Source organism: Haloglomus irregulare, from assembly GCF_007421925.1.
Classification (GTDB): domain Archaea; phylum Halobacteriota; class Halobacteria; order Halobacteriales; family Haloarculaceae; genus Haloglomus; species Haloglomus irregulare.
The window spans coordinates 1-46,426 of the sequence record NZ_QMDX01000016.1 but is presented as its reverse complement, the minus strand read 5'-3'; the positions used below and the strand labels follow the sequence as shown (position 1 = coordinate 46,426).

Annotated in this window: 22 protein-coding genes and 2 pseudogenes; 7 read left to right on the top strand and 17 right to left on the bottom strand. The window is 67.6% G+C overall.

The window, feature by feature from the left end:
- Positions 1 to 2,119: transcription initiation factor IIB (locus DP107_RS16915; protein WP_238330920.1), on the top strand; the 2,119-nt coding region annotated here is incomplete at its 5' end.
- Positions 2,120 to 2,432: 313 nt separating this feature from the next.
- On the top strand, positions 2,433 to 6,635 hold the full coding sequence (locus DP107_RS16910; RefSeq protein WP_144263302.1) for a PKD domain-containing protein: 4,203 nt from the start codon (positions 2,433 to 2,435) through the stop codon (positions 6,633 to 6,635).
- A 9-nt stretch (positions 6,636 to 6,644) separates the two neighbouring features.
- Here the strand turns inward: DP107_RS16910 and DP107_RS16905 are convergent, their stop codons facing one another.
- From DP107_RS16905 to DP107_RS16885, 5 genes are read right to left on the bottom strand one after another with little or no spacing between them, the layout of a single operon-like run.
- Complete coding sequence (locus DP107_RS16905; protein ID WP_144263301.1) at positions 6,645 to 8,936, bottom strand: lamin tail domain-containing protein; 2,292 nt, start codon at positions 8,934 to 8,936, stop codon at positions 6,645 to 6,647.
- Positions 8,933 to 19,069 (bottom strand): hypothetical protein, encoded by a 10,137-nt coding sequence (locus DP107_RS16900; protein WP_144263300.1) that lies wholly within the window; start codon positions 19,067 to 19,069, stop codon positions 8,933 to 8,935. Before DP107_RS16900 ends, DP107_RS16905 begins: the two co-directional genes overlap by 4 nt.
- On the bottom strand, positions 19,066 to 23,460 hold the full coding sequence (locus tag DP107_RS16895; RefSeq protein ID WP_144263299.1) for a hypothetical protein: 4,395 nt from the start codon (positions 23,458 to 23,460) through the stop codon (positions 19,066 to 19,068). The genes DP107_RS16900 and DP107_RS16895 overlap by 4 nt, the downstream gene beginning before the upstream one ends.
- Before the next feature lie 5 nt (positions 23,461 to 23,465).
- Complete coding sequence (locus DP107_RS16890) at positions 23,466 to 27,167, bottom strand: DUF6603 domain-containing protein (RefSeq protein ID WP_144263298.1); 3,702 nt, start codon at positions 27,165 to 27,167, stop codon at positions 23,466 to 23,468.
- A gap of 15 nt (positions 27,168 to 27,182) precedes the next feature.
- A complete protein-coding gene (locus DP107_RS16885; RefSeq protein WP_144263297.1) occupies positions 27,183 to 28,016 on the bottom strand; it encodes a hypothetical protein in 834 nt (277 codons plus the stop codon).
- A gap of 101 nt (positions 28,017 to 28,117) precedes the next feature.
- On the opposite strand from DP107_RS16885, the gene DP107_RS16880 reads away from it, so the two are divergent.
- A complete protein-coding gene (locus tag DP107_RS16880; RefSeq protein ID WP_144263296.1) occupies positions 28,118 to 28,699 on the top strand; it encodes an FxsA family protein in 582 nt (193 codons plus the stop codon).
- Between the two features lie 43 nt (positions 28,700 to 28,742).
- Here the strand turns inward: DP107_RS16880 and DP107_RS16875 are convergent, their stop codons facing one another.
- Positions 28,743 to 29,366 carry a hypothetical protein gene (locus tag DP107_RS16875; RefSeq protein ID WP_185977367.1) on the bottom strand — a complete coding sequence of 208 codons (624 nt, stop codon included), beginning with the start codon at positions 29,364 to 29,366 and terminating at the stop codon, positions 28,743 to 28,745.
- Between the two features lie 263 nt (positions 29,367 to 29,629).
- Entirely contained in the window at positions 29,630 to 31,669 is a 2,040-nt protein-coding gene (locus DP107_RS16870) for a bacterio-opsin activator domain-containing protein (protein WP_144263294.1), read from the bottom strand.
- A 122-nt stretch (positions 31,670 to 31,791) separates the two neighbouring features.
- Between DP107_RS16870 and DP107_RS16865 the strand changes: the two genes are divergently transcribed.
- Positions 31,792 to 32,718 carry an IS1595 family transposase gene (locus tag DP107_RS16865; protein WP_144263293.1) on the top strand — a complete coding sequence of 309 codons (927 nt, stop codon included), beginning with the start codon at positions 31,792 to 31,794 and terminating at the stop codon, positions 32,716 to 32,718.
- Between the two features lie 929 nt (positions 32,719 to 33,647).
- On the opposite strand, the gene DP107_RS16860 is transcribed toward DP107_RS16865, so the two are convergent.
- Positions 33,648 to 34,181, bottom strand: a complete 534-nt coding sequence (locus DP107_RS16860; RefSeq protein ID WP_144263292.1) for a hypothetical protein — start codon at positions 34,179 to 34,181, stop codon at positions 33,648 to 33,650.
- 328 nt (positions 34,182 to 34,509) lie between these two features.
- Here DP107_RS16860 and DP107_RS16855 point away from each other — a divergent pair, with 328 nt between their 5' ends.
- Complete coding sequence (locus DP107_RS16855) at positions 34,510 to 34,833, top strand: hypothetical protein (protein ID WP_144263291.1); 324 nt, start codon at positions 34,510 to 34,512, stop codon at positions 34,831 to 34,833.
- A 361-nt stretch (positions 34,834 to 35,194) separates the two neighbouring features.
- Here the strand turns inward: DP107_RS16855 and DP107_RS16850 are convergent, their stop codons facing one another.
- Positions 35,195 to 35,746, bottom strand: coding sequence for a DUF192 domain-containing protein (locus tag DP107_RS16850; protein WP_185977366.1), 552 nt, complete (start codon positions 35,744 to 35,746; stop codon positions 35,195 to 35,197).
- 547 nt (positions 35,747 to 36,293) lie between these two features.
- Here DP107_RS16850 and DP107_RS21515 point away from each other — a divergent pair.
- Both DP107_RS21515 and DP107_RS16840 read left to right on the top strand, forming a co-directional pair.
- Positions 36,294 to 36,524: pseudogene (locus tag DP107_RS21515) on the top strand (RNA-guided endonuclease TnpB family protein); the annotation flags it as partial.
- 677 nt (positions 36,525 to 37,201) lie between these two features.
- Positions 37,202 to 38,653, top strand: a complete 1,452-nt coding sequence (locus DP107_RS16840) for a Cdc6/Cdc18 family protein (protein WP_238330919.1) — start codon at positions 37,202 to 37,204, stop codon at positions 38,651 to 38,653.
- 48 nt (positions 38,654 to 38,701) lie between these two features.
- Here the strand turns inward: DP107_RS16840 and DP107_RS20895 are convergent, their stop codons facing one another.
- The 8 genes and pseudogenes from DP107_RS20895 to DP107_RS16800 form a co-directional block, all read right to left on the bottom strand.
- Entirely contained in the window at positions 38,702 to 38,938 is a 237-nt protein-coding gene (locus tag DP107_RS20895) for a hypothetical protein (RefSeq protein ID WP_238330918.1), read from the bottom strand.
- Between the two features lie 80 nt (positions 38,939 to 39,018).
- Positions 39,019 to 40,314: an RNA-guided endonuclease InsQ/TnpB family protein gene (locus DP107_RS16830; RefSeq protein ID WP_272949857.1), complete on the bottom strand. Its 1,296-nt coding sequence runs from the start codon at positions 40,312 to 40,314 to the stop codon at positions 39,019 to 39,021.
- A 308-nt stretch (positions 40,315 to 40,622) separates the two neighbouring features.
- On the bottom strand, positions 40,623 to 41,000 hold the full coding sequence (locus tag DP107_RS16825; RefSeq protein ID WP_144263287.1) for a hypothetical protein: 378 nt from the start codon (positions 40,998 to 41,000) through the stop codon (positions 40,623 to 40,625).
- 146 nt (positions 41,001 to 41,146) lie between these two features.
- Positions 41,147 to 42,169 (bottom strand): hypothetical protein, encoded by a 1,023-nt coding sequence (locus DP107_RS16820; RefSeq protein WP_144263286.1) that lies wholly within the window; start codon positions 42,167 to 42,169, stop codon positions 41,147 to 41,149.
- Between the two features lie 119 nt (positions 42,170 to 42,288).
- Positions 42,289 to 44,847 carry a vWA domain-containing protein gene (locus DP107_RS16815; RefSeq protein ID WP_185977365.1) on the bottom strand — a complete coding sequence of 853 codons (2,559 nt, stop codon included), beginning with the start codon at positions 44,845 to 44,847 and terminating at the stop codon, positions 42,289 to 42,291.
- A 356-nt stretch (positions 44,848 to 45,203) separates the two neighbouring features.
- Complete coding sequence (locus DP107_RS16810; protein ID WP_144263284.1) at positions 45,204 to 45,560, bottom strand: DUF5615 family PIN-like protein; 357 nt, start codon at positions 45,558 to 45,560, stop codon at positions 45,204 to 45,206.
- 3 nt (positions 45,561 to 45,563) lie between these two features.
- Complete coding sequence (locus DP107_RS16805; protein WP_144263283.1) at positions 45,564 to 45,869, bottom strand: DUF433 domain-containing protein; 306 nt, start codon at positions 45,867 to 45,869, stop codon at positions 45,564 to 45,566.
- 84 nt (positions 45,870 to 45,953) lie between these two features.
- Positions 45,954 to 46,426 (bottom strand): annotated as a pseudogene (locus tag DP107_RS16800) (AAA family ATPase); the annotation flags it as partial.

Sequence of the window (46,426 nt, the reverse complement as noted above, 5' to 3'; positions counted from 1 at the left end):
CCAGCGGGCTTCGGCTTGTGGGAAGCCCCGTCGTTTACCACGGGGAGGAGGTCACGCCGCGGTCGTCAACGGTATCGAGCCCGGATTCGGCGTCTATGCGAATCTCGATCAGGACTGCTACACCGTGAACGGCCTGCTCAAGGCGGAACAACTACCCGATGACGCCGCCGAGACCGACTTCAGCGAGGGCGACCGACTGACAGTCTACCTTCGCGATCGGTCGAATACCGACGCCACCGACGCTCGTGACGTTGACCTGGAGTTCGTGCTAGCCCCCCGGACCGTGGCCGAGCGATACTCACCGGCGGCCGCCGAGCCGTATGCTGCATCCCACCGGGAGATCCTCCCGGGAGAGGATGCCGACGAGACGACCCCAGCGGTGACGCCAGACCCCGAGGAGGAGCTCGACGCCGACCCGGACGCGATGCTCCTGGACCCGCCAGAGGAAGTCCGGGCATCGGTCACGCCCACCAGTCACGCACGGGACCGGTACGCCTCCCGAGTCCGGTGTCCCGAGAGTGACCGCCCCTCGCTCGAAGCGGCCTGGCGCTCCGCCGTGCCTGTCGACCCCAAGCCGTTCGCTGAGGCGGACGGCGATGGCGGGGCTCCCGATGCCGTCAGATACGCCCCCGAATTGAACGTAGCCTTCATTCGCCGCGGCGAACGGGTGCGGACGGTCCTCCACGGGTTCGGGTTCAGTTATGACATGGTTGCCACAGTCAAGACCTTGGGACACGACCCGAAGCCCGGCGAGGATAGCGTTCGGGTGCCCACGAGCGAGCAGTCGGTTCGTCCGGCCGTTCGCCCGGTTCTAGATGCTGAACGGCAGACCGATACGGCCTCGGTGACGGACTCGCGGGCTCGTAACCCGCCAGGGTTCATCGACGAGTGGCCGGCGCCGGACCCGCGGCCGCCTGTTGACGCCGTCGGGACGACGGCCGTGGTCCGTCGCGTGCCTCGGGCTGTGCCGGAGAAGACGGCGCCCGCCATCGAGCGGCTACCGCCGGAGCCCCGAACGCCACCAGGAGCCGTCGAGACAGAGGCTGCAGTCAAGTCGTACACAACCCCGACAGCTACCAAGGGCTCACCAGAGACAGAGGCCTTGAGCAAGAGTGGGAATCTCCGCTCGTTCGACAGAGTTCGCGAGGAGTTGGACCGACTGGAAGCCGCCGGACACGACGTGACCGGCCTGCGTATCGAGGACGTCGAGGCGGTGTGTGCGGACTGTGGGCTTGTCGTGTCGATCGATGCCCTGGAGCGGAAACCGGGGCTGAAGGCGCACGCCCCCGAGGGCAGTGAGCGCGACGGTGAATGGGCGGTCGAGCCGACGAAGGAGCTGCAGGTCGACAAGGGGCTGCATACAACGTTCTTTCTCTCGACGGACGGGAAGGGGAATACGCTCTCCCCGGAGCGGAAGGACAAGATGGAGCGGCTTCGGCGGCGGCACAAGCGCTTCACGATGCACGACAAGCGGGACAAGCGTCTGAACGAGGGGTTCCGCGATATCGGGATGCTCGGGGCGAATCTTGAGTTGCCCGAACACGTGACGACGGATGCGTCGCGGTACCTGGAGGCCGCGAAGGAGGCGCGGCTGCCGGGCGGCCGGATGGCCTGGGAGTCGCTGGCGGCCGGGGCGGTGCTACTGGCTGGCCGGAAGGCCGGTGTGGAGCGCACGCCGGCACAGATCGCCGAGCACGCGAAGACGAGTCGTGAACGGGTGTGTGCAGCCGTCCGGAAGATTCGGGTGCAGACCGACGTGGACGTGCCCCCGGTGCGAGACAGGGCGGTTGGTCGGGTAGTCGCCGCGCTGGACGATGAACTGGACGTGGCGACCGGCATCGACCTGGTCCGGGTCGCGGAGCGGCTGATGGATGTGACCGACAGGGAGGCAATCGCACCGGGCACGGCGCGGATGACCGTGGCTGGGGCGGCGGTGTATGCGGCAGACCGGCTGACCGATGGGAAGGCCGTGACCCAGGCCGACGTGGTCAGGGCAGTCGAGGCAACCGTGCCGACCTCCAGATGGAAGATTTCGAACTACTCGCGGGAGCTGCACGACGCGAGTGAGCGGCGCCACCAGCCGACGGCGGCAGTAGCTGGGCTGGTCGCGGACGACTGAGGAGGTGCAACCCCTTCGTTTCGACTCCACGGCCCCGCGTCCCCTCCGCCCCACCCTCCGCTCCGTGCTCGCTCGCTTCGCTCGCTGCGCGCGCAGCCACGACCTATTCGGTCGCAATCAACAGCGCAGTCGTGGCTGGAAGCCTTCGCCGTCTACCACAATTCGAGACACAGTTAACGCGACCCCACGCCTAGGGTGGAATCGGTGCGTGACCGGTCCTCGATGGGTGACTAACCAGTTAGCGTCCATCGTTATGCCGTCGCATCCAATCGGTCAGGAACGAGCGACGGTCCGCCCGGCGCTCGGAGAAGCCGTGCCCAGCAGAGGACGCCCGACGACCGGCCGCACCAGGTCCGCCGAGCGCCGCGGCTCGGCGCTCCTCGCGGCAGCGGTCGTCGTCACGCTGATCGTCGGCGCGGGACTCGTCCTGCCGGCGGCGGCCAGCGTGCCGGGTGGTGACGACGGTGGCGGTGACGCCTTCGCCGTCCGCGACCCGGCGGTAGTCGGGGCCACCATTCAGGCCTCGCAGGGCATCATCCCCCGGGCGACGTACCTCCACGCGCGGGAGGAGAACGACCTCGCCGCGACCCCGTTCCTGCTCTCCGACCTCGGCGTGCAGCCGGGTGAGACGGTCCGCATCGAGCGGCTGGGCGACTACGACAACGGCGGGGAGCAGGTGTTCGGGATGACGGCGGTGTTCAGCGTCAACGACACGCTGCTCGCGGCGTCCGAGCGCGACCGGCTCCCGGGTGCCGTCGACGCCGGGAGCGACTTCGTCACCAGCCCGACGTTCAACGGCGAGGAGGAGACGGACATCCCGGAGGACTTTCAGGTCGCGACGCAGGACGCCTCCTCGAACAGCACCACCGTCACCGTCCCCACCGACGCCCGGTACCTGTTCGTCTCGCCACAGGACAACCTCTTCGGCGACAACGACGACTTCGACGAGGATTACGGCTTCCGCACCACCGTCGTCAACGAGAAGCCGACGGCCGACTTCACCTTCTCGCCGTCGGACCCGAACGCGGGCGAGCAGGTCACCTTCGACGCTTCGGGGTCGTCGGACCCGGACGGGAGCCTCGTCGAGTACCGCTGGGACTTCGACGGCGACGACATCGCCGAGAAGACCACCAGCGACCCGACCGCGACCTGGACCTACGACTCGCAGCGCGGCTACACCATCGTGCTGACCGTCGAGGACGACGACGGCGCGACCGACCGCGCGTTCGGCGACATCGCCGTCGGGCCGCCCGGCCCGACCGCCCGCTGTACGGCGACGCCCGAGACGGTCGCGGTCGGGGAGGAGGTGACCATCGACGCCGCCGAGTCGAGCAACAGCGACAGCTACGAGTACGACTTCGACGGCGACGGCCAGCCCGACACCGACCGGCTCACCGTCGAGCAGGTGACGACCCGCTACGCCGAGCCTGGCCAGTACACGCCCGCCGTGACCGCGTACAACGGTTCGAGCGGCGAGAGCGACACCGCCGACTGCAACACGGTCACCGTCGAGCCGGAGAACCAGCGCCCGACCGCGGAGTTCAGCTACGACCCGCAACCGGCCGTTGCCACCGAGTCGACGACCTTCGACGCCTCGGCCTCGTCGGACCCCGACGGGAGCCTCGTCGAGCACCGCTGGGACTTCGACGGCGACGGGACTACCGACAACGCCACCACTGACCCCGTCACCGAACACCGGTTCCCGTCGTCTGCCGCCGGGAGCTTCCAGAACGTCGTCCTGACCATCGAGGACGACGACGGAGCCACGGACACGACCACCCGGGACGTCGAGGTGGTCGCGCCGATCCCGGAGCCGCGGGCGCGCTGTACGGCCCGGGCCACGACGGCGGGGACCGGCGAGCCCGTCACGCTGGACGCCGCCGAGTCCGCGAACTCCGACACCTACCGCTGGGACCTCGACGGCGACGGCACCCTCGATACGGACACCTTCGCGGCGCCGACCTACGACGCCGTCTACGAGGAGCCGGGCAGCTACCAGCCGTCCGTGCAGGTCCGGAACACCTCGACCGGCGAGACGGACACCGCCCCCTGTGGCGAGGTGACCATCGGCGCGAACGAGCCCCCGGTCGCCCGATTCACGCCCTCGACGACGCGGGCGCAGGTCGGCGTCCCGGTCACGTTCGACGGGCGCAATTCCACCGACCCCGACGGACAGATCGTCCGCTACAGCTGGGACTTCGACGGCGACGGGACGTTCGAGCGCAACACGACCCGCCCCGAGACGGACTTCCCCTACGGCTCGACGGGTCTGTACAACGCCGTCCTGCTGGTGACCGACGACGACGGCGCGACCGACCGGACGACCCGTGACCTCGTCGTCGAGCAGGTCCCGGCCACCGAGTGTACCGTCGAGCCACGGACGGTCGAGCCGGGCGAGCAGGTGGTCGTCGACGCCTCAGCGTCCGAGCGTGTCGTGTTCGTCGAGTTCGACACGGACGGCGACGGCGAGTACGAGCAGACCGACGAGACGGATTTCCGCGAGCCCGCCACCTACGACGAGCCGGGAACGTACCCGGTCCGGGTCCGGGTCCACGGCGAGGGGGTCGAGCCGACGGTCGTGGACTGCGGGACGGTCACCGTCGAGGGCGGGAACCTGCCGCCGCGCGCCGACATCGACCACGACCCGCTGTCGGCAGTCCCGGGGACCGTCATCACGTTTGACGCCGCGAACTCGCGAGACGCCGACGGGACCATCGTCGAGTACCGCTGGGACTTCGGCGCCGACGGAACCATCGACACGACGACGACCGGGCCGACGGTGACGAAGCGCTACCTCCAGCCGGGCGATTACACCGCCCGCGTGATCGTCGTCGACGACGACGGCGCGACCGACGAGGACGAGGACCAGGTCCCCATCGCGGTCGGCTTCGGGTTCGCCATCCCCGACCTCCCGGGCCTCGCCTGGGTCGTCCCGGCGCTCCTCGGCGGCGCGGGCGCGGGCTACGCCGCCTGCCGCGGGCGGGGTCGAGGAGGAGGCTGGCGCCCGCCGGACATCTTCCCACAGGGGTTCGGCGGCGGCAGTTCCGGCGGCGTCACCGCCTACGCCACAGGGACGTTCGAGACGCCGACCGCCTCCGAGACGGTGAGCCTCTCCGGGCTCGGCTTCGAGCCCGACCTGCTCCTGTTCACCGCCACCAACAACGTCGCGACGCCCCGCGAGGGCCCGCCGGACCACACGGACGGCTGGACCTACGGCTGCGCCCGGCGTGACGGGGGCGGGAGCGAGACCTTCACCCAGCGGTCGGTCAGCGTCGCCGACGACGTGAGCAAGACTGACGCCGCGGTCGGTGCCACCCACAGCGGCCAGGCACTCGACCTGCTCGTCTACGACGACGAGGCCGCCAACGGGCTCGCCGGCCGGGTCACCGCGACCGAAGGCGACGGCTTCAAGATGGCCTTCGACGCCGCCGCCTTCCCGGAGGGACAGGTCGACGACAGCTACGCCGTCATGTTCCAGGCGTTCGAGCTGTCGAGCGCGGACGACGTCGAGGTCGGGCACTTCCTCACCCCCACGACGCCTGGGAGCCAGGTCGTCGACCTCGGGGTCGAGGCCGACTACGTCATGCTCACCGCCACCAACGTCGTCGGTGAGGTCGACACCGCGACCGTGACCGACGGGCTGGTCGGCATCTCTCGGGGGGCCATCGCCGCCCACGGCACGCTCGACCAGCAGGTCGTCAACAGCACCGTCGACCCGTCGGGCGCAAACCACAACAGCTACGCCGCGTTCGACGACCGCGCGCTCCACCTCCTACACGGCCACGGCGACGTGACCGGCCACACGACCGCGCGGGCGACGCTACTGAGCGATCAACTCGAACTCACCTACCACGACCTGCCGGGCGGCCCGGGGGAGGAGCCCGAGCCGACCGTCGTCACGTACGTCGCCATCGACGCCGGCGGGGACCCGCCCGCCATCGGCCACGTCGAGGCCCCCGCGCCGGGGGCGTCCCGGTCGGTCGAACTCGGGGTCTCCCCGCAGCTGCTGGACTGCATCGCCTGCGGCGCCGACCGTGTCGGCGAGGAGCGGACGGTCGCCGAGAGCCCGCTCGCCTTCGGCTGGTCGCACGGCACCGCGATGCCCGACGGCCAGGGCGGCGTCATCCAGCACCTCATCCAGGGGACGCTCGACGCGACCACCGTCGCCGGCCACCTCCAGCCCGGGGCCGCGACTCCCCACGAGCCCGGCGACGACGCGAGCGGCCCGGCGGGCGGCACCGCCGTCGACGGCGGCACGCCCGAGGACGCTGGTGGCGCCGGCGCGGGCGACGGGACCGCGACGGTCATCGACCAGTCTGTCCCGCCGGGCGCCATCGCGCGGCTGCTCGCGATGGACGACAGCGGCCGCATCACCGGCGGCGAGGAGGTCCGCGCGACGGCGTTCCGGCCGGCCGGCTTCGACCTGGCGACGACCGGCGTCGGCTCCGACCGGTACGACGACGAGGGCGAGCAACGCCCCATCCTGTTCTACCACGCCTGGCCGCCGAACGAGTGAGGCGGGTGTCTAGAGGCCGCCACCCTCTCGCGACCCGTCGGCGTCGCCCACATCCGGCTCCTGCAGCACGTCGAATCGCAGACCGCTGGAGCCCTCGCCCCGCCCGATTCCCGCGCGACGCCCGGACCAGAGGTGCGTGCTGCCGCCGATCCAGCGGGCGAGCTGGTAGCTCCGCGTGACCGCGAGCCCCGCCCGGGTCAGCTCCTCGTCGTACAGCTTCAGGCCGGGCTCCAGCACCTCACCCGCCGGCTCGGGGATGCCGGGGTCGGCATCGAGGAGCCGCGATAGCTCGAACCGGAGGTCGCCGATCTCCCACGCCGCGTCGCCGTCGGCGGCGGCGCCCGCGGCCCGCATCCGGAGCGGGAACCAATGGTCCCGGACGTCCGTGACGAGCCGGTAGTCCGGGAGGCCCGGGTCCACGTCGCCCGGCGTCCCGATGAACTCGTTGGCCACCACGTCGCCGGTCGCGTCGCGGATGGTCACCTCGTCGGCACCCGCCCAGACCGGCCCGTCCCTGTCGGTCCGGCCCCAGTAGTACTCGTCGCCGACGGCGGTCCCGGTACCCGTGGTGAGCGTGAGCGTCTCGTCGGCATCGAGCCGGAGCGGGTCGCCGGAGCCGTCGCCGAAGATGTAGCTGTCGCCGTCGTCGGTCCCGACGCTCCAGCCGGCCACATCGAGGCTCGCCTCGCCCGTGTTGACGAGCCGGACCCACTCGTCGTCGGGGTCGGACGCGGGCGAGACGGCGTCGACGGCCAGTTCCGGGCGGCTGTACTCGCGCCAGCGCAATGGGTCGCCGACGGCGTCCTCGGTGACGAGTTCGATGCCGAACGCCATGTTCGCCAGTTCGTCGCGCGCGAGCAGGACGCGCTCGATGGGGTCGGACTCGTGGTGCTCGGCCAGCACGGGTGGCACCAGCAGCCCCGGGCGGTCGTGGCTCGGCAGGCCGGTGTGCATGAACGCGTTCCAGCCGTCGCTCCCCACGAGCGCGCCGCCGAGCGACCCCTCCGTGGCCTCCGTGCCGACCTCGTGGTCGGTACCGTCGTCCGTCGCGGTCGTGTGTTCGGTCGCCGGCGGCACCGACTCCACCACACCGAACGTATCGGTGACGCGACACTCCGTGATGCGCGTCAGCGACCCGATCGGCACGTCCAGCGGGACGGAGAACCAGTCGTTGCCGTACAGCGTGGCGAACTCCGTCACCAGGAGCTTGCCCAGCTCGCCCGGCCCGACGGTCATGTTCGCGAGGTTGACCCCGCCGTCCTCGAACTCCCACCACCGCGGCGAGGACATCCCGGGGAACGTCACCCGGGTCGGAAGCATCGAGAGGTCCGGCGGTGGCCCCTCGCCCGGCGGCGTCGACGGGTCCGGCGTCCCACCGTCGTCGGCCGCCATCCCGTCCAGGTCCGGCAGGTCGCTCCCGTCGGCACCGTCGCCGGCGAGGGAGGCCGCCGGGTCAGTCTCGACGGTGAAGTCGTCGCGGTCCAGCCGGCCGCCGGCGTACTCGTCGGCCCTGAAGACGGTCTCTGCGTCCCCGGCGCCGGTCGAGGCCCGGAACTGGTACTCCATCCGGTCGGCGGACCAGGCCCGGTCGCTCGTCGAGGCGGGTTCGTCGTAGAGGTCGGCGTACCAGTCGACGAACGCCTTCGCCGCGCGCTTGTAGGCGTCCGGTGCCGTCCCCGAGCCCGGATAGGGCAGGTCGACGGCGCCCCAGCTCACGCCAGTCCAGTCCTCGGCCGCGGCGATGTCGCCGTCGGCGGTGAGTCGCTCGTAGAGGCGGTAGCCGTCGAGCGCCCGGCCCCGCATCACCGAGAGGTACCGCTCGCCGGCGGTGTCGGTATCGTCGTCGGGCGGGTCGAGCAGGAGCGACCCCTCGAACGTGTTCGGGGCCGGGGCGCCGCCGGACAGCTCCGCGTCGAGCCTGGCGAGGAAGTAGCGGCCGGCCTCGGCCGCCACCTCGCGCCCGGGCTGGTCGTCACCGGCGGGCGTGGTGACCGTCTCGCGCTCCACCATCGCCTCCAGCGGTCCGTCCTCGTGGGGGTCGTAGTCGCGCGGGCTCGTCCCGTCACGGTCGGGGGCGAGTTCGACGCGTCCCATCGGGTCGTGGTCGCACCACAGCTCCAGCGTCACCGGCGAGCCGGCGTCCTCGCCGGCGAACTCCCCGACCTGCCACTGGCGACCCAGCAGCCAGAGCGGGTCGTGCAGCTCCGCGCGGAGCCCGCGCGTCATCGTGTCGTCGCGCGTCGTCGGCGAGAGCCGGTGCCACATCGTCACCGACCGCACGTCCTCGCCGTAGCGGGTCACGAACCATCACCTCCGAGGTCCAGCCCGCCGGTGCGGACGGTGCTGCTCCAGGCCCCGAGGTCGTCGTACCGTCCGAACAGCTCCATCCCCTGTATCTGTCGCAGGTAGCTCCGGTACTGTGCCCGGATCTCACGGGCGATGGACTGGTACTCGCCGATGCGGTCCACGTCGATGGACGGCGCGTCCGGGAGGCTGTCCTCCATCGGCTCGTTCCGCGGGAACGACAGCATCGGGAGCAGCGGCCCGAAGTCGTCGAGATCCTCCAGGTCGACCATCCGAAGCTTGAACAGCTCCATCGTGTCGGCCATGACCGTCCGAAGGGCGTCCTCGCTCCACTCGCCGTCCTCGGGCGGCATCGCGAGCAGGAGCGACTGGGGCGCGGCGGCCGCCGGGTCGTCGTAGTTCAGCGCGACGCCCGTCTCCTGGGTCGCCGTCGGGACGTGCTCGACGAGTTCGTCGACGAACAGCCCGGTCAGCTGGCCGGTCGAGAACTCGCCGTCGAACGCGGTCGCGTACTGCGCGACCAGCGACAGCCGCCCGGGGTCGGGCTGCTCGTCGTCGAGCCCGGCCCACAGGTCGTCGGCGCGGTGGGGCACCTGCCCCACCTCGAGGTCGCGGTAGCGCTGGCCGGAGACGGCCTCCGCGTAGCTCAGCGCCCGGCGGAACGTCGCCGGCTTCTCGCGCAGCCGGGCGACCCGCTGGAGCCACGTCTCCGCGGCCAGCGGGTCGCCACCCTGGAGCGCCGTGCTCCGGGCGAACGTCGCGTCGAGTTCGTTCCCGTTGGTCGGCGTGAACGGCGGCAGCACGCGGAACTCCTCGCCGAAGACGGCCTCCAGCCGCTCGCGCTGCCCCTCGACCGTCGGCTCCGGGCCGGGTCCTCCGGGCGGCGTGGGGGCGAGTGCGGCGGCTGCGTCGTGTCGCTCCGCGACCCGCTCGAGGACGGCCTCGGCCTGCGGGACCAGCGCCGCGAGGTCGTCGGGGCTGCCGCCGGCCGGCGACCCCGGCGTGCTCCCGTGGATGCCGAAGTACGAGGCCCGGAGCATCCCGCGGCGGAGCGTCTCGAGCAGCCCACGGCGGAACGCGAGGGCGAAGGCGCCGGCCTCGCGCCCGGCCCGCAGGTGGCCGAGCTGGGTCGCCGTCATCGTCGCGAGCGTGTCCAGTCGCCCGTCCATCTCGGTGCTGAACGCGCCCCAGCGCCAGGACCCGCCCCCGCCGGGCGTCGGACCCGCATCCCCGGCGTCGAGCGGCGACTCCGGCGAGAGGTCGGCCGCCGGCCCGACGGCGAACAGGTACTCGTCCAGCCCGTTCCGGTGGAACGCTGCCAGCAGCACACGGAGGTCGGTGACGGGGTCGCCGGCCGGCGAGTCGCCGGGGGCGAACGCGTTCGAGAGGTCGAACGTGTCGGGTCCGTCGTCCCCGAGTCGACCCAGGTCTCGGTACTCGATGTCGGTCTTGATGCGCTCCATCCAGAGCGCGTCGTCGTCTGTCTCGTCGCTGGGCGTCACATCGGTGGACGCCTCGCCGTCGGACGTCTCCTCCTCCCGCCCCCGGTCGAGGAGCTGGTAGTCCAAGTTGTGGTACGGGGGCTCGACACCGGCGTCGTCGGCCACGTCGTCGATGGCGGCCAGCCGGTCGAGCAGGGGTCGCCGGACGAGCCGTCGGAGGTCCGCCGCGAACGCCCCCTGCTCGTCCTCGGGGAACGCCTCGGGCTGGCACAGGAGCAGCCGGAGGTTCCGCGCGAACCCGGCGGGGTCTTGGAGTCGCCCGGCGAAGTCGGGATCCGCGAGCACCGACGGCAGGTAATCGAGGAGGGCCGACAGGTACCGGACCAGCCGCTCTGCGTCGGCGTCGCCGTCCGGGAGGACCCCGTCGGCCTCGTCGCGGAGGAACGACTCGAACGCCGGGGACAGGGTCGCGTCGAAGCTGTCCTCGAAGGCGTATTCGGGGCGGGCGGCGATGCTGGCGAACTGACCGACCACGGCCGGGTCGGTGCCGGCCGCCCGGTCGTGCCAGAGCCGGAGCGGTGCGCTCCGGTCCGGCCGCCCGGTCACGTCGAACAGGTCGTCGACCCGGAGCCGTTTCACCGGCGTCAGCGCGCGCTGGATGGCCGCGTCGACGGCCGTGAGGTCGAGCGACTCCAGCGCCGCGTCGTTCCCGTCCGCGAGCAGCGCCGCGACGGTGTCGATGTCGGCCTGGGTGGGCCGGTCGTCGCTGGAATCGCCGTGGACCTCCTGGAACAGCCCGCGCTCGTCGTCGACGGCCGGCCAGTCGACCCCGTTCGTGACGCGCCCGTGGAGCCGTCCCGCCGGCGCGTCCGGCCGGTACGGGTCGAACGAGCCGGCGTGCTCGGCCAGCCAGAGCAGTCGCGGGAGGACGGCACCCGACTCGACGGCCGCCGCGGGGTCCGGCTCGACGTAGGCCGTCGTCTCGGCGACCGTATCGCCGCTCCGCGTCGCCGTCAGCTCGACAACCGACCACGGGCCCAGGCCCGAGAGGTCGACGGTGACGTCGAACGCGCCCAGTCGGTCGGTCGTCACGCCCGCCGACGGGCGGAGGGTGGTGCCGTCGGCCGTCTCGACGGATACCTCAACGTCGGCCTCCGGCGGGCCCGTGCCCGCGATGGACTGGCCGCTCGCAGCCGTGACTGCCACCGCATCGGCGGGGAAGGCGACCCGGCCGGTCGCGACCGACCGGAGCTGTCCGTCGTCCGTCGTCGTCACCGTCACCGTGAAGCCGGTGCCGGGGCGGACGTCACCGAAGTCCAGGTCGACCCGGAACCGCCCGTCTCCGTCGGTCTCGTCGGTCTCGGCCCGCTCGAACCACGTCCCGGCGGACCGGCTCCAGGCCCGGACCTCCACGGCCGCGTTCGCGACGCCCGCCTCGCCCGCGATGGCCTGGCCCGGAGCGGGCGTGGCCACGAGGTCGGCCTCGACGTTCGCCGCACGGTGCGGGCCGGCGGGGAGAGTGGCGTCCAGCGCCCGCAGTTCGCTCGCGAGCGCGTCGTCGTCGGCCTGCATCGCGTCGTTCGCGCGGCTCGCCGCGGGGCCGACGCCGTCGACGGGGGCCGCGTCGAGGAACCCGTGGAGGTCGTCGTGGAGTGCGGCCACGTCCTCGTGGAGCGGTGTCTCGCCCTCCGGCGCCGTCAGTCGCGCCACGCGGTTGTCGACGAGTGCGCCGGTCGCGGCCAGCGCCGACTGCGCCGTGTCCGCGCGCGAGGCGAGTTCGGTCGCGCTCCGGTCCGTGTGGCCCGAGTCGGTCTCGCTGCCCGGATGCGCCAGATCTCCCGCGTCCAGCGCGCGCCCGTCCTGTACGACCTCGCGGACGGCCCTCGTCACCTCCAGGAACTCCGCCACCGTCAGCGGGTCCGGGCCGGATGCCGACGGCGACAGCTCCTGGAACTGCAGCCGGACGGTCGCCTCGTCGGGCACCGGGAGCGCCCCCGGCGCCCGGTCGGGCCGGTGCCGGAACAGGTGGTACTGCGTGTGCTGTTCCAGCTGTGACGCCCCGGACTGCTCGTTCTGCTGGGTGAGGTAGAGCGCGTCCAGCGGCGACAGTTCGAGGTCGTCCAGCGTCAGGTCCGCGTCGACCACGTGGCGGACCGCCTCGGGCTCGGCCGGCCACACCCGGTACAGGAGTGGCTGGTCGCCGTCGGCGACCGCCGAGAACGTGAGCGTGAACCCGTCGTCGGAGACGTTCGAGACCCGGACCTCGTCCCGGCCGGTGACGGCGCCGTCCCCGCCGAGCGCGGCCAGCGAGACGGCCTCGCCGCGTTCGTGGCCGCCTGCGGACGCGTCGGCGCCCGGGCGCGTCACGTGGCTCACCGCCCCCTGGTCGGCGACGCCCGTGGCGACGCCGTGGGACCAGCCGCCGGTCGCGGCGCCGCTCGCGCTCCCGGTCGCGTCGACCGACGGGAGCGCGACGACCTCGACGAGGCCGGGGCGGAAGCCGGTCGATACCGTCTCCGTCCCGCCTTCCGAGCGCTGCCCGGAATCGACGACCCCGACGGCGGGCGTGGGGACCGTCTCGGCCGTCTCGATGGCCACGTACGTCACGGGGCGCCTGGCGTCCGCCGCGTCGCCGGCGTGGACCGAGTGGTATCGGAGGTCCAGGCTCCCGTCCAGCCCCGTGACCTCGGCGCTGGTCGACCCCGCGACCGAGGACCCGGAACCGTACAGCAGGTGCAGTGCCCGGTCGTCACGGACGCCGGCGACGTGGGCGCCCGACGCCGGGTCGACGCTGCTGGCGGCCGCGTGCTGGGAGAGCCCCGAGTCGGCGCTGGCCGCCCCCTGCGAGAGCCCTGCCGCACCGGTCGTGGTCCGGGCCGCATCGGTGGCCGTCGGGACCGTCCCGCCGGCGAGGAACACGTGGTCGGCGTCGTCGAGGTGATCGAACGCCACCGACTGCGTGCCCGTCGCCGACGGCGTCGTGAACGTCCCGACCTCGACGGTCGCCGCGTCGCCGAGCGCGTACGCCCGGTAGGAGACGACCAGGCCCTCCGGTGCGCCGTCGGGGGACGTCACCGTCGGGAACGAGACGTCGAACCCGGCCGCCGTCGGCGTGAGATGCCCGCGAACGTCGCCTGCCGTCCCGCCGGCCTTGTGGAGATGTGCGGCGAACGCTGCGTCGTCGCGGACGCGGCCGCCCGCCTCGCTCCCCTCGAGGTCGGCGCCGACGCTCACCGACCGCTCCACGACCGTCCCGCCGGGCTCGCTGTACGCGACGCCGTGGGTCCAACCGGGACCCGCCGCCGCGACGCCGGACTCGCCGACCGGGTGCGCGGCACTCAGCACCACGAAATCCGGCTCGAAGTCGAGCGACACCGACACCGTTCCGGGCTCGGTCGGCGTGGTGAACGTCCCCGTCTCGACGGTCCGGTCGACCTCCCACTCGAACGCCGCCGCACAGGAGACCCGGTCGGGGGCCGGCAGCAGGTCGCCGACCCAGGCGTTCAGCGTCGCCTCGCCCGCCGGCCGCATCTGGACGTCGGGGTCGGCGTCGCCGTCCGCCGCCGCGCGCAGGCCGGTCGTCGTCCCCGAGAGGGTCGGGAGCGTCGTCGGCTGGACCGCGGCGGTGTCGTACTGCCACTCGGTCGGGGCCGCCTCGTCGCCGAACAGCACGACCTGTCGGTGCTGGACACCCGTCGCGTCGCGGGGCGTCTCGGTCACCTGCGGGTCCGGGACCGCCTCGCCCTTGACGAGGTCGTCAATGCCGGCGCCCGCCCGCTGGAAGTTCCCCTGCCCGATCTGGTGGACGTTCTCGGCCAGCAGCAGGTCCGTCACCGCGTCGACGATGGCGTCGAGTTCGTCCAGCAGATTCACCAGTTGCTCGCGCTCGGCGGTCGAGACGGCGTCGGCGAGCGTCGTGTCGCCGGCGTCGATGGTCCGGAAGAACCGCGCCTCGTTGCCCTCGTCCCGGGCGTCCTGCCACGCGGTCAGGAGCTGATAGCCGTCGACCACGTCGCTCTGGGCGCTGGGGTCGTCCGTCCCACTCCCACCGTGGTCGAGTTGCCCGGCGACCGCCGGGTACGCCGTCCGGAAGGCGAACTTGTACTGCACGAGGTTGATGCTCCCGCTCCGGTGCTGGCGGTACCACCGGGTCCGCTCGAGGAGCCGCCGCTCGAAGCGGTAGCCCAGCAGGTCGCCGAGCAGCCGCCCCTGCCGGATGCCGTCCAGCACCTCCTTCGCGGCCCGCACTCGTCCGGGCGAGAGGTCGATGTCGAGCAGGTCGGCGAGCCCGCCCTCGCCGTCGTCGTGGTGCTTCCGGGCGCTGCGGAGGATGGACGCCGTCGTTGCCTGCTGGGGCGACGGCGTGTGGATGTACTCGGCCTCCTCGCCACCCGCCGAGGAGGGCACGCCCGGCACGTCCGCCTGGGCTGCAAGTTCGTCCGAGACGAGGTTCTCGACGAAGCCGTACCCGCCGACGTAGGTGACCGGCTCGTCGGTGGTGACGGCACCCTCGCCGCCGCTCGATCCGCTCCAGACCGCTTGCGAACTCGAGAGGCTGCCGTACTCCTCGGCGACGGCGGCCTCGTCGAACAGGTCCGTGTCCACCGCGAGGGACTGGTTCCCCGCGACAAGGCCGCCGTCGCCGCCGCTCCCGGACGCCCAGTTCGCCGGGCGGTCCTCGGTCCCCTCGCCGCGCCGGAACTGGTCGCCGACGAAGGCGTACTCGGCGCCGTCGTAGAGGTCGACCTCCTGGCGCTCGCGGTGCTCGAACAGCCGCCGGGTCGCCAGCGAGGTCCACCAGGCGTCGAGCCGGTGGCTCGCCAGGTCCAGCGTCTCGACCAGCAGCCGTTCGAGACCGCTCGCGTCCGTCTCGAACCGTCGCTCGAGGTACTGCAGGCTCTCGAAGAACTCCCGCAGCCGCGGGTCGGCCGCCGGCTCGTCGTCAAGCGCCCCGCAGCCACCGGCGTACGTGGTCGAGGGGTCCTCGGCGGGCGAGCAGGTACAGGAGAGGATATCGAGGTACGTCTCTCCCGCCCAGGGCTCGCCGACGTGGTCCGGGACCTCGTCGTGGAGGGCGTCCCAGACGGTGCGCCGGTCCTCGTCCTCGCCCTTCCGGACGTGGACCGAGGGGTCCGGCACTGGGCGCTGCCGATGCGGGTCCGTGTCGTCGAGGTCGGCCGAGAGCAGCCGGTCGACGCCGTCGCTGGCCAGCGGCTCGTCCCACTTCAGCCCGAGCCGGATGCGGCCGCCGACGTGGGCCTGGACCGTCGCGAAGCGGGTGAGCTGGCGGAACAGCGAGTGTTGCAGGGCCAGCCCGTCCGTCCCGCCGAGAGCGATGGCCTTCATCAGCTCGCCCGCACTGGCGTCGTCCGGCAGGGAGATGGGGAAGTCCGCCGGGTCCCCGTACGACCCCTCCATCACGGCATCGCGCATCAGCTGGTCGAGCTTGCCGTGTTCGGGCCCCCGCTCGATGACGTCGTACGCCAGCTGCCGCTCGGTCAGCGCCTCGACGGGGATGTCGAGGTCCAGGACCTCCGCCACGCGCTGCTTGTCGACCGAGAACCGACCCAGGTCGAGGTCGGTCTCCAGCCCTTCGAGGAGCTGCCAGTCGGTCTCGTACAGCATCCGGAGGTACTCGCTCGGGTGGTCGCCCACCAGCAGCGGCTGCAGCAGGTCCGGCTCGTTCGGCCCGGGGCCGAAGTCCCACGGAGGTATCATCCACCCGAGCCGCGGGTCCAGCTCGGTCATGTCGTTCTGCTGGAGCATCGCCCGCACGTCCCGGTTCCGGGCGTTCGTGAACCGGTCCAGCACTCCCTGATTCACCTGGACGTTCGCGCGGAAGGCGTCGTACCCGGTGAACACCTCGCGAACGAACGCGTCACCGATCGCTCCACGCCGGAGGATGTCCTCGGCAGGCGACCCGTCCGCGTCCCCGTCGGAGCCGCCGAGCCGGTCGACGTCGTCCCAGGAGGCGCGCCACGCGCCACCGAACTTGCGGACCCAGTCGCCGACCCGCTCGGCGACCTGGTCGTCGACCCGGAACGAGCGCTGACGGGTCCGTACGCTCGCGCCGCCATCCGGCGAGAACGAGTCCTCGCCCGCCTTCGGGGTCCGGACGTTCGTCGTCTGCGGCACGACCGGGTCGTACGCGGAGCCGTACACGTCGGAATCGACCTGCGTCGCCGGCTCGTCGACCGCGGCCGAGTAGCCGCTGGCGCTGATGCCCTCGGCGAGGCCGCCGCTGGTCGCCGCGTCCTCGCCGGTGCCGCCCGCCGCGCCGCCGCCCGTGAGGTCGACGCCCTCGACGAGTGCCCCGAAATCCCGCGGCTGTCGCTCCGAGAGGTCCACCGACGCCCCACGGCCGTGCCCCGTCTCGAGCTGGTCGGCGGGGATGCGGTCGTACAGCGACCCACTCTCGTCGGCCGCCGGGAGCGACGCGACCGGGAGGACGCCGTACGGCTGCCGGCCAACCCGGAGCGGCGGGAACGGCCCGCCCGAGCGGACGTACTTGACGAAGTGACGCCGGTAGCCGTCGAGCCACTTCATCGACTCGCCGAGCGCCCGGAGCGGGGCATCCGGGAACGATTCCGGCTGAACCTGCTCGCCCCACGACTCCTGTCCCGCCCAGATGCTCGGGAGCCCGGTCAACCGGTTCGGCGTCAGCAGGTTCTGCAGGTAGTAGCCGATGGTCGCCGGCCAGAGGACGGAGTTCAGCTGTCGGGCCGTGGCCCCGGTCCGCGCGCCGGCGCCCTCGACGTGGGCGAAGACGTGGTCGTCACCGGGCGAGGCGATGCCGAGCGCCCGCGAGAGGATGTCGCCGTCGGTGAAGTCCCCGAACGAGGCGAGCGGCGGGCCACAGGCCACGTCGAGGCTCTTCGCCGCGTCGGCGGCGGGGCTGTAGCCCGCGTCCCGGTCGCTGTTGTTCGTCGGCGTCCCGCGCTCGAGGAACGTCAGGCCGTCGGTGTACCGGTGGCTCTCGAGCAGGTCCGCGATGGCGTCGGTGCTCTCGGCTCCTGTCATCGACCCGCGCACGCCCACGACGACGAGTTCCTCGAACACCACGTCGGCGGGATCGGTCCCGCCGAGGTCGTCGGGCGTGATGCGCAGCGCCATACCCGCCCGCTCCGCCGCCTCGTAGTCGACCATCCACTCCATCCCCTCGGGGACGTTCCGGTTGGTGGCGGCCTCGTCCGCCGGCGCGTCGACGCCGACACGCTCGGAACTCGGCCCGACCGCGAGCGGCTCCCGGACGGCCGTACTCGTCGCCTGGACGGTGCTGGTGGAGGCGTCCTCCCCGTTGCCGGGGCGTCGCCACGTCCCGATGGCGAGCCAGCGGTCGGGGAGGAGTCGTGCACGGGGCTGCCGGGCCCACGACCCCGGCCGGCGCTCGGCGGTCGGGAGCGCGAGGGCCGGCACGTTCGGGTTGGCGGGCGGCGAGCCCGTCGTCGGGTCGACCGACGACCCCTGTGGCCGGGGCCACGGCGCCGACCCGTCCGTCCAGCCGGCGAGCATCGTCTCCGCGTCCGTCGTCGGTGCCAGTTCGTGGACGAGATAGGCGCCTCGCTCCTCGCCGAAGCGGTCGACGAGCTGGCCCCAGGCGCGCTCTTTCAGCTCCCGGTAGCGCGTGACGTCGTCCGTCGAGAACCCGGCGAGGCCGTCGGCGAGGTCCGCGACGACGCCGCGCTCACGGACCGCGTCGGGCAGGCGGTCGGGGTCGTACGGGACCGTCCAGACGGGCACCGTCTCGCCCGCCGTCGTCGTCGGCTCCGACCCGCCGGCGTCCCGGTAACCCAGGACCGGAGCGTCCGTGTCGACCATCGTCCGGTCGATGGGCTCGGTCGCGCGCCGGTCGCGGGTCAGTGTCGCCGTCGCCGGCTGGCTCGCGTGGCAGGCGAACCACACCGTCGCCCAGAAGTTCTCGGCCCAGGTCTCCTCGTCGGCGGTCAGCTCCGGCTCGTGGCTGTCGATGTGGACCTGGTCCGGGTAGACCCGGATGCGGAGCTCCGAGGCGGTCGGCTCGGTCCGGTTGTACCGCTCGTCGCCCGGCCCGTCGTTGGGCGAGACGAACCGCGTCTCCAGCCGCACCGGGAGCAGCGCGACCGGCTCCTCGCCGAGCAGCGACAGGTCGTCGTCGAGCGTGTCGAGGTACTGCTGCTTCGCGCCGCGCCCGTCATCGGGGAGGCTGCCGTCGTCGGCGAACGCGTTGTTGAGTGCGGCCCTCGCCTCGTCCCGGGCGCCACGCGCCGCGGAGACGACGTGCTCGAACAGCGACACCAGCGCGGCCACGTCGTCGGTGCTCCCGTCCGTCAGGAGCGTCTCGAACGACGAGGCCAGCGCGTCGCTATCGACGTTCCCGCCGGTAGCGTACGCCCGGAGGTCCGCCACCAGCGACCGCACGTCGCTCGTAGTCGGCGAGAGCGAGGCGTCGACCACCGAGACCGTCCCGTCGTCGCCGTCGACCAGCGGCTCGGTCAGGTAGGCGAGACTCCCGGGGTGTGACCCGCCCTTGAGCCAGCGCCTGAACGTCTCGACCGCCGTCCCCGCGTCGTCGCCGGCGACGCCGCGCTCGGTCCGGTCCTGCCGTGTCTCCAGGCGCGAGCAGACCGCCGACGCCTGGCTCAGCTCGCTCTCGGCGCAAGCGAGGTCGGCCCGGTGGGTCGCGACGGTCTCGCGGGCGGACTCGCTCACGAGTCGTCACCTCCGCTGGACTCCTCGGTCGCAGCCAGCGCCACGTCGCTCGTCAGCATCGGCTCGACGTGGACCAGCCCGTCGCCGGACACGTCCGGCATCATGTCGTCGGCGTGGATGCAGACCCGGGCGGGGAGCTGCCAGGTGGTCCGGGCCATGTGCGCGCTGTTCAGCCCCCACGTCGCCGCGTTGTCGGCCGCCCAGCGTTCCTCGGGCGGCGCGTCGGCACCCGGTTCGCGGCCCTCGTTCTGTTGCTGCGAATCGGTCATCGTCCACCGCTGGCCGTCCGCGACGGCCCACGCCGGGTCGCCCCCGCCAGCGGGCCGGTCGTCACCGACGCGCACGTGGGTCTTCGCGTCGAGCTGTGACTCCGCCCCGACGAGGTGGCCCCACGAGAGCCCGCTCCAGCCGGCCTCGGAATCGCCGTTGTACGCCGTGGCGTCCATCCGCTTGACCGACCGGTCGCCGTTCGCGTCGGGCGGGCCGTGCGAGAGGCCGAACGGCATCCCGTACGGTTCGGGCCCTCGCTCCGCGCTCGCGAAGTCGCCGGGGCTGGCCACGTCGAGGCCGAACCGCGTCTCCCCGACCGGCTCCTCGAGGACGAAGAACCAGCCCAGATCGGTCTTCTCGCCGCCCTCGTCGATGGTCTCGCCCTCGGCCGCCGCCGAGCCGAGGTCGAACCCGAGGAACGTGATATCGGGGTCGAGCGTCCCCCGGAAGATGGGCTCCTTCGGCGTCCACCCCTCGAGTTGTGCCTCGTCGTACGCCCGGAACGTCTCGACGGCCTGCTGTGGGTCCCGGCGCTCCGCGAGCGCGGCTTGCCGGCGCCGCTCCAGCAGCGGCACGCGGTCCCAGTTCGTCGCCGCGCTCTCGTCGGTGTCCTCCTTGACCGCCTTCACCGCGTAGACGCGCGTGTTGTGGTACGCCCGGAGCAGTTCGCCGCGGACGACCAGGACGGCCAGGTTCTCCGGCGTGCTGGCCGTGTCGCCGGGCCCGTTCCCGCCGAGTTCGCTGTCGCGCCACTCGTGGAGCTTCCCCACGTCGTACTGCTCGTTGCCCTTCGTGTAGTCCCAGAACTGCCGGAAGTACGTCGCCCGGCGGTCGGTCGGGTAGCGCCGCCAGAGCAGCTCCCGGCCGAACTCGTGGTTCAGCCCGCAGAGGTACGACTCGATGAACTGCTGGTTGGTCTCCAGGACGCCGATGGTGTTCTTCGGGATGTCGGAGACGCCGGGGAGGAGGTACTCCTCGTCCAGTGTCTTCAGCGGCTCGTAGGCCGGCCGGTCGAACTCCGGGGCGGCCATGATGCGCCCGAGCTCCACCTCGCGCGAGCGGATGCCGGGGTGGATGTTCCAGGCCGCTCGCTGTTTCGTCCACTCGCTGGCGTCGAGCAGCCCCGGGAGCTCGGTCGTCCCGGACAGCAACTGCGTCCGCATCGACGCCACCTGCCCGTCGACCGGCGGCGTCCGGATGCGCGTCGGCTCCGTGAGCGCCGGGGACGGGACCGGGCCGACCGGCGCCGTCGACGACTCCGGCAGCTCCGCATTTACCTCCGCCTCCGCGGAGAGCGGCTGCGTGGGTGCGACGGCGCCGTCGATGTACTGCTCGATCTCGGCCAGCGTCGCCTCGATGTCGTCGATGGCGCGTGTCGCCTCGGTCACCTGCCCACGGAGCGCGGCCGGACCGGTGGGCTCCCGCGGCTCGGCGGGCGTTCCCTCCTCGGACTCGCGCTCGGCGCCGTGGGCCGGGGCGCCCGCCTCTCCGTCAGCCGGGCCACCTCCCTCGCCGTCCGTCTCCGCGATTCGGATCTGCTCGCTCACCTCGCCGACGATCTCGACGAGTCGCGAGTGGGCCGCCCGGAGCTCGCCGACGAGTTCGTTCTTGCGTCGGTCGGTGAACGCCGGGTCGAGTGCGTCCGGGGCGACGGCGACGAGCTTCGAGAGCTGCCGCCCGAGCGTCTCGAACGTGTTCCGCTCAATGGCCTCGCAGTAGTCCGCCACCGTCGGCTCCTCGGTCACCAGCGCCAGCAGTGAGGGTGGCTCGGTCGACTCTGCGCCCGTCTCGGTCTCACCTGCCTCCCTCGCCGTCTCCGTCTCGCTCGTCGCGGCCTCGCGCAGCCGGTCGTCCAGCCGCCCGAGTTGCTCGCGAGCGCTGTCGCAGTGGTCGTGGACGCTCTCGACCTGCAGGAGCGCCTTCGGGAGTACCGTTCGCTCGTCGTCGAGGTGTTCCAGGGCCGCGCCGAGTGCAAGCGGCTGGCCGTCCGGCCCGAGCCGCCAGTCCGGGAAGACGGTGTCGGTGTCCGAGGCCGGGTCGGGTGTCGCCTCGACATCCGCCTCCGTGTCGGGAGCGTCCTCGGTGGTGGCGGCGTCCCCTTCGACGGATTCGACGGTCGGGAGGGCGTCGCTCACGCGTGAGAACCGCGACCCCAGGTTCGTCCGGGAGTCGGTCCGGGGCTCCGACTGGAGGCGGTCGCTGACCCTCTGGTCGCCGGCCGTGTCGCCCTCCTGCCCGCGGTCGAGTTTGCCGCCACGCCGGGTCGCGCTCCGGAACGCGGGCGAGGCCGCCTGGACGAGCCTGGCGGCGGCCGTGGTCTCGTCGGTCGTCGCCACGCCGCCGTCCGTCAGCCCCGTCCCGTCACCGGTCAGCAGGTCACCGGCAGCCGCCGCGGTCGTCTCCTCGCTCTGCAGTTCCACCACCTGCCCCGCGACGCCGTCGCCCCCGACGCCGCCCGTGAACCGGGTGCCGGCGTCGCCGCCGGCGCTTCCGAGGCCAGCGTCCACGCCGCCGTAGTCGACGGTCCCGGGGTCCGTGTAGCCCTCGTCCGGATCGGTCGCGGGCCCGTCGGACAGCGGGTCGCGGTCGAGGATGCCCTCGTCGCGGAGCCGTCCGGCGGCGAGGATCTCGCGGTGCAGTTCCTCGATGTCGCGGACGCGCGAGCCGTAGCCGACGACGTCGTCGCCGAGGCCGTCGAAGCGGTCGGTCGCGTTCCCGCCGACCACGTCGCCCAGCTGTGCCCGTCCCACGCGCTCGTTCGCCAGTTCGAGGTCGCCGAACTGCTCCCACGCGACCGCCATCAGCTCCTCCTGGTTCTCCTGCACGACCGCCGTCCCGTAGCCGGCGGGGATGCGATGGAGTGGGTCGACGTTGAGCTCGTGGAACCAGGCGTCGAAGAAGTCGCCGCCCGTCGGCACGTCCGGCGGCTGCGGGACGCGCTGGTCGCTGAGCGTCCACCCCGCTTTCGACGGGAGGTACCACCGGCCGTAGATGGGCGGCCCGACGACGGGCACCTCGCTGCCGGGGTCGTTCAGCAGCCGCCGGAGCGTCGCCCGTTTCTGCCGGTCCTCGCCGCCGCTCGTCTCCGGGTACGGTGCCGCCGAGAGGCCGGGCGACTGCAGCGCGCCCCCCACCTCGCGGGTGAGGCCGCTGCCCTCCTTCAGGTCAACCGGGCCGGGGTCGCTCAGGTTCACCGTCCGGCTGCCGACGCCGTAGTCGTCGAGTTCACGCGGCGTGAGCTTCCGGGCCAGCGACTCGAAGTCGCCCTTGTCGCCCGTCGTGAACGACCAGCGGTGGTACACCGGCAGCGTGACCGTCGCCCCGTCGCTCGCCCCGTTCCGGGTCGGCCACGCGAGGTCAACCGTCGGCGGGGGCGCATCCGAGCCCCCGCTCGTCTCGAAGGGGGCCTTCCCGAGTCCGACGCGCCTGCCGGGTTCGAACGTCGGGACGAGGCAGGCCCGGTACCGGGTGTTCGGGTCGAGGTTCCGCGGGCAGAGCAGCCGCGCGACGCTCTGACTCGACCGGGTGGTGAACGCCCGCTCCAGCTGTCGCTCCGAGAGCTCCCCGACGACCTGGACGTGCGCCCAGGCCCAGCACTCCCCGACGGGGGGTAACTGCGTGACCGGGGCGGTCACGGTCGGGAGGGGCCGGGTCCCGGCGGCCTCGAACGAGACGTCGTCGCCATCGGCCTCGACGACGGCCAGACAGAGCCAGGGTCGGTGCTTGCCGCCCTTCGAGGGGTTCGCCCGCTCCGGGCTGAACAGCCACGGGAGGTCCGGCCGCGCGAACTCGACCAGCGGGAAGTAGTTCGGCGGGAACGTCGTGGTCTCGGGCTCGGGCTCGACGCGGACGACCTGCCGCTCGTCGATGCCCGTCACGTCCCCCGGCCCGTACATCCGGATGTCGACGCTGGGCTGGGTCTCGGCCGTCTCCCACGTCTCGGCGTCCGGCTGCTGCCCTTCGACCGTCAGGGCGACGCCGAACTCGGTCCGGCCCTTGAGCGAGGCCGCCCCCGACTCGAACGCCCGGTCCGCCGCCGGCCGGTAACCACGCCGGACGCTCGGGAAGAACTCGTAGCTCGTATCCAGTGCCGCCTTGGGGTTGGTGCCGTTGGTCATCATGGGGGTCAGTCGTCGTTCGAGGGGGACAGCGTGACCTCGCTGTCGAAGGTGGTCACACCGTTGCCCGATTCGAGGAGGGTCTCGCCGGTCTCGTCGCCGCTCACGGTCGTCGTCTCGTCGTCCGTCAGGTCCTCGACCTCGAACCCCTCGTCACCGACGCCGACGACGAGCGGGTCGTACGCGAGGAACTCGTTGCCGAGCGCGAGGTCCGCGGCCGCGGTCTGCCGGAGGAGCTGGTCGAGCCGCCCCGCGTCGATGCCGATGCGGGCCGACTCAGGCCGCACGTCCAGCCGGGCGAAGGTACCCAGCGAGGAGAGGGGGACCTTGTAGTTGTTCTCCTCGCGGTCGACGACGGTCGTCTCGTACTCCAGCCGGGCGGTTGTCCGGTGGCTGGCGTCGTCCGTGCCGCCGTAGTGGACCCGGTCCCCGCCCGCCTTCGTGCCGGCGGTGCGCTTGACGAACGAGGGGGCGTTCAGCTTCTCGCTGTCCGACATCTTCCGGTACTTCGCCGGGGCGAACTTCTCGCGGAGTGCGCTCCTGTCGGCCACCGGCTGCCCGTTCACCGTCACCGACGTGATGCGGAACGACTCGTAGTCCGACGGGACCGTGTTGCCGAACTTCTCGACGCGCTCCCCCAGCGGGACCACTGTCTGCCGGACACTGATGCCGCCCAGCGGGTGCGCGATAACCTTCGAGGAGCCGTCGCCGCCGCTCGACGACCCGTTCCCACCACCGTTCTGCTGGCCTCCCTGCTCCTGCTTCTGCTCGCGCTGGCCCTGCCGCAGTGTCACGAGCGAGCTCTCGCCCTCCGGCACCTGTGCCGCCCAGTTGCCCGGCCGCCCCAGTGCCTCGGTCAGCTGTGGCATCACCTTCGCGGCCGGGAGTTCCTCCGTCTCCCCGCCGGAGCCGATGCTGACGTCCATCCGCGCCGTGACCGAGAACATAAGCACGTCGACGTGGACCTTCCCCTCGATGCGGAACGGGCCGGGGCCGGAGATGGTCCCGTCGATCTTGATGCTCAACCCGTTCCCGTTGAACGTCACCGAGAGCTCCGCGAGGAAGTCGACGATGAACTTGAACGGGTTGAACTGGAACAGCGCGTCGAGCGCGAGCTTCCCGTCGACCGTCAGTGGCCCGACATCGGCGCGGAGAGCCACCGCCGCGCCGACCTGGAAGGTGTTGGGCGTCACCGCGAGGTAGCCCGTGTACTCGAGTCGTGGCTGGCCGCTCGGCGGCGTGAGCGAGGCGGTGATGCGGTCGAGTTCCGGGAAGCCCTTCGGCGGGTCGTACCGGGGATTGAACCCGCCGACCGACAGCATGAACTTCGCGTTGTCACCCCAGCGGAGCCGCATCGCCATGTCCCCCGACACCGTCCACGCGACGATGCGGGAGTCGTAGAGGCTGGCGTCGACCGAGAGGAACTTGTCGGGGATGTCGAGGTAGCCGAACACCGCGAGGTTGAGCGAGATGAGCCCCGCGTCCTCGTCGGGCAGATCGACGTGGAACGCGCCGAGGAGGGCGATTTCGATGGAGGGGACCTGCAGGACGACGCCCACCTCCATGGTGAGCATCGTCGGCGTGCCCCAGCCGAACTTCGCCATCGGGCCGAAGACGTGCTGGTCCCGGGTCGGCGGGAAGACCGAACGCAGGTCGCTGATGATGCGCTGGGCGTTCTCGACGACGTTCTGCGGGAACAGGACGGAGTTCAGCGACCCCGTCCGGACGGCCTTGGCCAGCGGCTTGCGCTTCATCGAGCGGTGGATGCCCGCCAGCCCGCCGATGCCGTTGAGCGTGAAGCCGAAGCCGAGCTGGATGGGTGGCAGCTCCGCCGTGATGAGCAACAGGAACGAGTAGCCGTCGCCGCCGCCCGGCAGCTCCGTCTTCAGCAGGCCGATGGCGGTGATGGCGTACTTGCCGATCTGGAGCTGGAGCGCCCCGGAATAGCGGTTCTCATCCGGGTAGAAGTTGATGATGCCGCCCCCCCTGACCGGCCCGGCGTCGACCCCGAGCGCGAGGCCGCTCGGCGGCTCGAAGCCGATGTCGATGTCCGCGTGGCCGAGGTTCCCCTCGCGACCCTCCGGAAACGAGATGTCGGCCCTGAGCCCCACCCGGTTCACCTGCGCGGTCAGGAACCCCAGGTCGAGCGCGGGCGTGGTGGCGATGGTGATGGGGAGGCTGCCGTCCTCGCTGCCGCCCGGCGTGATGCCGAGGTAGGTCTCCTTGATGGCGAGCGGCCCCAGAGTGATGCTGTCGGCCAGGGCGATCTCGAGCGTGCCACCCGAGTCGAAGTAGAACCCGCTCTCGGAGGACCAGCCGACCGTCAGCTCGAAGTCGTACTGGATGGGCTCGGGGACGATCTTCTCCAGGAACCCGCCCTCCGGCTCCACCCGCACCCGCGCCGCGCCGACGGCCTCGGTGCGGACGGTGAACTGCCCGCCCTCGTACTCGAACGTGGTGTCGAGGTCGAACTTCTTGAAGATGAGCTGGCCCACAGCGGTCTCGAGCGGGACCGAGAGCACCTCGTCAGGCTTGGCGTCGTACTCCAGCCCGAGTTCCCAGACCAGGGTGTCGATGGACTGGTCGGCGGGCGAGTCAGTCTTCGAGCCCGCGACGTTCAGCGGCGTGAACTCCAGCGACGGCTCGGTCGTGGGCTGGGCGCGGACGCCGCGGTTGGCGAGCTTGCCCGACGCGTCGCTCGTCACCGTCCAGTCGGTCCCGACGGGGGCCGACAGCTCGCTATCGAGCGATCCGTACAGCACCAGCGCGAGCCCGGAGAGGTACTTCGTGTTCTGCTCGGGCGGGATCGGGACGAGCCGGGCGCCGACCTCCGCGGTACCACCCGTATCGTGCTGGTAACTGAGGAAGGGAATCGAGAGCTGCCGGTTCCCGTGGACGATGGCGTCGGGTGCCAGGTCGTCCGGGCCGTCGGCACCGGTGTAGGCCGCGAGCCGCTCGTCGGAGACCTCCGTCACGCTGGCCGGCATCCCCGCCCCCCGGATGCCCTTCTTCAGGTAGTGGAGCAGGAAGACGGCGCCGAAGGGGTTCTCCTTCCCGGCCCACTGGAACAGCGTCTGCGCCTGCCCGAGCGGGTCCTGGAACCCCTTCGCCAGGTTCTCGAGCACCAGCTTGTCCGGCTCCGTGTCGCTCCCCTCGATGATGACCCCCAGCATGCAACACAGCCCGTGGAAGTCGGCGTGATGGCGTTCGAGGTAGGTGATGAGGAGGTAGTCGAGCAGGGCGTCCGCTAGCGTGTCCGCGCCCGGCGCCTCGATGGTGACGGTCGAGAGCGCCTGGACGCTCTCGTAGATGCCCTTCGCGCTCTTCGCGATGCTCTCTAGGTCCTCGAACTCGACGGCCTCGAAGAAGGCCGCCCAGTCGACGTTGTCCAGGTCGCCCAGCCCCTCGACCGGCCCCATCGCGGCCGAGGCCTCCTCGGCCAGCTCGACGATGGTCTTCTTCAGGCTCTGGCCCGGCCCCTGCACGCCGGATTCGATGGTGTCGAACACCTTCGCCGGGTCCTCGCTCAGCAGTTCCTCGCCGATCCCCGTTTCCGTCAGCAGGCCCTCGACGCCCTCGGGACCGTCCTCGAACGCCGTGACGAGCGGTTCGACGATCTTGACGAGTTCGACGGTCAGCTGGGCGCCGGTCGGCATCCCGCCCTCGGAGTCGGACCCTGACCCGGAGTCCGAACCGGACCCGTTACTCATGCTGTCCCCCCATGGCTACCCACCCCGCAGGAAGTACTGCTCGATGCGGCGGATATCCCAGAACCCCTCGTCGGTGATGAGACCCTGGTCGTGCAGTTCCTTGTTGACCTCTCGGTTGATGCGGTCCGCCAGCCGCTCGTCGACGCCGGCGAGGTAGTTCATCGCGTCCTCGTACGTGGTCTGGTTCGCCATCGTGAAGCTGTACTCGAAGGTGAGCTCGGCGCCTTTGCCCTCGAGGGTCCGTAGCTCGCCCCCGACGGCGCGCCAGATCTCGTCGGTGTCCTGGAACAGGGAGACGAGCCCGGAAAACGGGACGTTGGTCGAGGTGTAGCTGACGTCCACCCCGAGCCCGCCGCCCACGGAGAGCGCGCCCTGGAGCGCGAGCTGGTGGGACGCACCGCCCCATGTGCCCGACGTCATCGACTTGTCGGCGCCCTCGAACCAGCCGATGAACCCCATCGCCCCCTGGCCGAACGTGAAGTTCAGGTCGACGCCGATACTCGCCGACACCGTGCCGAAGACGTAGTAGTACGGCCCCCCGTAATCGGGCGAGTCGCTGTCGACGATCCAGAGGACGGACATCCCGACCGCGGAGCCGATTCCGCCGGCACCGAACCCGGCCTCCCCGGACAGGACGACCTCGTAGCCGATGCCGTCCAGCTCCAGCGGCTCGAACACCGACAGGACCGAGGAACCCGACCCGGTGTTGTTCTCGGCCTTCTGGACGGCCTGCTTGAAATCCTCGGCCCCCTCGTGGTTCCGCTTGTTGATCTCCTCGTCGAGGATGGTGTTCGCGTCCGACTCGGGGATGCTCTCGAACACGATGGTGTTCTCCGGCATCTCCGCCATCAGCGGGCACCTCCAAGAGTGGCCGAGACGTGGACCGTTTCGGGCGTGCCCGGCGTCCCGGGGGGCCAAGCGTTTTGCGTCGCACCCGCCGAGGGACTGGCATGTTCGGGCTCCTGCTGCTGTTCGCCCTGCTTCTCTCGCTCGCGGACGCCCTCTTCCTCATGGTCGTCGCGGGGGAGATCGGCGCCCTCCCGACCGTCGGGCTGGTCGTGCTGACCGCCCTCCTCGGGTCGCTGCTCGTCCGAAGCGAGGGGCGCGCCACCCTCCGCCGCCTCCAGGAACGCGCACAGCGGATGGAGCCCCCCACCGACGAGCTGTTCGACGGCGCGCTCATCCTCGTCGGGGGTGCCTTCCTCATCACGCCCGGCCTGCTGACCGACCTGACAGGGTTCCTGTTCGTCCTCCCGTTCACGCGCTACCCGCTCCGGGTCGCGCTCACGCGGTGGGTCGTCGGCCCGTACGTCCGGAAGAAGATCGGGGACGGCAGCATCAACGTCCAGTTCGGGACGATGGGGGGTGGCGGCTTCGGAGGTGCCGGGAGCGGCCCGTCGGGGCCCGATTCGGGCAGTGGCTGGCCGGGCCCCGGCGGCCCAGGCGGGGGCGACGAGGTCGTCGACCTCGACGACCACGACGCCTACGACATCGAGGTCGAGGACCCCGGAAGCGGCGACGAGGAGCGGTGAATCCGCCGGGCTGGGGTGTGCCCCCTGCACGGCCCCAGGCATCTCAGGTACCTCCGGTCAGGCCGAGCTGGGTCGTGAGGCTCGGCTCCATCATGAACAGCGACCAGCCGAGCCCAGCACCGATGGCCAGCGATATCAGGGCGTACCACGGCTCCAGCCGAATGGTCTTGAACGCCTTGCTGCCGTAGCGACGGAACCCGAGGCTCCCGACGACGAACGCGATGACGATGCCGTAGACGGCCCGGGTCCGGCCGACGGAGAACAGCCAGACCGACACACCCCCGACGAGGATGCCGAGTTCGAGCGCGTGGATCTCGTTGTGGGTCACGCTGCGGATACCCTTCGACACCGGGAGGAACGAGGGGAGCGTGAACGCGACCTTGTGCTTCGAGCCGCCCGAGCGCGTGGTGGTGGCGACCGACGCTCCGCCGCTCGTGCTGACGCTGGTGCCCCCGCTGCTCCCCGACGCGGCCCGCCGCTTGATGAGATAGCGGACCGCGCCGAGCGACGCCACGCCGCTCCCGCCGTACAGCGCGGCCGACTGTGGGTCGAGGCTCCCGACGAACCCCTCGATGGCCCCACCGATGCCGGCCGCTGGCGTGGCCGCCTGCAGCGGCGTGCCCACGACCGCCCAGAGGATGAGGACCGGCGCGAGGTCGATGGTCATCGGTCGCTGTCGCCCCCGTTCGGGCCGCTCCGTCGGCGATGGGTTCGCCACGCGACCCCCGGGAAGCGTGTGGCAGGTACTGGCATTATTCGGATGCGTGGCGAGACTGAACGGACCGAGTAAAAACGGGACACTATCTGATTAGCCAGCCACGGCGGGCGGATGGCGATGTCGCCACGGCGACGCGTGAACGCCGCGCGGTCGACCCGCTGGCAGCACTCAGCCGTGGCGGTCCGACGGCACTCGAACGCGGCCTTCCGGCCTCAGTCCAGGAGTTCCGAGAGGAGCCGTTCCTCGGCCTTCCGCAGGTGGGCGTGGAGCGTCGGCGCCGCCACGTCGAGGGTCGCGGCCACCTCCTCGCCGGTGCTCTCGCGGGGCCAGTCGAAGTAGCCCGCCCGGTAGGTCGTCTTGAGGACCTGTCGCTGGCGGTCAGTGAGCGAATCCAGCGGGCCACCCGGGAGGTCGACCTCGCTGACGGAACGGTCGTACTCGCTGCGAGCGAGCAGTTCCGTCTCCGGGTAGGCCGACTCCAGCCGGCCGACGAGGTCGCGCGTATCGGCCGACGCCGGTGCCTCGAGACCCACTCGGACTGCCCCCTCCCCGGCGGTGGCCGACACGACCCGTGCACCGAGGTTCGACACCCGGTCGAGGAACGACCCGGTGCCGAACGTGACCTCCAGCAGGCCGCCCTCCTCATCCCCGCGGATGACCCGGACGCACCCGACGACTGCCTGGTCCTCGAGTTCCCGGCCGATGGCGGTCGCCGCGCCCCCGTCGACCTCGAGGTAGGCCACCCAGTCCCCGTCTCCGGTCGCGAGATGGCCATCGAGTTTCAGCCGGCAGCCCAGCGACGCCGAGACGGGAACGAGCACCAGCTCCGGGTCGGTGCTGCGGAACTCCAGTTCGACGACGGCGTCCGCGAACAGGAGCCGGCGGTCGTCGCGCGCCCGGAGCGCAAAGCCGATGGTCTCGCCGAGCACCGCGAGCCCGGCCTGCTCGCGGTCGCTGAACCCTCCGGGCCGGGAGGCGTAGATGGCGAGCACGCCGTAGGTGGTGTCCTCGCAGACCAGCGGGACCGCCGCGGCCGACTCGAAGCCGCGGTCGAGTGCGGCCTCGCGCCATGGCTCGAACGCCGGGTCGCTCCCGATATCCTGGCTGACCTGGACCGTGTCGGTCCGGAGCACCCGCCCAGCGGGGCCGTTCCCCGCTGGGTCGTCGCCCACCGTGACATCCAGCACGTCGAGGTAGCCGTCTCCATCACCTGCGGCGACCCGGGGGACCACGCGATCGCCCTCGGCCGCGCGCTCGCCCACCCAGGCGAAGCGGTAGAACTCCGACTCCGCGAGCCGGTCGCAGACGACCCGCTCGATGCGCTCGCGGGTCCGGGCGGCGAACAGCTCCCGGATGACCTCGTGCAGGAGCTCGGTGACGCGACCGAGCGCCGCCAGTTCGTCGCGCTGGCGCCCCAGCCGCTCCTCGCGCGCCTTGCGCTCAGTGATGTCCCGGACCACACCGACAGAGCCGGCGAAGCCGTCCTCGGCGTCGGGGTGGAGCCGGTAGCGCGCCTCCGTGCGGACGACTGTCCCGTCCTCGTGCTCGATGGTCCCCTCCACGGTCCCGGTGGTGGTGTCGCCGCTCACGACGTGCTCGCGCATCTCGTCGGCGAACGCAGCCTCCTCCTCGTCGACGAACAGGTCCATCACCGGCGTCCCCAGCAGCGACTCACGCGACTGCCCGACAATGTCGCAGAACACCTCGTTCACGAACGCGAACGTCAGGTCGTCGTCGAGGACGTAGACGCCGTCGTCGACCGTCTCGACGATGGTCTCGTACCGCTCCAGCTCCGCCCGGTCCGCCCGGTCGGGGGGGCCGTCATCGCTCCCGTTCCGGCCTCGACCCCGGTTCCGACTTCCGGCCGGCGCCGTCCGGGGCGTCTCGCCGTTCGTGCGCGTCTGCTCCATCGGACTGACGGCCCAGGCGAGGTGGTCGTCGTTGAGCCGCCGGACGGAGAGCTCCTGATCGACCACCGTTCCGTCGGCGCGCCGCCCGGTCACCTGCCCGCGCCAGGAGCCGTCCGACTCGACGCCGGGCAGGACCGTCTCCTCGATGTGGCGTCGTTCCGACGCCCCGAACAGCTCTCGCCACGGCCGGCCGACGAGGTCCGTCCCGCTCTCGTAGCCGTACGCCTGGGCCAGCGCGTCGTTGGCCCGGACGAACTCCCCCCCTGCGAGCACGCCCAGCCCCCCCAGCGCCGCGTCCACGAGTTCCCGCCAGGCGACGGCCGTGTGGCCCCCCTTGCTCATATGCGCACCTTCGCCAGCTTGAATATCAAGCTAGGGGGCGGAAATGGATAATGTTCAGACGCTCTTGCTCAACGTAGCGAAACGCGGGTAGGATTACAGCATCCCACCGAGTGCAGTCATGTATGCCATCACGAACAGCATTCGGCGGGATGCTACAAGAGATTGCTTCGCTTGGAATCTTAGAGTTTCGGACTGAGCTGCTCGACCGCAAGATCGAGCGGCGACTCAAGCACCTCTGGGAGCAACGAACCTGCCCCGACTGCGGCGTCGGTCAGATCTACGCCGGCCAGAGTTCCGACCGGATCTGGTGCGGTCGCTGCTCGTTCATGTCCACCTACACGCTGGGTACGCCGTTCTACGACGCGGAACTCGCCGGGGGCGAGTTCCTCGTCGCCTTCGTCCTGTATGCTGATTCCCTACTCAGCATCAACCAGATCGCGATGCTGCTTGACCGAGCGTACGACACAATCCATTCGGCAATCCGCAAGTGTGATCGCGCCTTTCAGCGTGGCTTCCCAGCGGTCTGGGAGCGACTTGACCGAGAGATTGACGGCCCAACGCAGATCGACGAAAGCCAGCAGGTCTGCTCCGGCTTCAAGAGCCAGGACCCGCCGCGGGACAGCCTCTCCCGCGGCGGGTCCCCGGAAGGCGGTCGCACCCGCTGGACCGGTGACCAGGGTGACGAACTGACGCTCGTCGCGGCCTGCCGCGACGTGCTCCGGGTGATCTCCGCAGAGAAAGGAACACGGTACGACGAGGAGTTAGCCCCAGTGCTGGAGGAGGCCCAAGACCTCTCCCAGGAACTGGGGGAGGTCTGGACCGACGAATATCCACCCTACCAGCAGATGAACCACGATCACCGAACTGTGCTCCACGACGAGGAGTACGTCTCTTCAGACGGCGTTCACACCAACCAAGTCGAGTGTCTCTGGTCGATCATCCAGCCGTGGCTGCGGAAGTTCCGCGGCCTCTCCAGGCAGGGCCTGGAGCAGGCCGCTCGCACCTTTGGCTTCCTCCGATCACTCACCCTTGCCCGGGCACCACTCTAATGGCTCGTCGACACCACCGCGATCAATGTCTTTTCGCTAGACTGAGTAAGAGCGCACGAACAACCCTCCGAGGGCACCGACACAAAGCGCAGTCGGGGGAACGAGAACATCCATGCCGGGAACCGATGGATACACGACCGAATCTGCAATTCATCTGATTGTAGGCTTTCTGGACAAATCCTCTCGTGACCGACTCGCGCGCTGTATGTTGCACGCGAGTCTTGACAAGACTTGGATAGACAGAGAGCGCAGAGCTTTCTATGACAGGCTCTCTCGTAACCAACCGTCAGTAGTAGGATAGTGGGCTAGTGATGCAGATGGGACAGGCGTTCCCGCACCGCGTCGGGGGCGACAAATGAGCAGGCGGTAGGCGGGCCGGGGATGAACTGGCACTGGTGACCTCCTCCTCGTAAACGGCGAGGCTTCCCACGGCACCGCACCGCTGGGTTGGGATATTTACTGGTTTGCAACCCGGTCGGCATTGCTGTGTTGAATAGCGGTTGTTGAGCACCGGTCTATCGACACCGGCTTCGAGACCACGCGGGTCATCAGCTGACGAGTCGATTCATATCTATCTTCTCCACCCAATCACCGCTATTCAACAGAGCAGTCGGCATGACAGAGCTACTGGCGGGGCCACACTGCCGTTACTCCTATCCCCGATAGGGGACTCGGAGTTATCTCGCAACCGAGACACCACAGCGGTTCGAGAGGATGTCTCGAACATTCTGGGCCTCGGAGTCCCGATATTGTGCAATTGAACTGGGCGGTAGATGCCGCCTCGGTGTACGTCAAACTCCGATTCGATACTACTTAAATATCCGTAGTAGCAACAGAACGTAGTTTATGCAAGAATTGTCGGATTCACTCCCGTCGTAAACGGCGGGATTCTCTCCTCGTGGAAAGATAGATGCAGGCCTGCCGGGGCACTAGACCTCGAATTCCAATGTATGGTCGGACGTGGAGCCGTCGAAGTTTGTATTCCCATTGAGGAGGGCGATACGGAGCGTATCGAAGTCCCCATTAAGCGTCCCTGCCACGAAAATAGGCCCGTACCAGAACCCTGCTCCGTCGCGAATCTTGCTCTCGGAGCAGCTAGGGTCGTGGCTGTATCCGAGCGAGATTGTCGCGGTCGATCCCCGGACGTAGAGATGGTTTACGCCGAAGAAGCCGCATTTGTCTCGGTAGTGGAGGCCCCCCGTCGCCGTGAACACTTTATTCCCGTCGACGGTGAGTTCGAGACTGTCCATCCGGTAGTTCGTGCCGGGCGGGCTCACGACCCAGTCCTCGATGGTCGAGTTGTGGACGGTCACGTCAGCGAGTGCTTTCCCGGGCTCGGGGTCGTCGTAATACGGGTTCCACTCGTTCGTGGGTGGTGAGGTGATCGGCCCGACGTAGACGCGCTCGAGCGGGTTGAATCGATGATGAAATCTGACCCGTGACGGAGAGAGGTCGCCAGGCATCACACCAGGACCTTTCGGCAGTCCCTTCGGTCCATCTACGTCAGGGTCAGAGTCGGGGATTGATTCAGGGGTTCTCTCGCTGGTGTCGGGTTGGGTCGTCGCCGTGGGCGTTCTCGCAGGAGTCTGCTCGCCACCGGTTCCAGTTTCGTCTTCGTCAGTCGTGTTCTGCTCGGCATTAACGGGGTCTGCGCCGAAGACGCTGAGACATCCAGCGAGGCTGGCGAGCCCAACTGTCCCAATACTGCCGAGGGCAGCCCGACGGGGTACTTTTCGAGTGTCACTGTGAGTGGCTGTTTTCGAGCGGGAGGGCGGATTATGAGAGGGCATCGTGAGAGCGGTCCTATTCCTACACCTGCTCGCGTTCGTCGCTGGACCGGTCTGCCTCCAGTGCTCGTTTCGCCCGGAGCTGTCGGGCCTCACATTCGGTAAGGGCCTCTTCGGGGACGCTGAGGTAATCGAGCGCCCAGTCTTCGATTTCGGGGAGCGTCATCGGGTAAGGGAGTTCGTGATGCCCGACGGGACGGGCGAGAAAAGCGCCATCATCGTCGCGAATGTCTTTATCATAGAATCCAAGGAAGTATCGCTCGAGGCCGTCCACTCCTGGGCCATCCATAATGGTGATCATGGTGAAGGAGCCCGGTTCAAACAGTGATTCGAGGCTGAGGGTCGGATATTTGGAGGTGATATTTACAGGTACAGTAGGACTGGTCTGCTCATAAGTGAGACTGAATCACATCAAATGTGGCGGCTACAGTTCTTCCGAAGGGCATGGCTCGTCTGTCTCGACGTCGTCGGGTCGACCCGATCGTCCTGAGCGGTCGTCGTCGTTGAGGCACCTACCGGCGTGGTATCACCCTGGCTTTCCCCTGAAGAGCCGAAGATATTCATACAGCCGGCGAGTCCGCCGATTCCAGCGGTCACGACTGCACTTAGCAGGCGCCTGCGGAATGGGCCAGATCGAGGCAGCGGTCGGCTTGACGGAGTAGTCTCGCGGGGAGATTGTGTTGGTTTCTTCATGTCGAATCATGGGCTGTATTGATAGTCGATTTTGGATCGATCGAATGCGTCGGCCCGGTGATCCGGACCGATGTTTCTGGGACGATGGCGTGGCGCTCCGCGGTCCCGTGAGGGATCTCGAGGATCCATCGCGCTCGCCCGGTGTAGTGCGTGAGTTCGTCGTTGGGAACCCCGGGTTCGGGCGGGGCCGAACGGACTGCCGTGACTTTCCCCGATCCGTCGATGAAGACGATGTCAATGGTGTAGTGCATCTCGCGCATCACGATTGCCTGGTCGGCGGCCTCCTGGTCGTAGACAAATAGCAGACCGGTATCGGTGGGCAGTATCTCAGTTTCGCTCAGACCCTGGTACCGCTCGGGACCCGTGTCGGCGACCCACACGTCGTAGACCCACAGGGTCTGCCCGCGCTGATTCTCAAAGAACATCCGGTGGGTCGGTGGCCCATCAGAGATCACCGATGACTCAAGACCGGGCGATTCAGCGAAGCTACCCGAAAAGGTAACAGCGCCAGCAATCGCGAGGATCGCCACCCCGATTACCAGTGCCACCACAAGCGTCGCCCGTCGCTGAGTTATGTTTGGTAAATTCTGGTCACTCTTCTCGGGATCAGGAGGATCGTCAGTTGATGTGGAAGACGCCGGGTCATTCATTATCGCGAGGCATCGAATTTTGGCCCCTCATCAACATGAAGATTCAGACCGTACGCATTGCGTACGTTGGCTTATCGGACATTCAAGACTCCGTCCCCCCTTATAAGCACACACCACCCCGTCAGCAATTTCACTCGCCGAGCAGCGGTTACCGCCTCATACTACCCACCAATATGTCCGCAATTACACCTCCTCGTTTTGATGCCGCTACTACGACACCCACCACTATGTCCGCAATTTCACTCTAAGCATTCACATCTCGATCTACACAGCACCCACCACCCTGTCCGCTATTTCAGGTCCATCCATTCAAATTCTAATCATGGGATTCTATTGCGGTATTTTCTCCACCAGTTACCCACCACCACGTCCGCAATTTCACCATCTTGTCTGATGTCGCTGTGACGGCACCCACCACTATGTCCGCAATTTCGGCTATATCGATCAGGGTGATGAACGCGGAGTCAATGTGCTGAAGGGGAGCGATTGGGAGATGTCGAAGACGTGTTGAGGGTGTGGTGACCACACAAACGCTAATCGTGTTGAGCGTGACTTGTGCGTGTCTCCGAGTCCATACGGTGAGGATAGGAGTACCGGTTGTGTAGCTCAGCCCTCGGTTCACCTGTTCGACCGTGAAAGCGGTACGTTCCAGACGAAGGAACAGATTGTGTCGTAGACCGGCAAGTATCCCATCTCGGTATGGGAGGCTTCGCTGTGGACGGCGAGGAAGATGTCACTTTGAGATGAACCGCATGAAGGAAACTCCACCAACCAAGATTAACAAATCGCTCACCCACCACCGCGTCCGCAATTGCAGTCACAGAAGCGGTACACCAGAAATCAGGATTCAGTTCACCTCTGAGGCGAATACCGTAAGAAGAGTGAATGAAGTCAAGATTCAAACGTAACTCGAGAGAGGACGGGGCGTTAATTGACGGAGTACTGGCGCCTGTCGAGAGTGCTGCCGGAATAGTAGAACCGTGACAGCTCTCACGAGGCGTTGGACAGGAAACGTGACCCCACACACACCACCATGTCCGCAATTACGCCGGGAAAGAGAATGTGCCAAAACACACGAGGTCCACGTGATAGATGAATCACGTGATCACAGCTACCACTACGAAGCTATACCTTGTCTAGAGCTTCTCTTCCCCTTACCTTACCTAGTAGAAAAGTATATATAGTATATGAGCGCCGGTGACTTCTCCTTCCTCACCGTGTTTCTGGTTCTAGAACCGACCGTTCACGGTCTCTTGTTACCGTATCTGGCTTTCTCCCACCCCTCTCTCTTACGTCTGAAATTGCGGACACGGTGGTGTGTGGGGGTGGTCCTCCTAACGTGTATTTATTCCCGTGTACGAGAATCAGATAGGCGACTACCAGAAGACAACCCTCCTGTCTAGGACAACCCGGACATTACCGACATGGAGGTTTATACCCCCCCGGCTTTCATCATCTCCCAGAGTGTCACGATACGCATCCAATTCAAATATTTTCGATCAAGAGGAGGTGTTACGTGAGGACCACCACCCCGACGAGTTACCGGAACGGAGCGAGGAGCTCGATCAGCTCCATATGGCACTTTCTCCGGCCGCTCGAGGAGTTGGAGCGAACAACGTTTTCCTGTACGGGAAAGCTGGCCAGGGGAAGACGGCTGCCGCTAAGAAGGAGCTCTCCGAACTCCAGTACCACGCAGAACAGGAGTCCGATCACCTGGACCTGACTGCGCTGTACATCTCTTGCGAGTCGGACGATATCTCCACGTCTTTCCGGGCAGCCTCACGCATCTATATGGAACTGACAGGGAACGATCGGCCGACTGGCTACTCGACAGATGCCGTCGTAGATATGATGTACGACGCGATGAACGAGATCGGTGGGACGATCATTATCGTCCTTGACGAGATCGACTCTCTGGGAACCGATGACCGGATTCTCTACAGCTTACCTCGAGCTCGATCGCAGGGATATGTGAATGACAACGTGTATCCAAGTGTAATCGGAATCAGCAACGACCTCCAGTGGCGAGACAACCTCAGCCCGAAAGTCAAGAGTTCTCTCTACGACGATTCAGTCCTCTTCTCCCCGTACAATGCTGAACAGTTGCGCCAGATTCTCAGGCGCCGTGGGGCCAAAGGGTTCCGTAGTGCAGAACTCGTTAAAATCGACGAGAACACGTCAGTCGATGAATCTAATGAAAAAGTAGTCACAATCGACAATTCGGGAGACGAGTACGTGTTTCGAAGCGGTGTTCTCCCGACAGATGCCATTCCGCTCGTCTCCGCGATTGCCGCTCAGGACAAGGGAGACGCCAGACAGGCCATCAAGTATCTCCGAAAAGCGGGGGAAATCGCTGACAGGGCTGGCGACACAACGGTTGAGGACACTCACGTCAGAGCAGCTGAGTCACAGGTCGAAAAAGAAACGGTCCGTGAAGCGATGCTCGAGATGACGACGCAGGCCCAGCTCACTCTGGCCGCCATCACCGTTGTTGAGTTGGCGGGCGACACGCCGGCTCGAACCAAACCCATCTACGGTGTCTACAAAAGCATCGCCGAGGAAGTCGGCTCCGACAAACTGGTGCAACGACGAATGCGGGATCATCTAAAGGAACTCGATATGCAGGGGATCATCGACGCACGAAAGAAGACTGGCGGGTCCGTAGGCGGTCCCGCATATCACTTCGAACTTCAGGTTGAGAGAGACATCGTCAAAGACGTTCTAAAGAACGTTACCCGTTTTGCGTCGATTGATTTCGACAGTATCGGCTCCGACGACCAGCCCGGACTTGAACGGTACACCTAGGCCTAGTTTTGAGCGAGAATGCTGTGTCGTTGAGGAATCCTGGGAATTTCAGAATTCGTCGGGCTTCAGATTAGGGTCGGTAATCCGGAGGCTGCCGTCAACTTCGTAGAGCCATCCAGAATTCAGCAGGTGGTCTATTGCGTACTCCGCATCAGAAGGCTCGTCGGGAAATTCCCCGTGGGCAAGGAGTTCCTCACGCGCACGGTCGCGAGGGAGGCCCTCACTACTGGCGTCCGTAATCTTAGCCGACAGGATCTGGTATCCTCGTTCGATCCAGTCGGGCAATGATTGTGGTTCATTGGACCACATGGTTTCTCACACTCTGACCAGTGATAGACGTCAGTTCGTTCGCTGTCAGTGGTGAATTACCACGGGTCGGGTGACCCGTGGCTTCCTGTTTCGACGACGCGCTTTGCAGACACAAGACGGAACGACGAACTGTCGCTCGCGTCCGCACCCGTAGGGAGCGCAGTCTCCGCAGGCGTTGATTCGGCCTCTCCCAGACCTACTACCGCATCCACATCGTACTCGATACCCAACTCCTCTAACCCAAGTTTCTGCACGTTGTACGACGCGTTCTCATCTCGGTCTGCTTCGAACCCACACGAGGGACACGAGTGTTCACGCACCCAGATTGCCTTGTCTGACTCAACATCACAACGAGTACACCGTTTTGTCGTTCCGTCGGGAGGTACCGTCACGACATGACACCCGTTCTTATTGCCGTGACGCTTGAACGTTTTAATCGCGGCACTCCACGACATTGACGCGATATTACGTCCATTCGAGTCCTGTTCGAGCATCTCTCGAACGTTCAGCTTCTCCAAGAATATCGCAGAATACTGAGTGGTGTACGAGCGAGCGAGTTTCTCAATAAAGTCCTTGCGCTTGTTCGACAAGCGTTCGTAGGCTTCCGCGAGCTTCACACGCGTCTTCTCCCAGTTCGTAGAGCCGTGTTGCTTCCGAGACAACGCCTGGTGACGCTTCTCAATTCGTTCGCGGTCTTCAGACTCGTCCAACGGTGTCACAGCGTTACCGTCTGAATCGTGTGCGAACGTGAGGATGCCGAGGTCAATCCCCACAGTATCTTCGAGTCGGATGTCTTTGACGGCTGCCTTTTCGGGATGTTCTGGGTCGTGGTCAACGACGATTGAGGCGTGCCACTTCCCTGATTTTTCTTCCTTGAGACGAACTTCTTTGATCTCTCCGTCGTCGGGGAGTGGTCGGTGATAGGCCACGGCCATCGTGCCGAGTTTCGAGAGTTCGAGTGTCGCGTGTTCGGTTCGACCCGTGTTACTATCCACGTCGAAGCCGGACTGATTGAACACAATACTACGGTATTCTCTCGGGGATTTCCACTTGAGTTTCCCGACCTTGTATCCCTTGGACTTGAGTGACTTGAGGACGCTGAGGCTTGAATAGATGCGTCGGACAGCCATCTGCAAGCACTTTGAGTTCACCGTTGTCCACGAGTTCCACTCGCGTTTCCACGCAGGGAGTTTGTTCTGAAGTCGGGTGTACGAGGGTTTGTCGCCATCTGGAGCAGAGTCATACAGTCCGAGTGCGTGGTTGTACACTTCCCGGCAGATGTTGATGTGACGGCGGGCTTCACTCGCCATAGTGCCTGTTGGATAAACTCTGTAATTGAACGTCTGCTCCACTAACAAATGATTAGGGTGCGGAGTACTTGGGGATATGGATTGAGTGGGGCGGTTGTCGCATTCATCCCCAGGTACGGTGACCCGGGGAATTCTGCTTAGTGTCGTTTAATCTCCCGCAATATGTCTGACGTATGGTTGATAATACCACTTCTCATTCCTTACTGTCTGCTACGGCCCCCGGGAAACGACTCCTGAGATCCAGACGTTACCCCACGATACTGTTAATGTCTCACTTTGTGGGGTAACTGTGGGGTAACTATCTGCCGACGGTCACCGATCGCTAACACTCACTTTCGTCAAGGTACTCGCTACTCTTCGATCTCTCCCTCTGAACCGTGCCTGAGTACGACCTCGTCCGGACCGGCCTCGAGAACATCACCGTCGGGGAAGTGGAATCGAGTTGTCCGTAATTCAAACCCAAGGAGTTCCTCGTAGAGGAACTGGTCACGCTCTTCGACGGTCATAGCAGCGGCCTCGCGGACGACCGCGCGGATGTAGTCGGCGACAACTGGCGGCACGTCGATGTCGACCTGGCTTTCGATGAAATGGTTCTCCCGAAGCTCAGGGCCACGTTCGAGTAGGGCTTGGTGGTCCTCAATGCTCGATTGCATCTCCGACAGATCGGACCGAATCGCGTTGAGGTTGACCTCGTCATCACCCGGGAATTCCTCATCAGAGGGTGGCATGTAATCACTTCACGGGGACATCGATTAACAACTCCGTTCGTGACGAAGGGACCTCTGGGCTGACTCTGACTAGCTCACCGAAGGGCGACACGCGATGATCGGCAAGTTACCCCACGACAATAGGATATATCTATGTAGTGGGGTAACTATGGACGAGATCCTGACTCGGTCCGAGGCGTGTGGTGACTCGCGATGGTCGGGCCCACAAATCGCCGCGCCCGATGCGGTACGTCCAGTCCTTGGGTGACTGGAAGGAAAATCGAATCCTCCTCACCAGCGACAACAGCAGCAAGCAACTCGTGCTTGCACAGGACGCGCCAAGGCCGGTCATGCTTGTACGGACACGAGCAGACCAGCCCATCCGACCAGGGCAGTAGTGGATACTGGCTTCCGCTGGCGAACTTCCCAACCAGCAGCGGAGCCGGAAGATCGATTCCGAAGTCGCTCGGCAGTGGCGCACATTCGACGGCGCTTGAGGAGAAATCGCTCTCGCGAACGACGAACCGGCCGGGGACTCCGTACTCACGTGCTATCGCCCGGATGTCGGCACCGTCGTCGACGATGATCGTGCCGACGAAGGCATTCTGCTCGGTGAGCTCATCGGCGGCAGCGCCACTCGTAACCGAGGGCGGGAGGAGTGAGCCATACGATGAGCGTTTCAGGACGTGGTAGAGGTTCATCCAGGGAATGATCGTTGAGTACCAGCGTTCGCGACGCGCCTGCTCGTCCTCGAGGGCAGCACGTGGCTCTTCAGCGTTCCGGCAGACCTGCAACCGGTGGGCGAGAAACGCGGGGACGTCGTCTAGATCTGCCGAATGGTTCGCCTCGAAGCGGTCGTAGTACCGTCGTTCTTCGGCGAGCGTGCGCCGACAGGAGGCTTCCGCGTACAGCAGGCCGGCCGGTTTCGACCGTCCCGCCTCTCGCCACGGGTCGGGGCCGGATTCACCGGGATCAGTCGTCCACGGGTTGTGTTGATCGAGGAGGTGTGACCGACGGATCGGGCCACCGGCCATGAAATCCAGTCGGATACGATGTTCGATCGGCTCGATAGCAGGCGGTTCGTCGCCGACATCGTAGCGGTGCCGCTGATCGGTCTTCGCGAGCGCTCCAGGGGGGAGTGAGAGCGGCGGGAGGTCCCCGTTGCTCGTGTGGATTCGTCTTGTCGTCATGGATTTCGAGATGACCCAGTATCGGGTCTACCTCACCCCCTTGTGATCGATAAATCGCGAACGAAACTACACAGAACGAGGCACTCGAGGAAATCTACTGTCGACCGACGATAGCAGATTCACAATCCGGTGAGGAGACTCGCGAACTGATCGAGCCGATCATCGATTGCGTCGATATCGTACACTGCCGCCTGCCGCTCGTAGTACGGGGCCAGCGCTGACGCGTCCGGCGCGAGCGTCCCCGGCTCGCAGTCAGTCGCGACCGTCAGCGAACACACCGGTGCATACGAATCTCGGAGTTCGCGTTTGACTGCCTCGACGTCGCTCGGGCGGTCATCAGTGATGGTGATGATCAACGGTTCGTCACGCTGGGTGTCCACGACCGTCCGAGCGAGACTGATCGCCTCGGCTAGGGGCGTCCCGCCACCACAGTCGGTATCGAGGAGCGTCGTCTGGACGTGACGCGTCTCGACGGCGAACGGTTTCGCGAGACGGGCCTGACCGTCGATGAAGTCGACGATGGTGACACGAATCCCCAAGCCTTCGGCAGCGACGGCGAGCCGGGCGACCGCCCGGGTGGCCACCTCGATCTTCGGGGGATCGCCGTTACGCATCGAGCCCGACCGGTCCAGCACGAGCACCAAGGCGTAACGCTTCTCCTGGCCTGGTGTCGCGGTCTCACAGACCCGCGGATCGCCGATGGCGAGTCGGTGCCCGGCGCGGGTATCATACTTCCCAGCTGTCAGACCGGTCCTGGTTCCCCGTTGGCGTTCGAGTGTGAGTTCCTTCTCGAGGACCTGCGCAACACGGGCGGCGCCGTCCTCGACGGCAGCCCACTGGCCAGGTGGGACGAGATCATCGGTGACCGGGGCGAACACGATGTCGTCGAGGCTCTCTGGGTCAGCCCCGCTCCCGCCTCCATCGTGCGTCTCAGCCGCGGATTTGGGCCCGTCACCCGAGTACTGTTCACAGTCCCGCCGCTGCCGGTCAAGCACGCCACCGAGTTCCTGAAGTTCTCGTTCGACGGCCTCTCGGTCGACCTGCTCCCGTGCTGCCTCGCGTTGGGCCGCCTCTCGATCGTGCTCAAGCGCCTGCTCGTACTCCGCCGGTGACGGTGCGACCTGCTCGTCGCCGCCGTGAGCCGGCCCTGGTGACGGCTCGTCCGCTGCTCCGTGATCGATATCGCCGGCGCGACCGTCCGTTGGTTCGTCTTCACTGGACGGCTCCGAGTCGCCCATCCCGTCGTTCCAGTCGTCAGTCTCGGAGGACTCGGACGCTGCCGATCCAGACTGAAACGACTCGAGTGATGTCTGCGCCACGCTTTCATCCTTGTCGGCATCTACCCGACCATCTTGGGTACCCACCGAGGACAAGTGCTCGCCTCCGGTTCCCGGCTCGTCTCGATCTTCGCGAGTTCGCTCGGCAGCCGCCGCGAGTGCTTGCGGTCTCGACGGGTGATCGTCGAGTCCTTCGCCCGCTTTAATGGTCGGTTCCGACCCTAATTCTGAGTCGTCGTCCGCTTCCGGCAGGTGATCGTCACGACTCTGGCCGCTCCCTTCCTGTTCGACTAGGGATGATGCGGGGTCGCCGGTGGGTTCCTCGAGATCTGACGTGGGAGAACTCACCGAGCTGTTCGCATCATCCATGTCGGGATCCGGCGTCACCGTCGGGTGGTCGAACACGTCCTGATACGGGTCCTCCGTCGCCTCGCGAGCGAGCGAGACGCCAGCTTCCCCGGGGGTTTCAGCCGGGTCGTCCTGTGGCGAGGAACAGTCATGACCGTCGTTCTTTGAGGTGGTATCTTCGTTCCCCTGCGAATCATCGGTCGGGTCGACGGTCCCTGCAACGATCGGCTGGAGCGTCGATGTCCAGGTGTTGATGACGCGGCGAGCCCGCTCGACCGAGGCGGTCTTGTCGTGCCTGTGGGTCGCGTCGTCGAGGTCAATCCCTCGAATGGTGAGGGCGTCCGCGGCGAGCTGATCCAACGCGTCCCGTACCGTTCGGAAGGCGGTCTCGTCGGCTTCGGAGACGAACCCGACACGGCTGTCTGCCTCGTCAAGGAGGACCCCGGTGGTGCCAGTTGGGTAAACCGTGGCGTCGTACAGGGCGGTGGTCACCGCATCCCAGAACGAGAGGCGTGCTTGCTGGCCATCGCCAAGGTCATCGGGCGTCTGGGAGTGAATCCGGCGAGTGAGTTCGAGTCGGATCTCGGCGGTATCGCTGAAGTTCGCGCCGTGGATTGCCTCCTTTTCGATCGCGCCGTCCTCGATGATGTTGATCAGTTCGTGGACGTACCGATGGTACTCTGGGTCGACCTCGGCGTCGAGTAACGCGGCGATGGGGACGATGGCGGTTTTGAGGATGTGCAGGAGTTCATGGAAGGCGAGGCCGAACTGGTGCGCGTGGTCAGCGGTGAGCTGGTCGTTCAACGGGACGCGATCGAGCGGCGCCGGCGCGGTCGTGATGAGGACGAGAAATTCCGCATCGACGTCCTTGAGCAACTGAGCGGCTTGCCGTCGTTCGAGTTCGGTCGCGTCACTACTGACGAGCGCGTCGACATCGGCGGGTAGCACCGCTGCCGTCTGAACCGCCGGGGTGAGCACGATCTCGATGTCGATGCCGGGCGGGAGATGACCCTGGAGGAACGACTGAAGACGGTCGGCCCGGCCGACCGACATCCGCACCCGGGCATGAACGTCAGGGGTGAACGTGTCGACGGGAGTATTCGAGTCAACCGGGGGTTCAGTGTTGGACATGGTGAGGAACGAGAGGTGCGAGACCCCTCCGCTCCTTTGCAAGAATTAAATCACGCGGGCGTAGTTACCCCACGGGTTTTGATTGAACCAGAATGTGGGGTAACCATCTCTGTCCCGCCTCGAACATCGACATTCGCTTCATGACTCACCGAACGGGGGGCTGGCTCCGATTCAGGCTCCTCACCGGTGATGTCGTTGGGCATAATCACGTCGTCGTTCGATCCCCGTCGCTCGTCTCGCGCTGAAAGTGGGTTCGCAGTTGGAGGGTCGGCCCAGATTCACTCTACCCACTGGTCAAGGAACTCGAAGTGATCACGGAGTGCGTCACGAGACGAGTAGGCGCTGACGATCTGGCGAACCGCAGCGCACATCTCGGTGGCGGTGAGTCGGTGACTGTTGATGAGAATGAGGCCTTCGTGATCCTCGGGATTGAGCGCGCTAAAATCTGAGACATCTTTGGTGACGACGATGAGGTCCTCGGCGCGGGCGTATGGGAGCACAGCAGTCAGGTCGTCGACCCCTGGATCGAGGACAGACACGATGTGGTCTACCCTGTAGCCGTGCTCGCGGAGACACGTCCCCACCGCGCGTTCGATATTCTCATCGAGCAGAAACCCCCAGTCATCGTCCCCCATGCACTACTCGCGGTCGGTCCCGGGTGGGGTAATTCCCTCTGGACGGTTCTGAGTAGCCGCTTCTCGAAGCTCCGACGCGGCAGTCTCGCGCTGATCTCGAACCTGCTGCATCTCCTCTGGGTTGGCGTGGTAGTACGCTAGCGCGTAGTAGACTGCTGCCACGTCGAGGTCGTACTGGTCGGCGACCTCGTGGGGATTGAGGCCGACCTCCTCGACGCGCTCGTACAGCTGCAGAACGGACACCCGTCGGCCAGCAACGTGGGGCTCGTCCATGAGGTCGTGCGCGATCGGAGCGGCCTGCTGGGCCATCGTATATATCCTTATGAGACCGAGGGGTTTGAACGTATGGGCAACCTCTGATACTCGCTTTTGCGGTACTTGAGCAAATAGCTCTCAGAGATAATCATCGAGCGTCTCGTAGGTGTCTCCAGGATATTGGTTCGGCTCGGCGACCGCCCACACTTCGTTCTTCACCGCAGCCTTCGGCGAGGCGCCGTCCTCGATGTGCTCACAGACGATTACGAGGTTCCGCGTTGACAGCGTCGGCCAGTTCTCGTTCTGCCGGGTCTGGTGGGCGAACTGGACGATCTTCCGGAGCGTGCCCCGATCGACGACGCGGGAGCCACTGTTGACCTGCGCATCAAGCGTGTCGAGTTCGACCTCGATGTCCTGGATGTAGGGCTGTTCGAGCGCGCGGAACCGCCCCCGGGTGGCGGAGTTCATCGGCTCGGAATCGCGGTACTCCCGGGTGGGCGGATTCATCGTGATTACGATCCGCGCCGACGGATGGGGTTCGACCAGCTCGCCATGTGCCTTCACCAGCAGTTTTCCCTCGTTGAGCAGGCGATGGAGCGCCATCGCAGCAC

Coding starts and splice junctions, on each gene's coding strand:
- DP107_RS16895 (WP_144263299.1), bottom strand. CDS start 23,460: ATGATGACCAACGGCACCAACCCCAAGGCGGCACTGGATACGAGCTAC.
- DP107_RS16890 (WP_144263298.1), bottom strand. CDS start 27,167: ATGAGTAACGGGTCCGGTTCGGACTCCGGGTCAGGGTCCGACTCCGAG.
- DP107_RS16885 (WP_144263297.1), bottom strand. CDS start 28,016: ATGGCGGAGATGCCGGAGAACACCATCGTGTTCGAGAGCATCCCCGAG.
- DP107_RS16880 (WP_144263296.1), top strand. CDS start 28,118: ATGTTCGGGCTCCTGCTGCTGTTCGCCCTGCTTCTCTCGCTCGCGGAC.
- DP107_RS16875 (WP_185977367.1), bottom strand. CDS start 29,366: ATGACCATCGACCTCGCGCCGGTCCTCATCCTCTGGGCGGTCGTGGGC.
- DP107_RS16870 (WP_144263294.1), bottom strand. CDS start 31,669: ATGAGCAAGGGGGGCCACACGGCCGTCGCCTGGCGGGAACTCGTGGAC.
- DP107_RS16865 (WP_144263293.1), top strand. CDS start 31,792: ATGCCATCACGAACAGCATTCGGCGGGATGCTACAAGAGATTGCTTCG.
- DP107_RS16860 (WP_144263292.1), bottom strand. CDS start 34,181: ATGCCTGGCGACCTCTCTCCGTCACGGGTCAGATTTCATCATCGATTC.
- DP107_RS16825 (WP_144263287.1), bottom strand. CDS start 41,000: ATGCCACCCTCTGATGAGGAATTCCCGGGTGATGACGAGGTCAACCTC.
- DP107_RS16820 (WP_144263286.1), bottom strand. CDS start 42,169: ATGACGACAAGACGAATCCACACGAGCAACGGGGACCTCCCGCCGCTC.
- DP107_RS16815 (WP_185977365.1), bottom strand. CDS start 44,847: ATGTCGGTCGGCCGGGCCGACCGTCTTCAGTCGTTCCTCCAGGGTCAT.
- DP107_RS16810 (WP_144263284.1), bottom strand. CDS start 45,560: ATGGGGGACGATGACTGGGGGTTTCTGCTCGATGAGAATATCGAACGC.
- DP107_RS16805 (WP_144263283.1), bottom strand. CDS start 45,869: ATGGCCCAGCAGGCCGCTCCGATCGCGCACGACCTCATGGACGAGCCC.